Origin of the sequence: Mycobacterium sp. E2327 (assembly GCF_001672675.1) — a bacterium.
Taxonomy (GTDB): domain Bacteria; phylum Actinomycetota; class Actinomycetes; order Mycobacteriales; family Mycobacteriaceae; genus Mycobacterium.
In genome coordinates this window covers 56632-99937 of sequence record NZ_LZKE01000008.1, presented here as the reverse complement: position 1 = coordinate 99937, position 43306 = coordinate 56632, and the positions used below count along the sequence as shown (strand labels likewise).

Here is a 43306-nt window from a genome sequence, read left to right as displayed (position 1 = left end):
AGGAGGTCGAGGCCGTCAAGGCGAACGGGTACCGCCCGGCCGACTACATCGACGGCGACGACGAGCTGCGCGCGGTGCTGGATCTGATTGCGGGCGGCACGTTTTCGCACGGAGACACCGAGGTGTTCCGGCCGCTGGTGGACAACCTGCGCCACGACGACCCCTTCCTGGTGTGCGCCGACTTCGCCTCCTACCTGAAGTGCCAGGAGCAGGTCAGCGAGGCCTGGCGGGACACCGAGGCGTGGACGAAGATGTCGATCCTGAACACCGCGCGCAGCTCGTCGTCGCCGTCGATGTAGTCGGCCGGGCGGTACCCGTTCGCCTTGACGGCCTCGACCTCCTGCTCGGTCAAGCCGAACAGGAAGAAGTTCTCCGGCCCGACCTCATCGCGCATTTCGACGTTGGCCCCGTCGAGCGTGCCGATGGTCAGGGCGCCGTTGATCATGAACTTCATGTTCCCGGTGCCCGAGGCTTCCTTGCCCGCGGTGGAGATCTGCTCGGACAGGTCGGCGGCGGGGTAGATCAGGTGCGCGTTCTGCACGTTGAAGTTCGGCACGAACGCCACCCGCAGGAAGCGGTTGACGGCCGGGTCCGCGTTCACCGTCTCGCCGACGGCGTTGATCAGCTTGATGATCCGCTTGGCCATGAAGTAGCCCGGGGCGGCCTTGCCGCCGAAGATGAACGCCCGCTGCGGAATCGACAGGCCGGGATCCTGTTTGAGCCGGTGATACAGCGCGACGATGTGCAGGACGTTGAGGTGCTGACGCTTGTACTCGTGGATGCGCTTGACCTGGACGTCGAACATCCAGTCCGGGTTCAGCTCGACGCCGGCGACCGACCGGACGTACTTGGCCAGGCGCGCCTTGTTGTTGCGTTTGATGTCGTGCCATTCCCGGCGGAAGGCCGCGTCGTCGACGAACGGCTCCAGCCCGCGCAGGCGGCTCAGGTCGGTCAGCCAGCCGTCTCCGACGGTGCGGTCCAGCAGCTCCCGCAGCCCCGGGTTGGCCAGGGCGAGGAAGCGGCGCGGCGTCACGCCGTTGGTCTTGTTGCTGAATCGTTCCGGCCACAGCTCGTAGAAGTCTTTGAGCACACTGCTTTTCAGCAGTTCGGAGTGCAGCGCGGCGACTCCGTTGATGGCATGGCTGCCGACGGTGGCGAGGTGTGCCATCCGGACGCTCTTGCCGCCGTCCTCGCCGATCAGCGACATCCGGCGCAACCGGTCTTCGTCGCCGGGGAAGCGGGCGCGCACCTCGTCGAGGAATCGGCGGTTGATCTCGTAGATGATCTCGATGTGGCGCGGCAGCGCCTCGGAGAACATGTCCAGCGGCCAGGTCTCCAACGCCTCGGGCAACAGGGTGTGGTTGGTGTAGCCGAACGTCGCGACGGTGATTTCCCACGCCTCGTCCCAGTCCAGCTGGCGCTCGTCGACCAGCAACCGCATCAGCTCGGCGACCCCGATGGAGGGGTGAGTGTCGTTGAGCTGCACGGCGAATCGCTGCGGGAGTTCCCGCACGCCGGCGTCGGCGAGATCGTCCATGATGTGCAGCACGTGCTGCAGCGAGCAGGACACGAAGAAGTACTGCTGCAGCAGGCGCAGCTGCTTGCCCGCCTCCGGCTCGTCGTTGGGGTAGAGCACCTTGGTGACGGTCTCGGACATGACCTCGTCCTCGACGGCCCCGTAGTAATCGCCGGTGTTGAAGGCCTCCAGCGCGAACGACTTCACGGCCCGCGCGCTCCACAGCGTCAGCACGTTGCAGGTGTTGACGCCGTAACCCTGGATGGGCGTGTCGTACGCGACGCCCTTGAGCACCCGCCCCGGCACCCACCGGACGCGATCGTGGCCGGAGTCGTCGGTGTAGTGCGCGGCGTAGCCGCCCCACTTGACCAGGTAGTTGACGTCGGGTTTCGGGATTTCCCAAGGGTTTCCGTGGTCGAGCCAGTTGTCGGTCTGCTCGACCTGCCAGCCGTCGCGGATCTCCTGGTCGAAGATGCCGAATTCGTAGCGGATGCCGTAGCCGATCGCGGGTCGCTCGAGCGTGGCCAGCGAGTCGAGGTAGCACGCCGCGAGCCGCCCGAGGCCGCCGTTGCCCAGTCCCGGTTCCTCCTCGCAAGCCAGGACCGTCTCGAGATTCTGTCCCATCGCCGCGAGCGCCGTCTTGGCCGCGAGCTCCATGTTGAGGTTCAGCAGGTTGTTGCCCAGCTGCGGACCCATCAAGAATTCGGCCGACAGGTAGCAGGTCACCTTGCGGCCGAGGTCAAGCGAGGTCTGCGTCGAGGCCACCCGGCGGTCCTGCATGCGGTCGCGCACGGCGAGGGCCAGTGCTCGGTAGTAGTGCTCGGGCCGCAGCGCGGCGGCCGGGCGACCGATCGAGTAGCGCAGGTGGTCGGTGATCGCCCGCTGCAGCGCCGCCGCGCTCATCCCGGTGCGGGAGTGCTCGGCCAGATCGGCCCGCGTCGGGCTGGGCGAAATTCCGTCGGAGGGCGTCTGCTCGACATCGGTCATCGTGGGTGGTCCTACTCCCTAGGGGTGGGCGGCAGGAGAGTCAGTGTGGCAGCGGTGTTTGCACACCAGGCGCGCAATTGAAGGCCGTTACGTAAACACAAACTCACAGGCCGGTGACGAAATGGCGTTTGGGCTAGGCGATGTATCCGCGCGGGAGGACGGAGAAGTCGACGCACGCCGCGGCCAGCATGTCGCCCAGCACGGGGTGGACCGGTGCGCGGAGTTCGAGCATCGCACCGGCCGACGGCGCTTTCAGCGTGGCGATGTTCGTGTTGGCCAACAATTGGACGGCCTCGAATTCGATGTCGCGCCAACCGGTGTGGACCGTCATCAGGGTGAGGACGCCCAATTGATCGCCGGTGGGGGACAGGATCGCGTGATGCCAGGCGCTGTCGGCCTTGGCCCCGGAGTGCGGCCGAATCGCCGCCAGGACGGTGCCGCCGCCATCCTCCAACCGCGCCGCGCCGTCGGACGGGACGATCTTTCCCACCGGTGTGCCCTGGTTCGTGACGGTGGTCGTTCCGGCCACCGACAGCCTGAATTCCTCGCCGGCCGGGCTGGACAGGGTGTAGTCGCTCTTGCCGCCGTTCTTGAATCCGAGCAAGACGCCGACCCCGCCCTTCTGTTGAGCCCGCGCCAGTTCGGCGCCGTCTGGGGTGGTGAGCTCAATTCGCAACGCGTTGGACGTCGCCCTTGTCACTTTCGCGGCGACGGCGGTCGCGTTTCCAAGAATCGGCATGCGGAGATCCTAGGCGCAGAATCGTCAACCATGAACCAAAGCCAATTGCCGTTGGCGTCGGCCGGTGCGCGCTGGCTGATCGCCGCGGCCGTCCTTGGTTCGGGCATTGCGCTGCTGGACGGCACCGTCGTCAACGTGGCGCTGCCGGCCATCGGTCGCGACCTGGGCGGGGGTCTGACCGGCCAACAGTGGGTCCTCGACGGCTACCTGCTGACGCTGAGTGCGCTGCTGCTGACCGGAGGCGCCGCGGGCGACCGCTATGGCCGCCGACGGGTTTTCGTCGCCGGGCTGGTCGTCTTCACCGCCGCCTCCGTCGGCTGCGGTCTTTCGCCGACGGTCGGATGGCTGGTCGGCGCGCGGCTGGTGCAGGGTGTCGGCGCGGCGGCGCTGGTTCCGGGCAGCCTGGCGTTGATCGACGCCGGCATCGTCGACGACGACCGGGGGCGGGCGGTCGGGATCTGGGCGGGCATGTCGGGGGTGACGACGGCGCTGGGTCCGTTCATCGGGGGCTGGCTGGTCGATGCGGCGTCGTGGCGCTGGGTGTTCTTCTTGAACCTCCCGCTGGCCGTGGCGGTGCTGTGGATCGCCGCCCGCCACATTCCCGAATCGCGCGATCCGAGCGCGCGGGGCCGTCCGGACGTCACGGGAACCGCCGCGATCACCGTCGGGCTGTCCGGGGTGATCTACGCGCTCATCGAGGCGCCTTCGCGCGGTTGGACTTTCGTCACGGCGGTGTCCGCCGCCGTCGGCACCGCGGCGCTGCTTGCTTTTCCGGCAATCGAACGACGCGCGCAGGCGCCGCTGCTGCCCTTGCAGCTGTTGCGATCCCGGCAATTTAGCGGCGCCAACCTCGCGACCCTGGCCGTCTACACCGCGATCGGCGGGGCGCTGTTCCTGCTGGCCCTGCAGCTGCAACAGAGCCTGCACTACTCCGCGCTCGCGGCGGGGCTGGCGATGCTGCCGATGACGGTGATCATGCTGATCGGCTCGCCGTGGGCCGGCTCGCTCGGGCAGCGGGCCGGGCCGCGGCTGCCCATGACGGTCGGGCCGCTGATTGCCGCGGCGGGTTTGGCGTTGATGGCGCGGATCACGCCCGGGGCGACCTACCTCGGCGCGGTGCTGCCCGCCGTCGTCGTGTTCGGCGTCGGGCTGGCGATCACCGTGGCGCCGCTGACCGCGGCCGTCCTGTCCGCCGTTCCCGATGGCTATGCGGGCACCGCCTCCGGCGTCAACAACGCCGTCGCGCGCCTCGCCGGGTTGCTTGCCGTCGCCGTGCTGCCGGCTGCGGCCGGCATCACCGCGGGCCCGGGGCAGCCGCTCGGTCCGGGCTTCTCGGTGGCGATGATCATCACCGCCGTCGCGTGCGTGGTCGGCGCATTGATCGCGGCGCTGACCGTCCGGACCGGCGGCGACTTCGCCCACCAGATGCTGCCCGGCATCAACCACGCGTGCCAGGACCCGTGCACGCGGCGTTAACGGTGCGCCCCTTGTCCCGAAGCGTGGGGCAGCGCTCGGCGATTCTCGAATAGATTTCGGTGATGGCCTCGACGACGTGGGATGTCGACGGTGACCGACGCGCTGGTCAGCCTGCTGAATGCGGCTCCCGTCGCTAACCGGTGACCGTCATCTGATCGTTGCTGCTGGCCCACGACCGCGCGAAGACGTCGATCGGCACCTGTTCATCGCGGCCCTCCTCGCTGCCGCTGTCGTTGAGGTGCACGATGCCGGCCGCGGTGTCGACGCCGGTGACCACGACGGCGTGGTTGGCTTCCGGTTGGCCGTCCGGGGTCTTGTCCTCGACGGGCTCGCGCCAGATGACTTCGGAGTTGACCCCGACGATCACCTTGCGGCCCTTGGCCAGATCCTGCTCGAGCGCCGACATGCCCGTCGGGACACCGGTCTTCGCGGCGCTCTCCTCTTCGGTGGAGGTGGCGCGGATGCCGTAGTGCGCGAGGAGCGCCGGCTCGTCGTCGAACGAGGTGCCGTCGCCGGGTTTGCGCTTCTTCGGCTTGGTGTAGATCGGTCCGGCGTGGACGGTGCTCGGCGTGGCCTGGGCCAGCTTGACGATGGCCTGCTCGGAGGGCGGCTTGCCGGTCAGTTCACCGACCACGTCGGCGACCGCCATCTCCACGCAGTCGTCGTCGTATCCCTGGTAGCGCCAGAACGGGGCGGCCGCCGCGGGGTTGCCGTACAGCGTGCCCGCGCCGCGCGGCGGGTCGGGCGTGGCGTGCGCGCTGACCACCGCCGGGCCCAGCCCGATGGCGGCCGCCAGCATGGCCACGCCCGTCGCCCGGGCCGCGGTCGCAGTGCGGGTGCCGATCATGCCGTGAATATCTGAGGAGAGTGGCGCGGCGTTACTTTGTTGAGATGCCACGTCCGATGCGCTTCGACGTCAGCGACGTTGTCGGCGAGCAGGCATGGCTGGCGGCCACCTACTACCCGGCGCCCCGCGGCGCCGACGCCCTACTCGTCTGCCTGCCGGGCGGCACCTACAGCCGTGAGTACTGGGACCTGAAGTTCCCCGGTCGCAGCGGCTACAGCTTCGCGGAGTTCGCCACCGAGTACGGCTACGGCGTGGTGACGATCGATCCGCTGGGCACCGGCGAAAGTTCCAAACCGGCAAGAGATTTCGATTTCACCGACATCGCCGCCGCGCTCGCGCGGGCCGTCTCCGCGCTGCCGGAGGCGACGGGCGAGCGCGCGCCGGTGCTGGCCGTGGCGCATTCGCTGGGCGGTTACCTTGCGATCGTTCAGCAATCGCTGTTTTCCAGCTACGCGGGTTTGGCGGTACTCGGCTGCACCAACCAGCACGTCGCGCCGCTGAACCTGGATGCCGGCTTCATCGCCCGGGCGGGCACCGCCGAGGGTCGCGCCGAACTGGCCCGGCAGATCCTCGCAGCCCTGCCCGAGCCGTATGCCGAGGGCCCGCGCGAGTATCTGCAGAGCTGGTTTCACCTGGCCGATGTGCCCGCCGACGTCGTGGCGGCGGACTGCGTCACCGCAAAGTCGGTGGTGCCGCGGGTATTCGGCACCGCAATGATTCCCGGCGTTGTCGCCGAGTACGCCGCACAGATCGACGTCCCGGTGCTCGTCGGCTTCGGCGTCGTCGACGTCTCACCGGACCCACGCGCGGAGGCCGGGCTGTACCGCCGCAGCCGCGACCTCACGACCTTGGTGCTTCCCGAAAGCGCGCACTGCCACAACATGGCGTCGAGCCGCCGGCTGCTGTGGAGGCGCGTGCTCGATTGGGCCGCGACCGTAAGGTGTGCGTCGTGACCCAGACTCTCGATGCAAGGCTCAACCGTTTTACGCCCTCGGTGCTCAGCCTTTTTCGGTTCGTCTACGGCTTGCTCTTCGCCGCGTGTGGCTCGATCATCCTTTTCGATTGGCCCGTCCGTCCGGCCTTTCCCGCGGGGTTCGGCACCTGGCCCACCTGGTATGCCGGCCTGATCGAGTTCGTCACGGGGCTCCTGATCGCGACCGGGTTGTTCACCCGCCCCGCCGCTTTCATCGCGTCGGGGCAAATGGCGGTCGCCTATTTCTGGATGCACCAACCGAAGGCGCTGTGGCCGGTCGGCGAACCGCCGGCGGGCAACGGCGGGCTGCTGGCGATCCTGTTCTGCTTCGCTTTCTTCCTGCTGGTCTTCACCGGTGGCGGGCGTTACTCGATCGACGCCCTGCGCGGCGGGCGCGCTACACCGCGCAGTGCGGGTGCGGTTCCGGGTCGAAACACGTGATGGTTCCATAGGGGCAGCGCGGCAGGTAGATGCCGCCGCCTTTCCGCCAGCCTTTCCGGACCAGCTTTCTGGCCAGGTAGCGCGACGCCGTCAGCGCCTTGGCTTTCTCCGGCGCGGGGTAAAGGCGGGGGTTGTCGTAGGCGTCATAGATGTCTTCGGCGAGTGCGTCGATGAGTTCGATGACGTCGCGGGGTGTGGCCATGCTTCACCAGGTTCCCGTTTCGATGACCAGGGAATCTTATCACCGGCACGTTCTCTGACCAGGCCCGTACTTCCGATCGACCAGCGATAATGGCATTCTCTATATCCGAGAAGCCATTTTCACGCGGACGAGAGGACATCCGGATGGGCGCAGACCGACGATGCGACGGGCTGGTCGCGCTCGTCACGGGAAGCAGCCGGGGCCTGGGCAAGGCGATCGCCGCGCGGCTCGCCGCGCACGGTGCCACGGTGGCGCTCACCGCCCGAACGATGGAACCCGACGCCAAATACCAGGGATCGCTGAGCCAGACCCGCGACGAGATCGTGGCCGCCGGCGGCCGCGCCGTCGCGGTCCAGGCGGACCTTTCCCAATCCGACGAGCGCGAAAGGCTTTTCGCGGAGGTGGTGAGCGCCGTCGGCGCCCCGGACATCCTCGTCAACAACGCCGCCGTCACCTTCCTGCGGCCGCTCGACGGGTTCCCCGAGCGGCGGGCCCGGCTGATGATCGAAATGCACGTCCTCGGCCCGCTGCACCTGAGCCAGTTGGCGATCCCCGCGATGCGGGAGCGCGGCCGGGGCTGGATCCTCAACCTGACGTCGGTGGGCGGCGACCTGCCGGAGGGACCGCCGTTCTCAGAGTTCGACCGGACCGCGGGTTTCGGCATCTACGGAACGGCCAAGGCCGCGCTCAACCGGCTCACCAAGAGCCTCGCCGCCGAGCTGTACGACGATGGCATCGCGGTCAACGCCGCCGCCCCGTCCAACCCGGTGGCGACCCCCGGGGCCGGCACCCTGGACCTCGCCAAGACCGACACCGAGGACATCGAACTGATCACCGAGACCGCCTTTCGGTTGTGCACCTGCGACCCGAAGACCATGACCGGGCGTATCGCGCACACCCAGCCCTTCCTGGCGGAAGTCGGCGGGTCGAAGCCGGTCGGCTAGGTGACCGAGCTCGACCTGGACGAGCTGCGTCGGCGCCTCGCGGCCGCGGGCGTTGCCGGCCTCGCCCCGCTGGCCGGTGGCGCGTCCAGCCTCACGTTCTCCGGTGAGCGCGACGGCCGGGCGGTGGTGATCAAAGTTGCCCCGCCCGGGGTGGCGCCGGTAGCACACCGCGACGTGCTGCGCCAGGCGCGTGTCATGAAAGTGCTTGCGGAGAGCCAAGTTCCGGTCCCCGAGGTGCTGTGGGAGGACGTGGGCGCCCCGCCGCTCTTCGTGATGTCACGCGTCGAAGGCGACTGCGTGGAGCCGCTTTTCGACGGTTGCCCGCCGGCCGCCGACCTGGCGGGGCGCTACCGCAACGCATGCCGCGTCATGGCCGCCCTGCACCGGTTGTCACCGGCCGACCTCGGATTGGCGGGCGAACCGGCCATGGAACCGGCCGCGGAAGTGCGGCGCTGGTCGGAGACCCTGCAGACCGTGGACGCGGCGTTGGTGCCCGGCTGGCCGGACGTGCGCGACGCCTTGCTGGCTTGCGCGCCGGTGGCCCTGGGCCCGAGCGTGGTTCACGGCGACTTTCGGCTGGGCAACCTGCTGGCCGACGGCGACCGGATCAACGCGGTGATCGATTGGGAGATCTGGGCGATCGGTGACCCGCGCATCGACGTCGGCTGGTTCCTGATCAACTCCGACCCGGACACCTATCAACGCGTGCGATCGCCCGGCATCGCGCCACCGACCGGCGAGCTCGCCGACATCTACCAACGCGAGTTCGGTTGCCAGGTAGCCGATTTGGGCTGGTTCAGTGCGCTGGCGTGCTTCAAGTCGGCGGCGACCTGGGCGCTGATCGTCAAGCACAATCGCCGAAGACGCTCTCCGCGAACCGAATTGGAGGCAATGGCCGCCGCGTTGCCAAGACTGCTGGAGCGAGCGCGATCACTGCTGGACTAGCAGTGGCTCAGCGGCACCGCGCATACAGATTTTGGCAGACCATTCCGATACGATCCGAACGCGTTGACGGACCGACCTCGTCGCGCGGCGACGCGTACAGATCGGGCGTCTCCGTGATTATTCGATCGATCACCCCGGGCCCCGGCGTGAAGGGATCCACCGGGTCGGCGCGTGCGATGCCGACGCCGCCCGCGAGCGTCGTGGCCGGCATCCCAACGGCCAGGAGCGCCACGGCGAGCGGGTGACGTTTCATAGCAGACGATCGTAGCGCTCCGGAGAAGGAAATGGTCGCTCGAAAGCATTACGATCCAACGTCGCATTTCAATCACGAATGCAAAACAACTGCGGCGGTTCGACCAGCAAATGCGGCCGGGTGAATTCGGCACTGCCTACGGTGTCGTCCGTGAGGCCCATCGCCGTGGTCGTCCGCCGCGCCGCGGTTGTCGCGGTCTGCCTAACCATGCTCGTGGCGACCGCGGCGCCGGCCGGCGCCGACCCCGAAGTCGATCCGGCCGCCGCCACGGCGCCGGCGGCCGAGGGACAGGTCCCCTCGAACCCTCCAGCAACCCTCCAAACCCCCGATGGCTGGACACTGGGCCTCGGCGCGAAAGACGAGTCGCAGGTTCCGGTCGCGCCGCTGACGACCGCCGCGTCTTCCCGCGAGTACCTGTCGAGCGGAATCTTCGTCGGCTCGCTGATCGGGCCGGAACAGCCCCGGGGCGAGCTCGAGGTGGGCTACGAGATCGGCTGTGGCATCGACATGAGCACCTCCAACGGCGTCACGATGGCGGGGAGTGCGGGCGTCACGCCGTCGCTCGGGACGACCGCGCTTATCCCCGGCGTGACGACGGGCATTCTGCCGTTGATCTCCACGCCGGTAAACGGTGTGCTCAGCGTCGGTCTCAAGCCCGGCCTGGTGATCGTCGTGCCGGTGATCAAGAAGGAGTTCAAGGGCGCGAGTCCATGGGTGATGATCAGCAACTTCCACGTCAAGATCGACGGATGCGTGGGCCAGTCGTTCATCCGCTCGTATGCGACGCTGACGCGGATCACCGACCAATCCGACGTGATCTTGTCCTACGTCGGCGTCACCAAAGCCGTCTAGCTATACGCGATGCCCGCCAGCTTGTCCGCGAACTTCGCCTCCGCGGCCGCGCGCAACCGGAGCAGGTGTTCGGAAGGGAACAAGTCCGGCGCCGGCTGACGGTCCTTCAGCAACAGGCGGGCCAGCGTCACCTTGTGGACTTCGGTGGGACCGTCGGCAAGCCCGAGCACGAACGACTCGACCAGGAACTGCACGAAGGGCATCTCGTGGGTGGTACCCAGCGACCCGTGCAGCTGAAGCGCCCGCGCCGACACGTCGTGTAATACTTTCTGCATCATCGCCTTGACCGCCGAGATGTCCGCGCGCACCGCCTTGTAGTCGTTGAATTGGTCGATCTTCCAAGCGGTTTGCAGCGTCAGCAGCCGAAACGCCTCGATCTCCATCCACGAGTCGGCGACCATCTCCTGCACCATCTGCTTGTTGGCCAGGACCTCGCCCTGGGTGTAGCGCGACACCGCCCGCTCGCAGATCATGTCGAAGATGCGGCGGACCAGGCCCACCGTGCGCATGGCGTGATGAATTCGCCCGCCCCCCAGGCGGGTTTGGGCGACGACGAACGCCCCGCCGCGCGGGCCCAGCATGTGATCGGCGGGCACCCGCACGTCCTCGTAGCGGACATAGCCTTCGCGCCCGCCGCCGCCCAGCGGTTGGTACCCCAGCCCGACGTCGCGCATCACGTTGATGCCCGGCGTGCCGCCCGGCACGACGAACATCGAGTAACGCTCATACGGGGGCGCCTCGGGGTCGGTCATCGCCATCACGATGATGAACGACGCCATCGAGGCGAACGACGAGAACCACTTCTCCCCGTTGATGATCCAGTGGTCGGCGTCCTGCACGGCGGTGGTGCGGAACACCTTGGGGTCCGCGCCGCCCTGCGGCTCGGTCATCGAGAAGCATGACACGATGCGGTTGTCCAGCAACGGCTCCAGGTAGCGCTCCTTGAGCTCGGGGGTGCCGTAGTGCGCAAGGATCTCGCTGTTGCCCGAATCGGGGGCCTGCGAGCCGAAGACGATCGGTGCGCATTCCGAGCGTCCCAGGATCTCGTTGAGCAGCGCCAGCTTTACCTGGCCGTAGCCCGGGCCACCCAGGTGCGGGCCGAGGTGGGTGGCCCACAGCCCCCGCTCCTTCACGATCTTCTGCAGGGGCGGGATGAGCGCTTGGCGCACCGGATCGCCCAGGTCGTGCGACTCCTTGACGATCAGGTCGATCGGTTCGCACTCGCTGCGCACGAACTCCTCGACCCACTTCAGTTGTTCGGCCCACTGTGGGTCGGTGGAGAAGTCCCACGACATCCGTCGTCCCCTCTCGGTTCGGTCACCGGGACCACTTTTTTCGGCGTTCGGCCGCTTCCTCGGTCGCGTGCGCGAGCACCTGGTTGCGGTTCTCCAGCTCCAGGGCCGACGACAGGCTCGTCGCGTCGGTATTCACCTGCAGCGCACGCTTTGTCAGCTGGACGCCGAGCGGGGCCAGGTCGGAGATCAGCACCGCCAACTCCGTTGCACGCTCGAGCAACCGATCGGGTTCGACGATCTCGCTGACCAGCCCGCGCCGATCGGCCTCGGCGGCCGAGACCGTGCGCCCGGTGAGCATCCAGTCGGCCGCGACGCTGGTGCCGACGATGCGGGGGAGGTGATAACTCATGCCTATCTCGGCCCCGGACAGCCCGAGCAGGATGGCGGCGTTGCCGAAAGAGGCTTGCGCCGAACAGATCCGGATGTCGGCGGCGAGGCACAGCGCGAACCCCGCGCCGACGCACGGGCCGTTGACCGCGGCGATGACGGGCTGCGGCAACCGATGCACCCCCTCGGCGAGCGCGGCCATGCCCTCCTGGAAGCGCATCCGATCCAGCGCCGGGGCGGTCGCCTCCGGCACGTTCGGCCCGAAGTCGCGCATGTCGATCCCGGCGCAAAAGCCGCGACCGGCGCCCGTCAGGACAACGGCGCGGACGGTCGGGTCGGATGCCAAATCGCCCAGGGCCGCGCGCAATTCGGTCTGCATGACCTCGTTGATGGCGTTGAGCCGCTCCGGGCGGTTCAACCGCACGACGACGACGCCGTCGCGGGGCCGGTCGAATTCGAGCGTGGGTGGCACCCACCGATCGTAAAGCGTCTCTCGGCTTAGGAGAATAGCCTTCTCCGAAACCGCGAAGCTATTCTCGTCACACCAGTCCCAGCGCAGAAGGGATCGGCTTTCTGCCCGCCTCACAGCGACTGTGAAGTCGAGTTGGCCGCCGTGCGTAGCCGTTGTCGCTATGAGGCGGGCACAATGGATGGTCCTCCGGCGGCGTGACTGGTGTGGCGGATGTGGCCGCGAAGCGGAACACGTTGGATCGCAACCTAATTCGGGGCCGGTCGATGGTTGCCGATAATGACGCATAATCCGGCGCGCAGCGGGTAGCCCGCCGCCATGACCAAGATCGGATACTTCCTTTCCAGTGAGCAGTTCGGCCCCAAGGAACTGGTCGACCAGGCCAAGCGCGCCGAGGCGGCCGGCTTCGACGCGCTGTGGATCTCCGACCACTTTCACCCGTGGAACGACGAGCAGGGCCAGAGCCCGTTCGTGTGGGGCGTGATCGGCGCGCTGTCGGAGGTGACGTCGCTGCCGGTCAGCACGGCCGTCACCTGCCCGACCATGCGGACGCATCCGGCGATCATCGCGCACGCCTCGGCCACCGCGGCCGTGCAGCTCGACGGCCGCTTCGTGCTCGGGGTGGGCAGTGGGGAGGCGCTCAACGAGCACATCCTGGGCGATCCCTGGCCGTCCGTCGGCGTGCGCCAGGAGATGCTGGAGGAGGCGGTCGAGGTAATCCGCAAGTTGCACCGGGGCGACGAGGTGAGCCATCACGGCAAGCACTACGAGGTGCAGGAGGCGCGCATCTACACGCGGCCGGAGCGGCCGGTGCCGATCTACGTCTCCGGGTTCGGACCCCAGGGCGCCGAGCTGGCCGGGCGGATCGGTGACGGATTCGCCCTGGCCATGCCCGAGGCGGAGCTGGTCAAGGTGTTTCGCGAGTCCGGCGGTGGCGACAAGCCGGTGCAGGCCGGCACCAAGGTCAGCTGGGATCAGGATCCCGACGCGGCGCTGAAGGTGGCGCATCGGTTGTGGGCCAACGAAGGGCTGCCCGGGCAGACGTCGCAGATTGTGCCGCGGCCCAAGGACTTCGCCGCGCTGATGTCCTTGGTTCCTCCGGACAAGGTCGCCGAGAGCGTCGCGTGCGGACCGGATCCGGACAAGCACGTCGCGCAGGTGCGCAAGTACCTCGACGCCGACATCGACGAGGTCTACGTGCAGCAGATCGGCCCCGACATGGACGGGTTCTTCGCGGCGTGGGAGCGCGACGTGCTGCCCGCGCTACGCGGTTGAGCCTCAGGCGAAGTCGGTGCCCGTGGTGAGGTGTTCCCATTTCGCGATCTCGGCCGCGCGGGCGTCCGCGACGTAGCGGTAGAGGCCCAGGGCGTCGGGTCCCAGCAACAGGAATCCCGGGGGCTCGCCCGACTCGACCGCGGCGATGATCGCGGCGGCCGCCCTGGCGGGGTCGCCGGCCTGATTCCCGTGCATCGTGTCGTTCTCCTTGCGGCGCTGCCCGGCGGTGGCCGCGTAGTCGTCGATCACCGTGGCCGTCTGCGCGAGCGAGCGCCCGGCGAAGTCGGTGCGGAATGCGCCGGGTTCGACGACCGTCACCGAGATGCCCAGCGGCGCGAGCTCCCCGCGCAGCGCCCCGCTCATCCCCTCGATGGCGGCCTTGGCGGCGGCGTAATAGCCGGATCCCACCGGGGTGACGGTCGCGCCGATCGAGGAGATGTTCACGATCGCCCCGCTGCGGCGGGCCCGCATCCCCGGCAGGACGGCCTTGATCATCGCGACGCCGCCGAAGAAGTGCGTCTCGAACAATTCGCGCACGGCGGCGTCCTCGCCTTCCTCCACCGCGGCGCGATAGCCGTAGCCGGCGTTGTTGACCAGAACGTCCACGCCGCCGAACCGCTCGTCGGTCTGCCGCACCGCCGCGGCGACCTGCGCCTGATCGGTGACGTCGAGCGCGACGGCGAGCACCCGCTCCGTCGGCCCCAGGTCGGACACCTTCGCGACGTCACGCGCGGTGACGACCGCGTTGTGCCCGGCGGCGATGACGGCCTCGGCGAGCGCGCGGCCGAGCCCGGTCGAGCAGCCGGTGATGAGCCAGGTGGACATGGCGTGTCTCCTTCCGTCGGGGCGCAACTCAGTCCAGCAGCGCGCGGCCCACGATCTGCGGGTCCGGCTCACCAACAACGTCGTGGTCCTTGTCGTCGTAGTCGGACTTGGCCAGAACGTAGCGCATCGCGTTGATCCGGGCGCGCTTCTTGTCGTTGCTGCGCACCACGATCCACGGGGCGGCGTCGGTGTCGGTCGCGGTGAACATCGCCTCCTTGGCCGCGGTGTAGTCGTCCCATCGGGTCACCGACTCCATGTCCATCGGCGAGAACTTCCACTGCCGCACCGGGTCGACCAGCCGGATGGCGAACCGGGTGCGTTGCTCGGCCGGCGAGACCGAGCACCAGAACTTCGTCAGGTCGATCCCGTTGTCGACCAGCATCCGCTCGAAAAGCGGTGCCTGCTCCATGAATTCGGCGTATTGCTCGGGCGTGCAGAAGCCCATCACCCGTTCGACGCCGGCGCGGTTGTACCAGGAGCGGTCGAACAGCACGATCTCGCCGCCGGCCGGCAGGTGGGTGATGTAGCGCTGGAAATACCACTGCGATTTTTCGCGATCGCTCGGCTTCTCCAGCGCCACCACCCGCGCGCTGCGGGGATTGAGATGCTCCATGAACCGCTGTATGGTCCCGCCCTTGCCGGCGGCGTCGCGGCCCTCGAAAACGATCACGTGCCGGCGGCCGCTGCGTTTGGCGTGGTTTTGCAGCTTCAGCAGCTCGATCTGCAGCCTGCGCTTCAGCCGCTCGTATTCGTCGCGTGGCATCCGGTGGTCGTACGGGAAGCGCTCGCGCCACGTGTCGACGTGGTTGCCGTCCCGGTCGAGCAGGACCGGGTCGTCGTCGTCCTCGTCGTTGACGGTGTAGCCGTGTTCGCGCGTGGAAAGGGCGTCCAGATCTATCTCTGCCATAGCCCGGGGTATTCCCGGTGTGGCATCGATTCATCAACCCGCGGCGGCGCAGCGCTCCAGCCGGAAGGTGCGCTTGAAGCCGGCCGGCTGCGTCGTCAGCGTCACCTCGACCGCGCCGCTCGGGGCGACGACGTAGCGCTCCTCGACGTCCGGGCCCTCGCTCCACCGCCCGACCGGCTGGCGGCCGAGGTCGTCGCGGTCGCGCAGGGCCGGGTCGAACGGGAAGAGCACCGGGTCATACGGCGTGACATCGCCGTCCGGCCGCCCGTCGATCAGGCGGCTGCACTCCACGAAGCGGAAGTGTCCGATGTTGTGCGCCGCCCGATAGGTGCGGCTGACGACCAGCGGGGTCCGCCCGTCCGCCGGAAGCGACGCGTCCTTGGGCACGATCGGGTCGAAGACCACGTCGGTGCCGGCCTGCGCCTCGCGGAAGACCCCGAAGTGCCGCGAAAAGCGTTCGGACAGCGCGAAACCCGCTTCCTTGTCGAGGAAGACCGCCAGGCCGATGGCCGTGGCCGCAAACGGGTGCGGGGAGCGCTTGACCCGCTTGTCGCCGAAGGCGCTGCGCAGCATCCGGGCAACCAGCGGGAAGCCCCCGGCCCCGCCCACCACGTAGATGCCCGCCACCTCCGACCAGTCCACGTCCTTGCCGTCCCGGGTTGGACCGCGCAGGACGCGCTGCAGCAGTTCGGTCGTCTGGTCCACGAGCGGCGCACACACGGAGTAGACGTCGTCGATGCCGCAGGAGAACGGGGGCCGGTCGATCGCGTCGATTCCGGTGAGGTCCACCAGGAAACGGCGCGTCTGCGGCCCGACGGCCTCCTTGCGGGCGGCGCACTCGTCCTTGAGCAGCTCGCGCGTGGCGGGGCCCGCCCCGTTCAGGTTCAGCCGGTCGAGGACGAGGTCCACGATCGCCTCGTCGAAGTCATCACCGCCGAGGCGCTGGATGCCCTCGCTGACCACGACCTCGTTCTCGTGCCCGGTCATTCTCAGCAGCGACGCGTCGAAGGTGCCGCCGCCGAGGTCGTAGATGAGGACGTGTTCGCGCTTGGCGGTGATCGTGGAGCGGTACCGGTGCGCATACTCGAGGCTGGCGGCCGACGGCTCGTTCAGCAGCGCGACGACGTGGAAACCCGCCGCGACGAAGGCGTCCAGGGTGAGCAGGCGCTGGGCGCTTGATGCGTTGGCCGGCACGCTGATCGCGGCCTCGACGGTCTCGCCGGGTGCGAGGGTGGCGTTGGACCGGGTGTGCAGGTCGCCTTTCAGCTGCGCCAGAAAGCCGGTGAGCAGGTCGGCCAGGCGATGGTCGCGGCCGGCCAGGTGGACCTCGGTCTGCGGACCGGCCTCGTTGAGAAGGCGTTTGAACGATCGCAACACCGACCACCCCGGCTCGTGGCGGACGGCGGCGGCGTCCAGCCCGAATCGCAGTTGCCCATCGGTGTGGGCGGCGATGAGCGAAGGCCACGTATCCAGGCCGTCGAACGAGATGACCGGATAGTTGCCCCGGTCGACGGCCGCAACGACGGTGTGGGTGGTGCCGAAGTCGATACCGAGCCTCATCGCGCAATATTAGGACCGCGGCATGGCCGGAGGCATCAACCTTGACGGGCGTGGGCGATCAATCCTCGAAGTGACGGTTGTAGTCGCTGCGCTCGAGCCACCACTGCAGGCTGTAGGTCCCCTTCGCGATCATCAGCATCAGCACCGCGGAGGCGAAGGTGACGATGACGTTCATAGTCTTTCCATTTCTCGTGCCATGAGCGAGTTCTCGAGGAATCCGTACTGCCTCGGGTAGTGCCTTCGCGGCGGGCCCGGTTCATCCGCCGACGTCATGAGCGTGCGCCGCACGATTGCGACGAACCGGCGGCCGATGTGCTGGCGGCGCGGCCCCAGGGCCGCCGCGGTGCCGAACACCACCTGCTGCGTGCTGATCAGGACTTCGGCGGACGACACCTCGACCGAGGGCGGCTGGCTTGTGCGCTGTTTGACGGGATCGGGTGTTGTCGCGAGTCCCGTTGGTGATGCCGACATTTCGTCTATCTCTTTTCGATGCGGTGGTCCCGTGACCGGATGAACCGGGCGTTGGTGAAATCACCGTAAGAGCGACGAGCGGCATTCGTCGTGAGTAGTCGACTACCCCTTTGCCTCGACGGCGCCAGCTGCGGACTTCGCGCCCCACTGCCGTTGCACCTCCCGCTCGGCGGGGGTGGGGATCAGCCCGGCGGGTGCGAACCGTTTCGACGGCACCGGGTCGTCCTCGGCCAACGGCCGTCCGCCACCGCCGAGCGCCCTGAGCGCGACGACGATTCCCGCGACGAACACTATGACGACGACCAGCGCGAAGAGGATCGACAGGGTGCCCTGAATGGCGGTGTTCCTGATGACCTCGTCGAGTTGGCGGGCGTTCTTCGCGGCACCGAACGCGGTCTTGCCGGCGTGTTTGGCCGCCAGGTACTGGGAGTGCTGGGTCCAGTAGCCGACGGCGGGATCGCCGGAGAAGATCTTCTGCCACGACGCGGTGAGCGTGACGGCCAGGTCCCACAGCAGCGGAATCCCCGGGATCCACGCCCACCTCAGCAGGCCCTTCTTGATCACCACGACGGTGATGACGGTCAGCGCGATCGCCGCCAGAAGCTGGTTGGCGATGCCGAACAGCGGGAAGAGGGTGTTGATGCCACCCAGCGGATCGGTCACCCCCATCAGCAGGGTGCTGCCCCACGCGGCGACTACGGCGAGGCTGCAGATCCACACGCCGGGACGCCAGCTCGGGTTGCGCAGCTTGGCCAGCGGGCCGCCGAAGTTGCCGAGCGTGTCGGAGAGCATGAAGCGGTTGACCCGGGTCCCTGCGTCGACAGTGGTCAGGATGAACAGCGCCTCGAACATGATCGCGAAGTGATACCAGAACGCCTTGAGCCCGGCCCCGCCGAACACCCGCTGCAGCACCTCGGACATGCCGAACGCCAGCGTCGGCGCCCCGCCGGTGCGCGACACGATGGACTTCTCGCCGACACTGGCGGCGGCCTGGTTGATCTGGTCCGCCGTGGCCGGGGCGCCGGACAGGCCGAGCTTGTTGACGTATTGCGCGGCGGTTGACGCGGTGCCGCCGGTCTGCGCGGCGGGCGCGTTGAGGGTGAAGTACAGGTGCTGGTTGATGATCGACGCGGTGATCAGCGCCATGACGGCGACGAACGACTCGGTGAGCATGCCGCCGTAGCCGATCAGCCGCATCTGGCTTTCCTTCTCCAGCATCTTCGGCGTCGTCCCGGACGAGATCAGCGAGTGAAATCCTGAGAGGGCACCGCACGCGATCGTGATGAACAGGAAGGGGAACAGCGAGCCGGCGAACACCGGACCGTTGCCCCGGGTGGCGAACTGTGAGACCGCGGGCGCCTGCATCATCGGCTGTGCGATGCAGATGCCGACCGCGATGAGCCCGACGGCGCCGACCTTCATGAACGTCGACAGGTAGTCGCGCGGCGCCAGCAGCAACCACACCGGCAGCACCGACGCGGCGAGGCCATAGATGATCAGGCACCAGCACAGGGCGACGGGGGACAGGGTGAACCAGGATGCGCCCCAGGATGTTTCGGCGACCCAGTTGCCGGACGCCACGGCGAGCAGCAGCAGCGCGAAGCCGATCACGGACACTTCCGACACCCGCCCTGGCCGCAGGAACCGCAGGTAGCAGCCCATGAACAGGGCGATGGGGATGGTCATGGCGATGGAGAAAACCCCCCACGGGCTCTTGGCCAGTGCCTGCACCACGATCATTGCCAGCACCGCGATCAGTATCACCATGATGACGAGCACCCCGAGGAGGGCGGCGGCCCCGCCCACCGCGCCCAGCTCGTCGCGGGCCATCTGGCCCAGGGAACGGCCGCGGCGCCGGGTGGATATCCAGAGCACCAGGTAGTCCTGCACGCAGCCGCCGAACACCGCGCCGGCGACGATCCAGATGGTCCCGGGCAGGTAGCCCATCTGGGTGGCCAGCACCGGGCCGACGAGCGGCCCGGCCCCCGCGATGGCGGCGAAATGATGCCCGAACAGCACGCGCCGGTCGGTGGGCACGTAGTCGGTGCCGTCGTCGAGCACCTCGGCCGGGGTGGCGTGGTCGTCGCGCGGACGCACGATCTTCATTTCGACCAACCGGGCATAGAACCGGTACCCGACGATGTAGGTGCAGATCGCCGCGACCACGAACCAGATGGCGTTCACCGTCTCGCCGCGCGCGGTGGCGATGATCGCCCAGGCGATGGCGCCGATCACGGCGATCACCCCGAAGACGGCCTTGTGCCGGGCGGTGATGGGGGACCGGTCGATGATCGCGACCGGCGGTAGCTCTTCGAGAGTGTGGATGAAGCTGACGCCTTTGTCGTGCTCTTTGACTGCCACGGCGAAAACCCTACGCGCGCAAGGTTGACAATTCCTGTTTGCAAGGGAGTTTTAGTACAGGGCCCGCACCGCGTCGATGGTGTCGGCGTCGGCGGGGCCCTTGTCGTCGCGGTAGCGCACCACCCGGGCGAACCGCAACGCGAGGCCGCCGGGATAGCGCGAGGACTTCTGCACGCCGTCCAGCGCCACCTCGACCACCTGTTCGGGCCGCAGCTGCACGACGTAGGAGTCAGTTCCGCTCACGGCGAGCTCGGTGAACCGCGCCGTCTGCCAATCCAGCATCGCATCGGTCATGCCCTTGAAAGTCTTTCCCACCATTACGAATTCGCCGGTGCCCGGGTCGCGGGCGCCCAGGTGGATGTTGGAGAGCTTGCCGCTGCGGCGCCCCGATCCCCACTCGACGGCAAGCACTACCAGATCCAGGGTGTGCACCGGCTTGACCTTCAGCCAGCCCGCGCCGCGGCGCCCCGCCAGGTACGGCGCGTCGGGCGCCTTGGCCATCACGCCCTCGTGGCCGGCGGCCAGGGTGGCGTCCAGGAAGGCGGCGGCCCGCGACGGGTCCGATGTCAGCAGCCGGTCCACCCGCTGTGCGGGCGGCACCAGGTCGTCCAGGGCGGCCAACCGGTCGGCGGTCGGTGCGTCCAGCAAGTCCATGCCGTCGCGGTGCAGGATGTCGAAGAAGAACACCGAAAGCCGTTGTGCGGCAAGGGCCGTCTCGATGTCGACGGATCGGCCGAAGCGCGAGGCGGTGACCTGGAAGCGATGCGGTGAGTTGTCGGGTCGCAGCGCGATCGCCTCACCGTCGGCGATCAGCTCGGTTGCCGGCAGCGCCAGCGTCGCCTCGACCACCTCCGGCAGCCGGGCGGTGACGTCGTCGAGGCTGCGGGTGTAGACCGTGACCTGGTCGCCTGAGCGGTGGATCTGCACTCGCGCGCCGTCCAGCTTCGCCTCGAAAATGCTTGTGCCACTGTGTCGTTCGAGCGCATCGGCGACGCCCGGCGCGGTCTGGGCCAACATCGGGCTGACCGGCCGGCCCACCCGCAGGGTGAACGCGTCCAGGGCCGCGGCTTCCCCGGACAAGCTTGCCGCGGCCACCGCCGGCAAATCCCCGCCCAGCATCGCGGCGCGTTGGACCGACGCGGTGGGAAGCCCGGCGGCCTTGGCCACGGCATCGGCCATGATCCCGGCCAGCGCCCCCTGGCGCAGCTCGCCGCCGAGGAGGCGCAGCAGGAAGGCCTGCTCGGTTTCGGTCGCGGCGGCGAACAGCGCATCGAGGAGTTCGGCCCGCCGCGCCTGCGATCCCTTGCCCGACACCGCCCCGATCTCGGTGAAGGTGGCGTCGACTCCGGTGACGGTCAGGGTCGGGTCCGACGCCGGTGGCGGCCGGGACCGCAGCGACGCCCAGCCGACCCCGATCTGGCGCTGCCGCAGCTCACCCGACAGCCACGAGACGATGATCGCCACCGCCTGCGGGTCGGCGCCGGCGCGGCGCAGCAACTCGGCGATGTGGGCGATCTTGGCCAGCCGCGACGACGTCCCGCCGACATTAAGCGACGTGCTTGCGACCTCGAAAAGGAGCACGCAATCGAGCTTGGCATGGCTCGCCGACAACCCCGCCAGGCCGACACGCTAGCGTGCCTAGGAAACGTTACAAATTTCGTGGATTCTGACAAGCCTTACGAGGAGGTCCGGATGGAGATCAGCGGGAAGAAGGTCGTCGTCATCGGCGGCGCGTCGGGCATGGGCCGGGCCAGCGCCGAGTTGCTGCACGAACGGGGCGCGGACGTCGCCATACTCGACCGCGAGGGTTCCGACGGCAAGACCGTCGCCGAGGCGGTCGGCGGTGCGTTCTACCCCGTCGACGTCACCGACTTCGCGGGAACCGAGGAGACGCTGCAGACCGCGGTCGACAAGCTGGGCGGCCTGCACGTCGTCATCACCACAGCCGGCGGTGGCATCGCCAAGCGGACCATGACCAAGTCCGGCCCGCACGACCTGGAGTCCTTCCAGTCGGTGATCGATCTCAACCTGATCGCCACCTTCAACATCAGCCGGCTGGCGGCCGCCCACATGGCCAAGAACGAGCCCGAGGACGAGGAGCGCGGCGTCATCATCAACACGGCGTCGATCGCGGCCTTCGAGGGCCAGATCGGGCAGGTCGCCTACACGGCCGCCAAGGCCGGTATCGCGGGCATGTGCCTGACCATGGCGCGTGACCTGGGTTCGCTGGGCATCCGCGTGCTGGCGATCGCGCCCAGCCTGTTCGCCACGGGGTTGACCCAGGGCATACCGGACGAGTTCGCGGCGGCGCTCACCAAGGACGCGGCCTTCCCCAAGCGCCTCGGCCGGCCGATCGAGTACGCCAAATTGGTGGCGGCCATCGTGGACAACCCGATGCTCAACGGCCAGTGCCTGCGGCTGGACGCCGGACAGCGCTTCGCGCCGAAGTAACCCACCCCCGGCGCGGGGCCTCCCGGGGAATAAGTACACTCTTTAGGCAGCCGCCCCGCTCCCCCTCGGAGCGGGGCAGGCAGTCAGCCCGGTAGCGAGGAGGCCCCTCATGGGTATCGCACTGACCGACGACCATCGCGAACTCGCCGAGGTGGCCCGCGCGTTCCTGACCTCACAGAAGGCCCGCTGGGCGGCGCGGTCGCTGCTCGACGCGGCCGAAGAACCCCGCCCCCCGTTCTGGCAGAACCTGGTGGAGCTCGGCTGGCTCGGCCTGCACGTCGACGAGGAGCACGGCGGCTCCGGCTACGGCCTGCCCGAACTCGTCGTGGTCGTGGAGGAACTCGGCCGCGCGGTGGCCCCGGGACCGTTCGTGCCGACGGTGATCGCCTCGGCGGTGATCGCCAAAGAGGGCTCCGCAGAGCAGAAGTCGCGGCTGCTGCCCGGCCTGATCGACGGAACCGTCACCGCGGGCATCGGCCTGGACAGCAAGGTGCGGGTGACCGACGGCGTGGCGGAGGGCGACGCCGGGATCGTGCTGGGGGCCGGGCTCGCCGAGCTGTTGTTGGTCGCCGCCGGCGACGACGTCCTGCTGCTGGACCGGGCCCGCGACGGGGTGACGGTGGACGTGCCCGACAACCTCGATCCGACCCGGCGCTCCGGTCGCGTGCGCCTGCAGGGCGTGCGCGTCAGCGCCGACGACATCTTGCCGGGCGCGCGGCTGTCGGCCTTGGCCCGGGCGCGCACGTTGCTGGCCGCCGAGGCCGTCGGCGGGTCGTCGGACTGCGTCGAGGCCGCCGTCGCATATGCCAAGGTGCGCCAGCAATTCGGCCGGACTATCGCGACCTTCCAGGCGGTCAAGCATCACTGCGCGAACATGCTGGTGGCCGCCGAGTCGGCGACCGCCGCGGTCTGGGACGCCTCGCGCGCCGCGGAAGAGGACTCCTCAGAGGACGAGGCCCAGTTCCGCCTTGCCGCCGCGGTGGCCGGCGCGCTGGCCTTCCCGGCGTACGCGCGCAACGCCGAACTGAACATCCAGGTGCACGGGGGCATCGGCTTCACCTGGGAGCACGACGCGCACCTGCACCTGCGCCGGGCACTGGTGACGACGGCGCTGTTCGGTGGGGACGCCCCGGCCGCCGACGCGTTCGAGCGCACCGCCGCCGGCGCCGTGCGCGAGAACAGCCTGGACCTGCCGCCAGAGGCCGAGCAGCTTCGCACCCGGATCCACGCCGACGCCGCCGAGATCGCGGCCCTGGACAAGCAGGCGCAGCGCGACAGGCTGATCGAGACGGGCTACGTGATGCCGCACTGGCCCAAGCCGTGGGGGCGCGGCGCCGACGCGGTGGAGCAGCTGGTGATCGAGGAGGAGTTCCGCGCCGCGGGCATCAAGCGGCCGGACTACGGGATCACAAGCTGGGTGATCCTGACCCTGATTCAGCACGGGACTCCTTGGCAGATCGAACGATTCGTGGAGAAGGCGCTGCGCAAGGACGAAATTTGGTGCCAGCTGTTCTCCGAGCCGGACGCGGGGTCGGACGCGGCGTCCATCAAGACCCGCGCCACCCGGGTCGAGGGTGGCTGGAAGATCAACGGGCAGAAGGTGTGGACCAGCGGCGCGCACTACTGCGCTCGGGGCCTGGCCACCGTGCGCACCGACCCCGACGCGCCCAAGCACGCCGGCATCACCACGGTGATCGTTGACATGAACGCGCCCGAAGTCGAGGTGCGGCCGCTGCGGCAGATCACCGGCGGCTCGGATTTCAACGAGGTGTTCTTCAACGACCTCTTCGTCCCCGACGAGGACGTCGTCGGCGCGCCCAACACCGGATGGACCGTCGCCCGGGCCACGCTCGGCAACGAACGCGTCAGCATCGGCGGCAGCGGCTCGTTCTACGAGGGCCTGGCGGAGATGCTGATCGATCTGGTCAAGCAGCGGCCGGATCAGTTGGCGGGGGCCAAGATTCGCGTGGGGAACTTCCTGGCCGACGATCACGCGCTGCGGCTGTTGAACCTGCGCCGCGTCGCCCGCAGCGTCGAAGGGTCGGGCCCGGGCCCGGAGGGCAACGTCACCAAGCTGAAGCTGGCCGAGCACATGATCGAGGGCGCCGCGATCTCGGCCGCTTTGCTGGGTCCCGAGGTCGCGCTGGCCGACGGGCCGGGCGCGCTGGCGGCCCGCATGATCATGGGTGCGCGTGGCATGTCGATCGCCGGCGGGACCTCCGAGGTGACCCGCAATCAGATCGCCGAGCGGATCCTGGGCATGCCCCGCGACCCGCTGATCAACTAGGTTTCCGCCGGGCGAGCGTGCGTGTTTGTACCGAGACACGCGGCGCGGGCCGGCATTCTGCGCACGCTCGGCGCGGGTTGGGCGCTAGGCCGGGGCGAATTGCGGTGCGCCGCCGCTGCCTTTCTCGGGCTGGATGGCGACGGGCAGGCCGCACGTCACCGAATCCGCTTCGCAGCCAACGATATTGGCGGCCACCCGCAGCCCGCTCTGCTCGGCGAGTTCGACGATCGCGATCACGTAGGGTGTCGGGATCTCGGGGTTGTACGGGTGGTGGTTGACGGTGTAGGTGAACACGGTGCCCCGGCCTGACACCGGCCTCGCCACCAGCGGGCCGCCGCAGTCCCGGCATTCGCCGGCCGCGGGGTGCACCCAGCGCGCGCACGCGTCGCAGTGTTCGATGAGCAACTCGCCTGACACGGCCAATACAGTACACTCTATTGGTTCGGTGTGGGTGGCGGGTTGCTTGGACGGATGGTGCACATGACCTACTTCGAAAAGGACGCGATCATCTCCGGCCTCGGCATCTCGCGAATCGGCCGTCGCACCGGGATCCCGGGCCTGGAACTGACCATGGAGGCGGTGCGTGCCGCCATCGCCGACGCCGGCCTGTCGCCGGCCGACATCGACGGGATCGCCACCCTCGGCGACACCCCCGCCGCGGACGTCAACGCCGAACTGCGCATCGAGGCGGCCGATTGCGGGGCCGGCTTCGGCACCGGGGGCCTGCTCAGCCCGGTGATGTCGGCGTGCCGCGCGGTCGCCGAACGGCGCGCGCGCCACGTGGTGATCTACCGGACGATACAAATGCTCGGCGGGACGGTCCCGGTCAAGCGGGAGGAAAACGCGCCCGCGCCGGCACTGGCGCGAATGTTCGAGACGCCCGAAGGCGCGCCGAAGCCGGCGGTCGGCGCGATGGACGACGTCAACGACCTGGTTGCGGCCCACGCCTATTCCGCCGCGAACTGGCTGGCGCTGAACTGCCGCCGCCACATGGAGCTGTACGGAACCACCAAGGAACAGCTGGGCTGGCTGGCGCTCAACGGCAGACGCAACGCCGCGCTGAATCCCCTTGCGGTCTACCGCGAACCGATGACCATGGCCGACTACCTCGGCGCGCGGCCGGTCTCGACGCCGTTCGGCCTGCTGGACTGCGACGTCCCCATCGACGGTTCGATCGCGGTGGTGGTGTCGCACGCCCAGTACGCCAGCGACTGTCCGCACCGCGCGGTGGCGGTGGAGGCGATCGGCGGATCCGACGGCGCGGGCGGCTGGTTCCACCGCGACGACTACCCGAAGATGGCGATGTCGGACGCGACCGCGCAGATGTGGTCGCGCACCCAGTTGACGCCCGCCGACCTGGAGCTGGCCGAGTTGTACGACGGTTTCACGTTTCTCACCCTGGCGTGGCTCGAGGCGCTGGGGGTATGCGGCGACGGCGAGGCCGGGCCGTTCGTCGAGGGCGGCGCGCGGATCGCCCGCGACGGCCAGCTGCCGCTGAACACCTACGGCGGCCAGCTGTCGGCGGGGCGTATGCACGGCTACTGGGCCTTGCACGAAGGGTGCCTGCAGCTGCGCGGCGACGCGGGGGAGCGCCAGGTGTCGAAACGCCCCGAGGTCGGCGTGGTTTCCGTGGGCGGTGGCCCAGTCGCCGGATGCATGTTGCTCACCTGTTGAGATAGCTTGTGGCACAGCGCGATTGGAGTCCCGCGGAAAAACTCGCCGCGCAGATTGCCCGCCGCATCGAGGCGGACATAGTCCGACGCGGCTGGACCGTCGGCGAATCGCTGGGCTCCGAGCACGCCCTGCAACAGCGATACGGCGTGAGCCGATCGGTGCTGCGGGAGGCCGTCCGCCTGGTCGAACACCACCAGGTTGCCCGGATGCGCCGCGGACCGGGCGGCGGGCTGCTGATCTGCCGGCCGGACGCCGGCCCGGCGACCCGCGCCGTGGTGATCTACCTCGAGTACCTGGGCACGACGCTGGTCGACCTGCTCAATGCGCGCCTGGTGCTCGAGCCGCTGGCGGCATCGCTTGCGGCGGAACGCATCGACGAGGCCGGCATCGACCGGTTGCGCGCGGTGTTGCGGGCGGAGGAGCAGTGGCGCCCGGGCCTGCCGGCGCCGCGCGACGAGTTTCACATCGCGCTGGCGGAGCAATCGAAAAGCCCGGTCCTGCAATTGTTCATCGACATCCTGATGCGGCTCACCACGCGCTATGCCCTGCAGTCCCGGGCCGACTCGTCGACCGAGGCGATCGAGGCGGTCGAGCACATGCACCGCGACCACTCGCGACTCGTCGCGGCCGTCACCTCCGGCGACGCGGCCCGGGCCAAGACGCTTTCCGAACGGCACGTCGAAGCGGTGACCTCCTGGCTGCAGCGGCATTACCCCGGCGGGGGCACCCCGCCGCGCGGGGCGCGCCGGCTGCGGGCGGGCCTGTCCCTCGAAGGTGACGCGCCGACCGGCAAGCTCGCCGAGATGCTGGCCGTCACCATTGGCGACGACATCGCCGCCGACGGCTGGCAGGTCGGCTCGGTGTTCGGAACGGAGACGGCTCTGCTGGAGCGCTACCGGGTCAGCCGGGCGGTGTTCCGGGAGGCGGTGCGGCTGCTCGAATATCACTCGGTCGCGCGGATGCGGCGCGGGCCGGGCGGCGGCCTGATCGTCACCACACCGCACGCCGAGGCCAGCGTCGACACCATCGCGCTGTACCTGCAGTACCGCAGGCCGACGCGGGAAGACCTGCGCTGCGTTCGCGACGCCATCGAGATCGACAACGTCGCCAGAATCGTCAAGCGGCGCAGCGAATCCGAGGTCGCGGCGTTTCTGGCGACCCGTCCGGACAGTCACGCGGGCGACGTGCGCAAGGCCGTCGCCGAGGAGGCCCGCTTCCACCTCGGATTGGCTCGGCTGGCCGGCAACGCGCTGCTGGATTTGTTCCTTCGCATCATCATCGAGCTGTTTCGCCGGCACTGGTCCAGCACCGCGCAGACGGAGCCGAACTGGGCCGACGTCGTCGCCGTCGAGCACGCGCATCTGCGGATCCTGCAGGCGATCGAAGCCGGCGACGACAGCCTCGCCCGCTACCGCATCCGTCGCCACCTCGACGCGGCGGCCTCGTGGTGGCTCTAGCCGCTTCCGGGTGTGACGCTTTCGGCGGCATAGCGAAAGCCCGTCTGGGGTACTGGCAAGGGAAGTAACGAATGGCCGGTCCAGCAGGGGGTTGGCACTTGTGATCGAAAGCGAGCGCGCACCGGTGACGGGAGGCTTCGGGGGGACATACACCGACCACTCGGGTTTCGTTCATTCCGGGCTTCTTTACCGTTCGCAGGCGGAGTACCTGGACTTTGCGGTTCGCTTCGTCGCCGACGGGTTGGCGCGGGGCGAGAACGTTTTGGTGGCGGTGCCCGGCGCCAAGCTCGGCGGGCTGCGGGACGCGCTGGCCCGTCCCGGTGGCGAATTCCCGACGGAACTGCGGATGGTCGACATTGCCGAGATCGGCCGCAACCCGAGCCGCTTCATGGCCATGGAGGGTTCCTTCATCGACGAACACCAGGGCAAGCGGGTGCGAATTGTGAGCGAGCTCGCCTGGCCCGAACGCACCGACGAGGAAATCGTCGCCTGCTCCGAGCACGAGGCGCTGGTGAACTCGGCCCTCGACGGATACCCGGCGACCGTGTTGTGCCTCTACGACGCGAGCGAGCTGGGTGACGCGGTGCTGGCGGATGCCCGCGCGACGCACCCCCTGCTGTGGAGCCGTGGCGCGCTGCATCGCAGCGCCGAATACGCGCCCGACGAGGTCTTGGATCGCTGCAACCAACCGCTCGTCGCCAAGCCGGGCGCCGTCACGTACATGGTCAGGAAGTCGGCGGACCTGCGGCCCGCCCGCTCGTTCGCCGTCGACTACGCCGGCTGGGTGGGAATGTCCCAGGAGGGCATCGAGGATCTGCAACTGATCGCGACGGAGCTGGCCAGCAACAGCCTGATGTACACCAACGGAGCCTGCCGGCTGGCGTTCTGGCGCGAAGACGAACACCTGATTTGTGAGGCGCGCGACACCGGGCGGCTCTCCGACCCGCTGGTGGGCCGCCTGGACCCCGGCCCGAGCGGCCCGGCCAGTCGCGGTCTGTATCTGGTCAACGCCATATCTGACCTGGTCCGCACGCACACCACCCCGGCCGGGACGACGATCCAGGCCTACCTGCGGTTCGACGCGGCGCCCGGGCCGAACGGATAGGGCGTCATCGCGAAAGCGCTTGTCCGGCAGTAAGTTACCGGGCCGCGCGAAACGGATTTGCATTGCCGGCCCGAGACGTCTAGTCTCGGCGCTCGTGCGTCTTCCTCAGCGTGCCGTAGTAGCCAGCACCCGCAGCGGGGTCTGATCCCAGACCGACCCCCCGCTGTGGGTCGGAAGCTACTACCGTCGGTCGCTCCTGCTGATCAGAGAAGACCGAGACCGTGGCTCTTACCAAATCCCTTCCCTCCTTAGGCGAGCAGTTCGGCGCCGCCCTGCCGCGCGGGCTGCGCGAGGAGGCCGGCGCGATGTCGTGGGAGGCCTTCGTCGCCACCTACGGTCGCACGGCCGGCCCGCTGCGACTGGGGCACTGGGCCTGCACCGACACCGAGCGGCCCGCCGGGCGGCTCGGCCCCCAGGCCCGCAACTTTCGGGCGATGATCGCGGTCGGCGACCACATCAGCACGTCGACCGCCGCCGCCAGCGGTCCGATCGCCGCCCTCACCGCGATGTTGCACGAGCGCGGGATCACGGTGGAGATGCTGCGGTTTCACCAGATCCGTTGCGGCGCGGCCACGGCCACGTTCATCCGCGGCAGCAACGGGATTCGCGACGAGTGGGCCATGGGCCTCTCGGAGGATCCGACCCAGTCGGCGTTGCGCGCGGTGATCGCCTGCGCCAACCGGCTGATCGCCTGACGGTGCCGAGCAGACGCAGAATCGCATGTTTACGGCACGCGCGGTGCGATTCTGCGTCTGCTCGCGGGGAGAGCCGCGTCCCTACAGCGGGCGCATCACGATCGGCATGCCGTCCTTGGGCACCGGCATGCCGCCGTAGTCCCACTCGGCCTGGTAGCCCGGGCGGGGCAGCTCAAGCCGGTAGCGGCGCAGCAGGCGGTGCAGGATCGACTTGATCTCCAACTGCCCGAACACCATTCCGATGCACTTGTGCGCGCCGCCGCCGAACGGCGTCCACCCATAGCGGTGCCGCTTGTGCTCGCTGCGCGGCTCCGTAAACCGGTCCGGGTCGAATTTCAGCGGGTCCGTCCAGAGTTCCGGCAGCCGGTGATTCATCCCCGGATAGGCGATCACGTTGGTGCCCTTCGGGATGTAGTAGCCCAGCAGGTCCGTGTCGCGCACGGTCTGACGCATCGCCCACTGCACCGGCGTCACCAGCCGGATCGACTCGTTCATCACCAAGTCCAGCGACTCGAGCTTCTCGAGGGAGTCGATGTCGAGCGGCCCGTCGCCGATCAGGCGGTCCGACTCGTCGCGGCAGCGCTCCTGCCACTCCGGGTGGGCAGCCAGCTGATAGACCATCGTGGTGGCGGTCGACGTCGACGTGTCATGCGCGGCCATCATCAGGAAGATCATGTGGTTGACGATGTCCTCGTCGGAGAACTTGTTGCCGTCCTCGTCCTCGGTCTGGCACAACACCGACAACAGGTCGTTGCCGTCCTTCCCGCGCTGTTCCTTGACGCGCTCGCGGAAGTAATTCTCCAGCAGTTCGCGCGCCTTCAGGCCGCGCCACCAGGTGAACGGCGGGACACCCGTGCGGATGATCGCGTTCCCGGCGCGGGTGGTGACCGTGAACGCCTTGTTCACCTTGGTCACCAGCTCGCGGTCGGTGCCCGGTTCGTGGCCCATGAACACCATCGAGGCGATGTCGAGGGTCAGCTCCTTCATCGCCGGATAGAGAAGGAAGCGCGCATCGTTGACCACCCAGTCGTCCGCGACCGTTTTGGTGATGACCTTGTCCATCTGCTCGACGTAGGAGACGAGCCGGGACCGGACGAACGCCTCCTGCATGATGCGCCGGTGGAACATGTGCTCTTCGAAGTCGAGCAGCATCAGCCCGCGGTGGAAGAACGGCCCGATCACCGGCACCCAGCCCTGCTGGGAGTAGTCCTTGTTGCGGTTGGAGTAGATGACCTGTGCCGCGTCGGGGCCCAGCGCCGCGACCCCCGGCAGGACCGGCGAGTCTCCGAACACGACCGGGCCCTTGGTCTGGTAGAGGAACAACAGATAGTCGGGTCCGCCGCGCAGCATCTCGATGATGTGGCCGAGGACCGGCAGCCCCGCGTCACCGAGTACCGGCTTGAGCCCGCTGCCCGGTGGCGGATCGGCGAGCTTGTGCTCCGGAAACTGCGTGTTCAACAACCTGCGTTCGACCAGCCCCATGCCGGGGAAGTTGTTGAACGACGGGGTCAGCCGCCGGCGCGCCTGATCGAGCAGATAGTTCGGGGTGCTGATAGTGGCAGCCATGAAACTCCTTCGCGCTCCTTTGCGGGGCCGGGGCGGGTGACAGCGGTCACTGATTCATACCTTCGGGAAAAACTTGACGGCTGTCAAGTTTGCTTTTCCTGTGGCGTGGTGCAAGGTCGATGACGTGAGCAGCCATGCCGACTCGGATCCGGGCGAACCGGCCATTCGCCGCCGGGGCGACAAGCATCGGCAGGCGATCATGCAGGCGGTGCGCGACCTGCTCGAGGAACAGCCCTTCTCGGAGCTGTCGGTCAGCACCATCAGCCTGCGCGCCGGGGTGGCCCGCTCGGGCTTCTATTTCTACTTCGACTCGAAGTACGCGGTGCTCGCCCAGATCATGGCCGACGCCGCCGAAGAACTCGAAGAGCTCACGCAGTACTTCGCCCCCCGCCAGCCGGGCGAATCGCCGGAGCAGTTCGCCAAGCGGATGGTCCGCAGCGCCGCCGCGGTCTACGCGCACAACGACCCGGTGATGGCGGCTTGCGAGGTGGCCCGCCACACCGACGTTCAGATTCGCGAGCTCCTGGAGCGGCAGTTCGAGGTGGTGCTGGGCCAGATCACCGCGATCGTCGAGGCGGAGATGAAGGCGGGAACCGCGAACCCGATCAGCGACGACATCCCGGCGTTGGTGCGAACCCTGGCGGGCACCACCTCCCTGACGCTGAGCGGCGACCCGCTGCTCGCCGGGCGCCAGGGTCACCACGACGACCTGGAGCGCCGCGTGCGCGTGCTCGAGCAGCTGTGGCTGAATTCGCTCTGGGGTGGCGGCCCGAAGTAACGCGGTATGGTCACGGCCATGGGGCCAAGGCTTCCGAGGACGTCGGGGCGGTATTTCGCGGGGAAGCGGTGCCTGGTCACCGGCGCGGCGAGCGGGATCGGGCGCGCGACCGCCCTTCGGTTGGCCGCGCAGGGCGCCGAGCTGTACCTGACCGATCGCAACGCCGACGGCCTCGATCTGACCGTGGCCGACGCCCGCGCCCTCGGCGCTGCGGTGCCCGCCCACCGCGCCCTCGACATCGCCGACCACGACCAGGTATCTGCCTTCGCCGCCGACATCCACGCCGAGCATTCGGCCATGGACGTCGTGCTGAACATCGCCGGCGTCTCGGCCTGGGGCACCGTCGACCGTCTGACCCACGAGCAGTGGAGCAAGATGATCGCGATCAACCTGATGGGTCCGATCCATGTCATCGAGGCGTTCGTCCCCGCGATGTTGGCGGCCGGCCGGGGCGGGCACGTGGTCAACGTGTCGTCGGCGGCCGGGCTGGTGGCGCTGCCGTGGCACGCGGCCTACAGCGCGAGCAAGTTCGGGTTGCGCGGCCTGTCCGAGGTGTTGCGCTTCGACCTGGCGCGCCACCGCATCGGGGTGTCGGTCGTGGTGCCGGGCGCGGTGAAGACCCCGCTGGTGGACACCGTCGAGATCGCCGGGGTCGACCGCGAGGACCCGCGGGTCGCCCGCTGGGTGGACCGCTTCAGCGGTCACGCGGTGTCGCCGGAACGGGCGGCCGAGAAGATCCTTGCCGGCGTCGCGAAGAACCGCTACCTGATCTACACGTCGGGCGACATCCGTGCGTTGTACGCGTTCAAACGGCTGGCCTGGTGGCCGTACAGCGTGGCGATGCGTCAGGTCAACGTGATCTTCACGCGCGCGCTGCGTCCCGCCCCGGCGCCGCTAGTCCGGCATGGCCAGCTCGAGTCGCACGCCGAGTAGGCGAATAGGCCGGTCCAGTTCGAAGAGGTCCAGGACGCGCAGGGCCGCTTCCGTGATGGTGTCCGCGTCTGTGGTGGGAGCGGACAGCTTGCGGATTTTGGTGCGGGTGTAGAACGTCGCGGTCCGCACGGTGACGGCCACGCGGGTGACGATCCGTCCCCCCGCCAGCACGTCGTCCAATGCCTGGCGCGCCAATCGCGTTATGGCCGAATCCATTTCGGCCCTATCGGTGAGGTCGCGCGGAAAGGTGACGACGTGGCTGCGCGAGCGCGGTATCCACGGCTCGGCGCTGACTTCCGCGTCCCCGCCACCCTTGGCCAGCAGCAGCAGCCACAGGCCCGTGCGCGGGCCGAACGGGGACGTCAGCAGCTCCGCGTCGGCGTTCGCAAGGTCACGCACCGTGGTGATGTCAAGGGCCGCAAGCTTTTTCGCCGTCTTGGGGCCCACGCCCCACAGCGCGTCGACCGGGCGGTCCGCCATCACCGTCATCCAGTTCGCGTCGGTGAGCGCGAAGATGCCGGCCGGTTTCGCGAAGCCGGTGGCGACCTTGGCCCGCTGTTTGTTGTCGCTGATGCCGACCGAGCACGACAGTCCGGTCTCCGACGCGATCACCGTCCGGATCTGTTCGGCCACCTCGGTCGGATCCGCGCCCTCGACGCCGACGTACGCCTCGTCCCAGCCCCACACCTCGACCGGATGCCCCAGGTCGCGCAGCAGGCCCATCACCTGGTCGGAGGCCGCGTCGTAGGCAGCCGGGTCCGACGGCAGGAACGTGGCGTCAGGGCAGCGGCGGGCGGCGGTGCGCAACGGCATGCCGGCGTGCACACCGAATTCGCGTGCCTCATACGAGGCGCAGGTGACCACCTTGCGCGGTTCGGTCGGATCACCGCTGCCACCGACGATGACCGGCAGTCCGGCCAGTTCGGGGTGGCGGCGCAGCTCCACCGACGCCAGAAACTGGTCGAGGTCGACATGCAGGACCCAGCTCATGGCGCCCTCACCGCCCACAGAGCTTGCGCGCCAGGCTTTCCCACGCATCGCACAGCGTGTCCATGGTGTGTCCGCCGCCGTTTAGTTGGTGCTCCACGTAGTCCGCGTCGAGCAGGGCCAGCAGCGCGTCGGTCTGGATATCGAGGTCGCCGGTGGTGCCCGCCGAGGCCAACAGCAGCCGCACGTGCGTGCGCTGCACGGCGCCCGCCCCGGCGTGGCGCAGCTGCGGATCGCGGTTGGCCGCCGACAGCAACTCGTGGTGGGTGTGCACGAAGCATATCCGGTCGCGGCCGAAGGCGACCAGGCGATCCATCGGCGGGGCATCGGGCCCGAGCGGCGGGGGGCCGAACAGAAAGGCCTGCTGGCTGGCGCGCTCGTCCTCGTCGAGCAACACCATCATCAGGCCCGCCCGGTTGCCGAAGCGGCGAAACAGCGTGCCCTTGCCGACGCCCGCGGCGGCGGCGACGTCGTCCATGGTGACCGCGTCCGCGCCGCGCTCGGCGACCAGCCTGCGCGCGGCCTGAAGCAGGAGCGTGCGGTTGCGTGCCGCGTCGCCCCGTTCCTGGGGAACCGACACGGGCAACTCGCGCGACCGCTCGACACCGCTCACATCCGCACTTTAACGCTGCCGGAATAAACCGGACCATAGTCCGGTTGGGGCGTGCAAGGATGGTAGACCAAAGTCCGAAGGGAACACGCGTGGGAGAGATCAAAATCGTGACGTTCGTGGGCAGTTTGCGCGCGGCGTCGATCAACCGCCAGATCGCCGAGTTGGCGGGGGCCGTCGCGCCCGACGGCGTAACCGTCACGATCTTCGAGGGACTGGCCGAGGTGCCGTTCTACAACGAAGAGATCGACCACGCGATGAACCCCGACGCCCCGCCGCTGGCCCCGGTGACCGCGCTGCGCTCCGCGGCGGCCGACGCGGACGCCGCACTGGTCGTCACCCCCGAATACAACGGCAGCATCCCGGCGGTCATCAAGAACGCGATCGACTGGCTGTCCCGCCCGTTCGGCGACGGCGCGCTGAAGGGCAAGCCCCTGGCGGTCATCGGGGGTGGCTTCGGGCAGTACGGCGGCGTGTGGGCGCACGACGAGACCCGCAAGTCGTTCGGGATCGCCGGCGCCCGGGTGGTCGAGGAGCTCAAGCTCTCGGTGCCGTTCAAGACCCTGGACGGCAAGGCGCCCGGCGAGCATGCCGAGCTTTCGGCGAACGTGCGCGACGTCGTCGGCAAGCTGGCGGCCGAAGTCGGCTGAATTTAGCGAGAACCCACAAGCCGCTCGCCGGCCACCAGCGACGTTTCGCTAACCGAATAGCCAAAGCCGCCAGCCCGCGCTGGCGGCTTTGCTGGTGATCGGGCGGCGGTGGGCGGGGTAGCCGCTCGCGCCGCCTTCACGCGATCGTTGTCGGTGGCCGCTGATATACCGGATGGCGTGGGCTTCCCGAGACCGATCTGTGATCTGCGACACGCCGAGCGGATGTCGCGCGGAGCCTTACGACCAGGGAATTTCAAATTTGTTATTCAGAACATCTTGTATCTAGACAACTTGTCGGCCACTAGGTGTAGTGTTTCGAGGCACCGGCAGATCCCAGGATCCCCACGCTGGCCGGGCTTGGGGACCTCCCCGAATCGGCTCGAAGAGGTCGAAGCAGCGCCTTCGGCTTCCAGCGCCGCAGGACGGGAATCTGGGGCCCTGGCGGGCCGCTGAAACACAGCGAAGACGCAGTTCGTTGCAGTACCCGAGTAGTTGCCAGTCCGTTACAGGTTCTCCCCTTCCGCAAAGGAGCGGCATCCATGAGCATCACCGTCTACACCAAGCCCGCGTGCGTGCAGTGCAGCGCCACCTTCAAGGCCATGGACAAGCAGGGCATCGCCTACCAGAAGGTCGACATCACGCTGGACGCTGAGTCGCGGGACTACGTGATGGCGCTGGGCTACCTGCAGGCTCCCGTCGTGGTTGCCGGGAACGACCACTGGTCGGGTTTCCGCCCCGACCGCATCAAGGCGCTCGCGGAGTCGGCGCTCAGCGCCTGAGCAATAGCGGCAGACGTTAGGTAAGAAAGGTTGCGGTGCCATGGAGATCACTGGGCCCAACCTCGTGTACTTCTCTTCCGTGTCGGAGAACACCCACCGCTTCGTGCAGAAGCTGGGTGTTCCCGCCACGCGGATACCGCTGCACGGGCGCATCGAGGTCGATGAGCCGTATGTGCTGATAGTGCCGACGTACGGCGGCGGCAGGGCCACACCGGACATCAATGCCGGGGGGTATGTCCCGAAACAGGTCATCGCCTTTTTGAACGACGAGCACAACCGGTCGCTGATCCGCGGCGTCATCGCCGCGGGCAACAACAACTTTGGTACCGAATTCGCCTACGCGGGCAACGTCATCTCCCGCAAGTGCGGCGTTCCCTACCTTTACCGCTTCGAACTGATGGGGACCCCGGACGACGTGGATGCCGTCCGCGCCGGTCTCGCCGACTTCTGGAAGGAACAGACGTGCCACCAACCGTCACTGCAGAGCCTGTAACCGCCGCCACGCATGTGTTGCCCGACGAAACGGACTACCACGCGCTGAACGCGATGCTGAATCTGTACGACGCGGACGGCAAGATTCAGTTCGACAAGGACGTTCTCGCGGCGCGCCAGTACTTCCTGCAGCACGTCAACCAGAACACCGTGTTCTTCCACAATCAGGACGAGAAGCTTGACTACCTGATCCGCGAAAACTATTACGAGCGTGAGGTTCTCGACCAGTACTCGCGCAACTTCGTCAAGTCGCTGCTGGACCGCGCCTACGCCAAGAAGTTCCGCTTCCCGACGTTTCTGGGCGCGTTCAAGTACTACACCTCCTACACGCTGAAGACGTTCGACGGGAAGCGTTACCTGGAGCGCTTCGAGGACCGCGTCGTCATGGTGGCGCTGACGTTGGCGTCCGGGGACACCGGGCTGGCCGAGAAGCTGGTCGACGAGATCATCGAGGGTCGGTTCCAGCCGGCCACCCCGACGTTCCTGAACTCGGGCAAAAAGCAGCGCGGCGAGCCGGTCAGCTGCTTTCCGGCTGGAACACCGGTGGATACACCCGAGGGGCCGCAGGCCATCGAGACTTTGCGCGCAGGTGACCGGGTGCTTTCGCACGACGGATCCTTCTCCGTCGTCGAGTCCGTCATTGAGAACCCCAACGACCAAGCACTCATCTCGATTTCACACTTCGGGCACAAGGAACCAATTCTGTGCACTCCCGAGCATCCCATCCTGGTGTGGACCACGCGCGATGTGCAGACACTTATCGATGGTGACGGAGCCGACTCCTTCAGCGGATTCGTATGGTTGGCTGCCAAAGACATTCGTCCCACCGACTTCATCGTGACGGCAGCGCCGCTGGGGCAACGGTCGCGACGTGTCTACGACCTGATGGAGCACGCCGGCGCAGGCGAGTATGAAGAGGTCGACGGCCTGATACGCAAGGTCAACACCGATCGGAAACACCGCAACAAGCAGCGCCATCACATGCGCTTCGTTTCGGTCAATCGCTATGTTGAGGAGTCGTACGACCTCGGCCTTCTCCTCGGCTGGTACGTCGCCGAAGGCCACATCTCCAAGCGATCGGGGCCTACGGGCCGGATTCCCAACGGTATCCACTTCACGATCGGCACGCACGAATTGTTGTACCAGCAGGAGTTGGCCGCGGCATTCAAGCGAGTCTTTGCAGCGGACCTGGCGGTCCACCAGAGTGTGTCCGACCAATCGGTGCGCATGATTTGCAACAGCAAGGTCGTTGCGTCGCTGTTTCTCTCCCTGGTCGGCACGGGATACCACTCAAAGCGGTTGTCCCACGATGTCTTAACGGCCGGTGAAGAGTTTCAGCGTGGATTGCTGGCCGGTTTGTTCCGCGGAGACGGGTGCAGCACCGCCGGTGGCATGGTGCTCGACCTGGTCAATCCGGGGCTGATCGATCAGGTGCAGCTACTGTTGCGCCGCAACGGGATCGTGTCCAGGGTCCGTCAATACGTCAACCAATCGGGCAATGCGACAGGACAGGTGTTCGTACCCGGTTTGCCCGGGGCGAACGAAGACTTCATCTTCGACGTCGGCAAGAACCTCCACAACTACGTCGGCCAGAAGGGGACCTCGCGCGCGACCTATCGGGTCGTATACGGAAGACACGTATTCGGAATCCGTGAATTGAGGCGCACAGACGAGGTTCCCTCGAAGGTGTACAACCTCCACGTCGAGGACACGCATACGTATACGATTCGCGGCACGGTCGTACACAACTGCTTCCTTTTGCGCATCGAGGACAACATGGAGTCGATCGGGCGATCGATCAACTCCGCCCTGCAGCTGTCCAAGCGCGGCGGGGGAGTTGCGTTGCTGCTCTCCAACATTCGCGAGCACGGCGCGCCGATCAAGAACATCGAGAACCAGTCCTCGGGCGTCATCCCGATCATGAAGCTGCTCGAGGACTCGTTCTCCTACGCCAATCAGCTGGGCGCGCGCCAGGGCGCCGGCGCGGTGTACCTGCAGGCGCATCACCCCGACATCTACCGCTTCCTGGACACCAAGCGGGAGAACGCCGACGAGAAGATCCGGATCAAGACGCTGAGCCTCGGCGTGGTGATCCCCGACATCACCTTTGAGCTGGCCAAGAAGAACGAGGACATGTACCTGTTCTCGCCGTACGACGTCGAGCGCGTGTACGGGGTGCCGTTCGCCGACATCTCGGTGACCGAGAAGTACTACGAGATGGTCGACGACGCGCGCATCCGCAAGACCAAGATCAAGGCGCGCGAGTTCTTCCAGACGCTGGCCGAGCTGCAGTTCGAGTCGGGCTACCCGTACATCATGTTCGAGGACACGGTGAACCGGGCCAACCCCATCGAGGGCAAGATCACGCATTCGAACCTGTGCTCGGAGATCCTGCAGGTGTCCACGCCGTCGTTGTTCAACGACGACCTGTCGTATGCCAAGGTGGGCAAGGACATTTCGTGCAACCTGGGGTCGCTGAACATCGCCAAGACGATGGACTCACCGGACTTCGCCCAGACGATCGAGGTGGCGATCCGCGCGCTCACCGCCGTCAGCGACCAGACGCACATCACGTCGGTGCCCTCAATCGAGCAGGGCAACAACGATTCCCACGCGATCGGCCTCGGGCAGATGAACCTGCACGGCTACCTGGCCCGGGAGGGCATCTTCTACGGCTCCGAGGAAGGCATCGACTTCACCAACATCTACTTCTACACGGTGCTCTACCACGCGCTGCGGGCCTCGAACCGCATCGCGATCGAACGCGGAACGCATTTCAAGGGTTTCGAGAAGTCGAAGTATGCAAGCGGCGAGTTTTTCGACAAGTACACCGAGCAGGTGTGGGAGCCGGCGACCGACAAGGTGCGCCAGCTGTTCGCCGACGCCGAGATCCGCATTCCCACCCAGGACGACTGGAAGCGGCTGAAGGAATCGGTCCAAGCGCACGGCATCTACAACCAGAACCTGCAGGCGGTGCCGCCCACCGGGTCGATCTCCTACATCAACCACTCCACGTCGTCGATCCACCCGATCGTGTCGAAGGTCGAGATCCGCAAGGAGGGCAAGATCGGGCGGGTCTACTACCCGGCGCCCTACATGACCAACGACAACCTGGAGTACTACCAGGACGCCTACGAGATCGGTTACGAGAAGATCATCGACACGTACGCCGCGGCCACCCAGCACGTGGACCAGGGGCTGTCGCTGACGCTGTTCTTCAAGGACACCGCCACCACCCGCGACGTGAACAAGGCGCAGATCTACGCCTGGCGCAAGGGAATCAAGACGCTGTACTACATCCGGCTGCGGCAGATGGCGCTGGAGGGCACCGAGGTCGAGGGCTGCGTCTCCTGCATGCTGTAGCGCACGCGACGGTGTAGTCGCGGCTCGCGTCGCGTAGCTCACACTCGGCCATCGGGCTTGGTCGGCGGGGTTCACCGCGCTTTGCGGCCATCGGCCGCGCAATCCGGGTAGACCGGTGCCGGGTGCACCCCTAACTTTGCATCGGACAGCGACTTTCAAGAAGGCGCCCCCTTCGGGTGCCGTCGACTGTCTTGGACGCATCCGATGAATAGAGGGGGCTACATGCCGCGGACCCGTGACGACAGTTGGGATCTCAAGACAGGCGTAGGCGCCACGGCCACGTTGGTGGCCGCGGCCCGAGCCGTCGCCAGCAGGCAAACCGATCCGGTGATCAGGGACCCGTTCGCCGAAGTGCTGGTTCGAGCGGTCGGGCTGAAATTGTTCAGACAGTTGCTCGACGGCACGATCGACTTCTGCGACCTCGACGCCGACTGGATGCCCGCGTATTTCGGCATGCGCAGCAGAAGCCTCGACGACTTCGCCCTCGACGCGTGCCGCTCTGGCGTTCGGCAGGCCGTGATCCTCGCGTCTGGATTGGATTGCCGTGCCTACCGTTTGGGTTGGCCGTCGGCGATGTCCATCTACGAAGTCGACCAACCGCAGGTAATCGAGTGGAAACGCAGCGTCCTGACCGGCTTGGGCTGGCCACCGGCGGAGGGCCACCACTGCCTGGGCATCGATCTGCGCCAAGACTGGCCAACGGCGTTGCGCCAAGCCGGTTTCGATGACGCCCAGCCCACCGTCTGGATCCTGGAGGGGATTCTCATCGGGTACCTACCGTCCCGGGCGCACGACGAAATACTCGATGCGATCACCGCATTGAGCGCTCCTGGCAGCCGGCTTGGAGCCGACTATGTTTACAGCCCGAGAGCCGACGCGCTCGGTGAAAATTTCCGGAGACTCCATCCGATATGGAATGAGCGAGACCCCGAAATAGACTTGCGGGGGCTCACTTTCGCCGGGCAGCACGCAGACCCCGCAGCGTACGTGGCCGAGCGTGGCTGGACGGCGCAGAGTCTGGACATGGCCACCGTCTTCCGCGCAGCCGGACGGACCGCCCCGACCGCGGACGGCTTCGTCGAGCTCGCGAGTTTCACGAGGATGCTGAGCGCGCTGCGCACCTAGCGGATACGTCGGCGCCGCGTTCGCCATCACCCCCTGCACCAATCACTCGCGTGGTTCGGGCCCGCGTGAGTTGGATTTCTGTCGTCACCGCCCGGGGAAGGTTATTCGCGTGGGCGTTTCGGTATCCCGGCGGTTGGTCGGCAGGCTCTGGGTTCCCACCCTGGTGGCCGTCGTGGTCGTCCTGGCTGGATTCGTCATCGACACCGCCCACGGAACCTTCGGTGCCAAGGACCGAACTCGAAGCCCGGGCAACAAATTCGCGATCGCTCAGTTCAATCCCAAACGCATCGAATATGAGATCTTTGGCGATTTGGCTGGGTGGGGGAGGACCAGCTACTGGGACGTGAACTCTCACGCGGTCACGGTCGACCTCGCGGCGCTGCCCTGGACGCACACGGAAGTAACCGTCTTGACGACGGCGACCGCCGATATCACGGCGCAGGTGGCGGGAGGAAATGTCGGCTGCCGCATCACCGTCGACGGTCAGGTGCGTTCCGAGCACACGGCAACCGGGGAGCATGCCGGCGTCTGGTGCCAGGTGCTGTCCGCATGAGCCTCGACGGCGCCGTCACCGATGTGCGCAAACCATTCGTCGCGCGGACCATCCGCAAGTTCGCCGTGCCCGTGGTCCTCGCGTGGATCGCACTGATGGTCGTCCTCAACGTGCTCGTTCCGCAGCTCGAGCCCGTTACCGAGGCGGGCCGCGGTCCCCTGGTCCCGATCGATGCGCCGTCGGCGAAAGCGCTCATCCACATCGGGGAAGTTTTCAAGGAGTCCGACAGCAACAGCCTGGTGATGGTCGTCTTCGAGGGCGAACACAAACTGGACGAAACCGATCACGCGTTCTACACGGATTTGGTCGCAAAACTGCAGCACGACAAGCACGTTCAATACGTCATGGACCTGTGGGGCCAAGGCGCGACCGCCGCCGGGGTGCAGAGCAATGACGGAAAGGCGTCCTACACCCTGGTGCGGATCGCCGGGAATCTCGGCTCGGCGCTGTCGGACGAATCGATCAAGGCGGTGCGCGACTTGGTGTCGCAGGCCAAAAGTCCGCCTGGGCTGAAGGTCTACGTCTCGGGTTCGGCGCCGCTGTCGGCGGACATGCTCGAAGCCGGCAACGAGAGCCTGATCACGATCATGTTCGTCACTATCGTCCTGATCAGCGTGATGCTGCTGGTCGTTTATCGATCGATCAAGACAGCGCTCCTCGTCCTGTTCATGGTGATGCTCGAATTGAACTGCGGGCGAGGCATTGTCGCCTTTCTCGCCTTCCACAAGTTCATCGGGATATCGGAGTTCGCGTCGAACCTCCTGGTGTCGCTGATCCTCGGGGCGGGCACCGACTACGCGATCTTTCTCGTCGGCCGCTACCACGAAGCACGGCACGCGGGTGAAGACCGCGAGACGGCCTACTATTCGGCCGTGAACGGCGTGTCCCACGTCATCCTCGGGTCCGGCCTCGCGGTCGCCGGCGCAACGTTCTGCCTCAAGTTCACCCGGCTCAATTACTTCAACACCTGTGGGATTCCCTGCGCCGTGGCCATGCTCACGGCGGTTGCGGCTGCCCTCACGTTCGGTCCGGCTGTGCTGGCGTTGGGCAGCCGCTTCGGGGTCTTCGAGCCGAAACGTCGCGGCGGAGTGGGAATCTGGCGCAAGGTCGGCACTTTGACGGTTCGGTGGCCCGGCCGGATCCTGCTGGCAAGCTGTGTCGTGGTGCTGGTGGGATCGCTCACGCTCCCCACCTACCGTCCCAACTACGACGACCGGATCTACATCTCGGACGACAGCCCGTCGAAGCAGGGATATGCCGCGAGCGACAGGCACTTCCCGGTCAGCAGGCTGAACGGCGACATGCTGATGGTCGAATCCGATCACGACATGCGCAACAGCACCGACATGATCGCGCTGGACCGGGTGGCACGCACTGTATTTCACACTCCGGGTGTGGGATTGGTCCAGAGTGTCACCAGGCCGCTGGGGACGCCCCTCGAGCATTCGTCGTTCACTTACACCATGGGCTCGATGGGTACGAAGATCAAGGAACTCCTGCCGTTTCTCACCGACCTCAACACCCGGCTCGCCGAGCTGGCCGACATCACGAACCGGATGACCGACCTGATGCGTCATCAGCAGGAACTGACGTCGCAACAGGCGGGCGCGGCTCATGTCGCCGCCGACGCCGCGAGGGGCATGAAGGACGTCACGGATGCGGTGCGGGACAACCTGGCCGACTTCGACGACGTCTGGCGACCGATCCGAAGCTACTTCTATTGGGAGAAGCACTGTTTCGACATCCCGCTCTGCTGGTCACTGCGGTCGCTGTTCGACGCGACCGACAAGATCGACCAGCTCGACGAGCAGATGGACAAGAGTCTCAAGGCCGCGCTGATTCAGGACTCGGTGACGCCACAACTGGTCGAACTACTGGGCCGCAACGTGGACCAGCTCGACCAGCTGCACCGGGTCATTCTGGCCGAACACAGTACGATTGAGCCCCAGTTGGCGCAGTTGGACGAGCTGGGCCGTCAGATGATGGACCTGGGCTACGCGTTCGACAGTGCGAAGAATGACGAGTTCTTCTATCTACCACCAGATGCGTTCGGAAACCCTTCATTTCACATTGACCTGAAATTTTTCATGTCCCCGGACGGCAAGGCCGCCCGCTACATGATCTACCACGACGGTG

General features: G+C 67.5%; 38 protein-coding genes and 4 pseudogenes (1 of these 42 cut by a window edge). 25 read left to right on the top strand and 17 right to left on the bottom strand.

Features of this window, described 5'->3' with window-relative positions; all coding sequences use genetic code 11:
- The first annotated feature begins 47 nt into the window (after positions 1-47).
- The gene (locus A5712_RS29905; protein ID WP_369830341.1) at positions 48-299 is read left to right on the top strand and encodes a glycogen/starch/alpha-glucan phosphorylase; all 252 of its coding nucleotides are present in this window, start codon (positions 48-50) and stop codon (positions 297-299) included.
- Here A5712_RS29905 and A5712_RS01200 read toward each other — a convergent pair.
- Together A5712_RS01200 and A5712_RS01195 are read right to left on the bottom strand one after the other, a co-directional pair.
- Positions 266-2419, bottom strand: a pseudogene (locus A5712_RS01200) (glycogen/starch/alpha-glucan phosphorylase); the annotation flags it as partial. The gene A5712_RS29905 and the pseudogene A5712_RS01200 overlap by 34 nt on opposite strands.
- Positions 2420-2636: 217 nt before the next feature.
- Positions 2637-3242: a hypothetical protein gene (locus A5712_RS01195; RefSeq protein WP_068100317.1), complete on the bottom strand. Its 606-nt coding sequence runs from the start codon at positions 3240-3242 to the stop codon at positions 2637-2639.
- A gap of 30 nt (positions 3243-3272) precedes the next feature.
- Here A5712_RS01195 and A5712_RS01190 point away from each other — a divergent pair, with 30 nt between their 5' ends.
- Positions 3273-4718: an MFS transporter gene (locus A5712_RS01190; protein WP_068100315.1), complete on the top strand. Its 1446-nt coding sequence runs from the start codon at positions 3273-3275 to the stop codon at positions 4716-4718.
- Between the two features lie 133 nt (positions 4719-4851).
- On the opposite strand, the gene A5712_RS01185 is transcribed toward A5712_RS01190, so the two are convergent.
- A complete protein-coding gene (locus tag A5712_RS01185) occupies positions 4852-5565 on the bottom strand; it encodes a hypothetical protein (protein ID WP_068100314.1) in 714 nt (237 codons plus the stop codon).
- Between the two features lie 44 nt (positions 5566-5609).
- On the opposite strand from A5712_RS01185, the gene A5712_RS01180 reads away from it, so the two are divergent.
- Both A5712_RS01180 and A5712_RS01175 read left to right on the top strand, forming a co-directional pair.
- A complete protein-coding gene (locus A5712_RS01180; protein WP_082973203.1) occupies positions 5610-6518 on the top strand; it encodes an alpha/beta hydrolase in 909 nt (302 codons plus the stop codon).
- The gene (locus tag A5712_RS01175; RefSeq protein WP_068100356.1) at positions 6515-6979 is read left to right on the top strand and encodes a DoxX family protein; all 465 of its coding nucleotides are present in this window, start codon (positions 6515-6517) and stop codon (positions 6977-6979) included. Before A5712_RS01180 ends, A5712_RS01175 begins: the two co-directional genes overlap by 4 nt.
- Here the strand turns inward: A5712_RS01175 and A5712_RS01170 are convergent.
- Positions 6936-7181, bottom strand: coding sequence for a hypothetical protein (locus tag A5712_RS01170; protein WP_068100312.1), 246 nt, complete (start codon positions 7179-7181; stop codon positions 6936-6938). The genes A5712_RS01175 and A5712_RS01170 overlap by 44 nt on opposite strands.
- A gap of 143 nt (positions 7182-7324) precedes the next feature.
- On the opposite strand from A5712_RS01170, the gene A5712_RS01165 reads away from it, so the two are divergent.
- Complete coding sequence (locus tag A5712_RS01165) at positions 7325-8125, top strand: SDR family NAD(P)-dependent oxidoreductase (protein ID WP_068100309.1); 801 nt, start codon at positions 7325-7327, stop codon at positions 8123-8125.
- A complete protein-coding gene (locus A5712_RS01160; protein ID WP_068100308.1) occupies positions 8126-9070 on the top strand; it encodes a phosphotransferase family protein in 945 nt (314 codons plus the stop codon).
- 7 nt (positions 9071-9077) lie between these two features.
- Here A5712_RS01160 and A5712_RS01155 read toward each other — a convergent pair whose 3' ends face one another.
- Positions 9078-9323, bottom strand: a complete 246-nt coding sequence (locus A5712_RS01155) for a hypothetical protein (protein ID WP_068100306.1) — start codon at positions 9321-9323, stop codon at positions 9078-9080.
- Between the two features lie 165 nt (positions 9324-9488).
- On the opposite strand from A5712_RS01155, the gene A5712_RS01150 reads away from it, so the two are divergent.
- Positions 9489-10175: an MspA family porin gene (locus A5712_RS01150; protein WP_231981898.1), complete on the top strand. Its 687-nt coding sequence runs from the start codon at positions 9489-9491 to the stop codon at positions 10173-10175.
- Here A5712_RS01150 and A5712_RS01145 read toward each other — a convergent pair.
- Complete coding sequence (locus tag A5712_RS01145; RefSeq protein WP_068100305.1) at positions 10172-11470, bottom strand: acyl-CoA dehydrogenase family protein; 1299 nt, start codon at positions 11468-11470, stop codon at positions 10172-10174. The genes A5712_RS01150 and A5712_RS01145 overlap by 4 nt on opposite strands.
- 22 nt (positions 11471-11492) lie before the next feature.
- Complete coding sequence (locus tag A5712_RS01140) at positions 11493-12269, bottom strand: enoyl-CoA hydratase/isomerase family protein (protein WP_068100303.1); 777 nt, start codon at positions 12267-12269, stop codon at positions 11493-11495.
- Positions 12270-12584: 315 nt separating this feature from the next.
- Between A5712_RS01140 and A5712_RS01135 the strand changes: the two genes are divergently transcribed.
- A complete protein-coding gene (locus A5712_RS01135; protein ID WP_068100301.1) occupies positions 12585-13541 on the top strand; it encodes an LLM class F420-dependent oxidoreductase in 957 nt (318 codons plus the stop codon).
- A 3-nt stretch (positions 13542-13544) separates the two neighbouring features.
- On the opposite strand, the gene A5712_RS01130 is transcribed toward A5712_RS01135, so the two are convergent.
- From A5712_RS01130 to A5712_RS01105, 6 genes are all read right to left on the bottom strand, one after another.
- A complete protein-coding gene (locus tag A5712_RS01130; protein ID WP_068100298.1) occupies positions 13545-14366 on the bottom strand; it encodes an oxidoreductase in 822 nt (273 codons plus the stop codon).
- Positions 14367-14394: 28 nt separating this feature from the next.
- A complete protein-coding gene (gene ppk2 / locus A5712_RS01125) occupies positions 14395-15273 on the bottom strand; it encodes a polyphosphate kinase 2 (protein ID WP_068100296.1) in 879 nt (292 codons plus the stop codon).
- 33 nt (positions 15274-15306) lie between these two features.
- Positions 15307-16833, bottom strand: coding sequence for an Hsp70 family protein (locus A5712_RS01120; protein ID WP_068100294.1), 1527 nt, complete (start codon positions 16831-16833; stop codon positions 15307-15309).
- A 171-nt stretch (positions 16834-17004) separates the two neighbouring features.
- A complete protein-coding gene (locus tag A5712_RS01115; RefSeq protein WP_068100292.1) occupies positions 17005-17304 on the bottom strand; it encodes a hypothetical protein in 300 nt (99 codons plus the stop codon).
- Positions 17305-17406: 102 nt separating this feature from the next.
- A complete protein-coding gene (locus tag A5712_RS01110) occupies positions 17407-19665 on the bottom strand; it encodes a carbon starvation CstA family protein (RefSeq protein WP_068100290.1) in 2259 nt (752 codons plus the stop codon).
- Between the two features lie 51 nt (positions 19666-19716).
- Positions 19717-21246, bottom strand: a complete 1530-nt coding sequence (locus tag A5712_RS01105) for an ATP-dependent DNA ligase (protein WP_068100351.1) — start codon at positions 21244-21246, stop codon at positions 19717-19719.
- Between the two features lie 111 nt (positions 21247-21357).
- Between A5712_RS01105 and A5712_RS01100 the strand changes: the two genes are divergently transcribed.
- Both A5712_RS01100 and A5712_RS01095 read left to right on the top strand, forming a co-directional pair.
- Positions 21358-22116 carry an SDR family NAD(P)-dependent oxidoreductase gene (locus A5712_RS01100; protein ID WP_068100285.1) on the top strand — a complete coding sequence of 253 codons (759 nt, stop codon included), beginning with the start codon at positions 21358-21360 and terminating at the stop codon, positions 22114-22116.
- A 109-nt stretch (positions 22117-22225) separates the two neighbouring features.
- The gene (locus A5712_RS01095; protein WP_068100283.1) at positions 22226-24403 is read left to right on the top strand and encodes an acyl-CoA dehydrogenase; all 2178 of its coding nucleotides are present in this window, start codon (positions 22226-22228) and stop codon (positions 24401-24403) included.
- An 84-nt stretch (positions 24404-24487) separates the two neighbouring features.
- Here the strand turns inward: A5712_RS01095 and A5712_RS01090 are convergent, their stop codons facing one another.
- Positions 24488-24820: a Zn-ribbon domain-containing OB-fold protein gene (locus A5712_RS01090; protein ID WP_369830339.1), complete on the bottom strand. Its 333-nt coding sequence runs from the start codon at positions 24818-24820 to the stop codon at positions 24488-24490.
- Positions 24821-24883: 63 nt separating this feature from the next.
- On the opposite strand from A5712_RS01090, the gene A5712_RS01085 reads away from it, so the two are divergent.
- The 4 genes from A5712_RS01085 (at position 24884) to A5712_RS01070 (ending at position 29334) form a co-directional block, all read left to right on the top strand.
- Positions 24884-26077, top strand: coding sequence for a thiolase family protein (locus A5712_RS01085; protein WP_068100350.1), 1194 nt, complete (start codon positions 24884-24886; stop codon positions 26075-26077).
- Positions 26078-26085: 8 nt separating this feature from the next.
- The gene (locus A5712_RS01080; RefSeq protein ID WP_068100278.1) at positions 26086-27534 is read left to right on the top strand and encodes a FadR/GntR family transcriptional regulator; all 1449 of its coding nucleotides are present in this window, start codon (positions 26086-26088) and stop codon (positions 27532-27534) included.
- Between the two features lie 100 nt (positions 27535-27634).
- Entirely contained in the window at positions 27635-28639 is a 1005-nt protein-coding gene (locus A5712_RS01075; RefSeq protein WP_068100277.1) for an anti-sigma factor RsbA family regulatory protein, read from the top strand.
- A gap of 221 nt (positions 28640-28860) precedes the next feature.
- On the top strand, positions 28861-29334 hold the full coding sequence (locus A5712_RS01070; RefSeq protein ID WP_068100275.1) for a homocitrate synthase: 474 nt from the start codon (positions 28861-28863) through the stop codon (positions 29332-29334).
- Between the two features lie 81 nt (positions 29335-29415).
- Here A5712_RS01070 and A5712_RS01065 read toward each other — a convergent pair whose 3' ends face one another.
- Positions 29416-30900 (bottom strand): cytochrome P450, encoded by a 1485-nt coding sequence (locus tag A5712_RS01065; protein ID WP_068100273.1) that lies wholly within the window; start codon positions 30898-30900, stop codon positions 29416-29418.
- Between the two features lie 124 nt (positions 30901-31024).
- On the opposite strand from A5712_RS01065, the gene A5712_RS01060 reads away from it, so the two are divergent.
- Both A5712_RS01060 and A5712_RS01055 read left to right on the top strand, forming a co-directional pair.
- Positions 31025-31678 carry a TetR/AcrR family transcriptional regulator gene (locus A5712_RS01060; protein ID WP_068100349.1) on the top strand — a complete coding sequence of 218 codons (654 nt, stop codon included), beginning with the start codon at positions 31025-31027 and terminating at the stop codon, positions 31676-31678.
- Between the two features lie 18 nt (positions 31679-31696).
- The gene (locus tag A5712_RS01055) at positions 31697-32611 is read left to right on the top strand and encodes an SDR family oxidoreductase (RefSeq protein ID WP_068100345.1); all 915 of its coding nucleotides are present in this window, start codon (positions 31697-31699) and stop codon (positions 32609-32611) included.
- Here A5712_RS01055 and A5712_RS01050 read toward each other — a convergent pair.
- A complete protein-coding gene (locus A5712_RS01050; RefSeq protein ID WP_369830338.1) occupies positions 32573-33649 on the bottom strand; it encodes a DNA polymerase IV in 1077 nt (358 codons plus the stop codon). The genes A5712_RS01055 and A5712_RS01050 overlap by 39 nt on opposite strands.
- A complete protein-coding gene (locus A5712_RS01045; protein WP_068100272.1) occupies positions 33609-34211 on the bottom strand; it encodes a TetR/AcrR family transcriptional regulator in 603 nt (200 codons plus the stop codon). Before A5712_RS01045 ends, A5712_RS01050 begins: the two co-directional genes overlap by 41 nt.
- An 89-nt stretch (positions 34212-34300) precedes the next feature.
- Between A5712_RS01045 and A5712_RS01040 the strand changes: the two genes are divergently transcribed.
- From A5712_RS01040 to A5712_RS01010, 9 genes and pseudogenes are all read left to right on the top strand, one after another.
- Entirely contained in the window at positions 34301-34858 is a 558-nt protein-coding gene (locus A5712_RS01040; protein ID WP_369830337.1) for an NAD(P)H-dependent oxidoreductase, read from the top strand.
- A gap of 539 nt (positions 34859-35397) precedes the next feature.
- Positions 35398-35637 (top strand): redoxin NrdH, encoded by a 240-nt coding sequence (locus A5712_RS01035; protein WP_068100267.1) that lies wholly within the window; start codon positions 35398-35400, stop codon positions 35635-35637.
- 40 nt (positions 35638-35677) lie between these two features.
- A complete protein-coding gene (gene nrdI, locus A5712_RS01030) occupies positions 35678-36130 on the top strand; it encodes a class Ib ribonucleoside-diphosphate reductase assembly flavoprotein NrdI (RefSeq protein ID WP_068100266.1) in 453 nt (150 codons plus the stop codon).
- Positions 36100-36657, top strand: a pseudogene (locus A5712_RS32585) (ribonucleotide reductase N-terminal alpha domain-containing protein); the annotation flags it as partial. The gene nrdI and the pseudogene A5712_RS32585, both read left to right, overlap by 31 nt.
- Before the next feature lie 6 nt (positions 36658-36663).
- Positions 36664-37851 (top strand): annotated as a pseudogene (locus A5712_RS32580) (LAGLIDADG family homing endonuclease); the annotation flags it as partial.
- A 24-nt stretch (positions 37852-37875) separates the two neighbouring features.
- A pseudogene (nrdE, locus tag A5712_RS32575) lies at positions 37876-39492 on the top strand (class 1b ribonucleoside-diphosphate reductase subunit alpha); the annotation flags it as partial.
- A gap of 204 nt (positions 39493-39696) precedes the next feature.
- Positions 39697-40617: an SAM-dependent methyltransferase gene (locus tag A5712_RS01020; RefSeq protein ID WP_156766345.1), complete on the top strand. Its 921-nt coding sequence runs from the start codon at positions 39697-39699 to the stop codon at positions 40615-40617.
- A 109-nt stretch (positions 40618-40726) separates the two neighbouring features.
- Entirely contained in the window at positions 40727-41170 is a 444-nt protein-coding gene (locus A5712_RS01015; RefSeq protein ID WP_156766344.1) for an MmpS family transport accessory protein, read from the top strand.
- Positions 41167-43306 carry the 5' portion of an RND family transporter gene (locus tag A5712_RS01010; RefSeq protein WP_068100262.1) on the top strand. 725 nt of this gene lie beyond the right edge of the window, so the window shows 2140 of its 2865 coding nt (coding positions 1-2140); its start codon is at positions 41167-41169; the stop codon falls past the right edge of the window. Before A5712_RS01015 ends, A5712_RS01010 begins: the two co-directional genes overlap by 4 nt.

Bases quoted from the DNA above. Each gene is read 5' to 3' on its own strand.
- nrdI (WP_068100266.1), top strand. From the start codon at position 35,678: ATGGAGATCACTGGGCCCAACCTCGTGTACTTCTCTTCCGTGTCGGAG.
- A5712_RS01115 (WP_068100292.1), bottom strand. From the start codon at position 17,304: ATGTCGGCATCACCAACGGGACTCGCGACAACACCCGATCCCGTCAAA.
- A5712_RS01035 (WP_068100267.1), top strand. From the start codon at position 35,398: ATGAGCATCACCGTCTACACCAAGCCCGCGTGCGTGCAGTGCAGCGCC.
- A5712_RS01180 (WP_082973203.1), top strand. From the start codon at position 5,610: ATGCCACGTCCGATGCGCTTCGACGTCAGCGACGTTGTCGGCGAGCAG.
- A5712_RS01165 (WP_068100309.1), top strand. From the start codon at position 7,325: ATGGGCGCAGACCGACGATGCGACGGGCTGGTCGCGCTCGTCACGGGA.
- A5712_RS01065 (WP_068100273.1), bottom strand. From the start codon at position 30,900: ATGGCTGCCACTATCAGCACCCCGAACTATCTGCTCGATCAGGCGCGC.
- A5712_RS01170 (WP_068100312.1), bottom strand. From the start codon at position 7,181: ATGGCCACACCCCGCGACGTCATCGAACTCATCGACGCACTCGCCGAA.
- A5712_RS01020 (WP_156766345.1), top strand. From the start codon at position 39,697: ATGAATAGAGGGGGCTACATGCCGCGGACCCGTGACGACAGTTGGGAT.
- A5712_RS01190 (WP_068100315.1), top strand. From the start codon at position 3,273: ATGAACCAAAGCCAATTGCCGTTGGCGTCGGCCGGTGCGCGCTGGCTG.
- A5712_RS01145 (WP_068100305.1), bottom strand. From the start codon at position 11,470: ATGTCGTGGGACTTCTCCACCGACCCACAGTGGGCCGAACAACTGAAG.
- A5712_RS01195 (WP_068100317.1), bottom strand. From the start codon at position 3,242: ATGCCGATTCTTGGAAACGCGACCGCCGTCGCCGCGAAAGTGACAAGG.
- A5712_RS01095 (WP_068100283.1), top strand. From the start codon at position 22,226: ATGGGTATCGCACTGACCGACGACCATCGCGAACTCGCCGAGGTGGCC.
- A5712_RS01130 (WP_068100298.1), bottom strand. From the start codon at position 14,366: ATGTCCACCTGGCTCATCACCGGCTGCTCGACCGGGCTCGGCCGCGCG.
- A5712_RS01085 (WP_068100350.1), top strand. From the start codon at position 24,884: ATGACCTACTTCGAAAAGGACGCGATCATCTCCGGCCTCGGCATCTCG.
- A5712_RS01055 (WP_068100345.1), top strand. From the start codon at position 31,697: ATGGGGCCAAGGCTTCCGAGGACGTCGGGGCGGTATTTCGCGGGGAAG.
- A5712_RS01050 (WP_369830338.1), bottom strand. From the start codon at position 33,649: ATGCGTGGGAAAGCCTGGCGCGCAAGCTCTGTGGGCGGTGAGGGCGCC.
- A5712_RS01120 (WP_068100294.1), bottom strand. From the start codon at position 16,833: ATGAGGCTCGGTATCGACTTCGGCACCACCCACACCGTCGTTGCGGCC.
- ppk2 (WP_068100296.1), bottom strand. From the start codon at position 15,273: ATGGCAGAGATAGATCTGGACGCCCTTTCCACGCGCGAACACGGCTAC.
- A5712_RS01100 (WP_068100285.1), top strand. From the start codon at position 21,358: ATGGAGATCAGCGGGAAGAAGGTCGTCGTCATCGGCGGCGCGTCGGGC.
- A5712_RS01155 (WP_068100306.1), bottom strand. From the start codon at position 9,323: ATGAAACGTCACCCGCTCGCCGTGGCGCTCCTGGCCGTTGGGATGCCG.
- A5712_RS01135 (WP_068100301.1), top strand. From the start codon at position 12,585: ATGACCAAGATCGGATACTTCCTTTCCAGTGAGCAGTTCGGCCCCAAG.
- A5712_RS01185 (WP_068100314.1), bottom strand. From the start codon at position 5,565: ATGATCGGCACCCGCACTGCGACCGCGGCCCGGGCGACGGGCGTGGCC.